The sequence below is a fragment of the Streptomyces asiaticus genome (assembly GCF_018138715.1).
GTDB classification, from domain to species: Bacteria; Actinomycetota; Actinomycetes; order Streptomycetales; family Streptomycetaceae; genus Streptomyces; species Streptomyces asiaticus.
Window position 1 is genome coordinate 1885459 of record NZ_JAGSHX010000006.1, and the last position, 57671, is coordinate 1943129.

General features: G+C 72.9%; 27 protein-coding genes and 2 pseudogenes (1 of these 29 running past the window's edge). 13 read left to right on the forward strand and 16 right to left on the reverse strand.

Going from position 1 to position 57671, the window contains the following annotated elements; all coding sequences use genetic code 11:
• Nucleotides 1-188: 188 nt before the first annotated feature.
• Both KHP12_RS15695 and KHP12_RS15700 read left to right on the forward strand, forming a co-directional pair.
• Nucleotides 189-890: a hypothetical protein gene (locus KHP12_RS15695; RefSeq protein WP_086882391.1), complete on the forward strand. Its 702-nt coding sequence runs from the start codon at nucleotides 189-191 to the stop codon at nucleotides 888-890.
• Nucleotides 891-991: 101 nt separating this feature from the next.
• Nucleotides 992-1741: a neutral zinc metallopeptidase gene (locus KHP12_RS15700; RefSeq protein WP_211833072.1), complete on the forward strand. Its 750-nt coding sequence runs from the start codon at nucleotides 992-994 to the stop codon at nucleotides 1739-1741.
• Nucleotides 1742-1811: 70 nt separating this feature from the next.
• Here the strand turns inward: KHP12_RS15700 and KHP12_RS15705 are convergent, their stop codons facing one another.
• Nucleotides 1812-3539, reverse strand: coding sequence for an AMP-binding protein (locus tag KHP12_RS15705; protein WP_086882393.1), 1728 nt, complete (start codon nucleotides 3537-3539; stop codon nucleotides 1812-1814).
• Between the two features lie 73 nt (nucleotides 3540-3612).
• The gene (locus KHP12_RS15710) at nucleotides 3613-5310 is read right to left on the reverse strand and encodes an AMP-binding protein (protein ID WP_086882394.1); all 1698 of its coding nucleotides are present in this window, start codon (nucleotides 5308-5310) and stop codon (nucleotides 3613-3615) included.
• 152 nt (nucleotides 5311-5462) lie between these two features.
• On the opposite strand from KHP12_RS15710, the pseudogene KHP12_RS15715 reads away from it, so the two are divergent.
• The 3 genes and pseudogenes from KHP12_RS15715 to KHP12_RS15725 all read left to right on the forward strand — a co-directional run.
• Nucleotides 5463-6652, forward strand: a pseudogene (locus KHP12_RS15715) (RNA-guided endonuclease InsQ/TnpB family protein); the annotation flags it as partial.
• A 284-nt stretch (nucleotides 6653-6936) separates the two neighbouring features.
• Complete coding sequence (locus tag KHP12_RS15720; RefSeq protein WP_086882395.1) at nucleotides 6937-8118, forward strand: magnesium and cobalt transport protein CorA; 1182 nt, start codon at nucleotides 6937-6939, stop codon at nucleotides 8116-8118.
• A gap of 162 nt (nucleotides 8119-8280) precedes the next feature.
• Nucleotides 8281-9171, forward strand: a complete 891-nt coding sequence (locus KHP12_RS15725; protein ID WP_211833073.1) for a phosphatidylinositol-specific phospholipase C — start codon at nucleotides 8281-8283, stop codon at nucleotides 9169-9171.
• 10 nt (nucleotides 9172-9181) lie between these two features.
• Here KHP12_RS15725 and KHP12_RS52895 read toward each other — a convergent pair whose 3' ends face one another.
• The 5 genes from KHP12_RS52895 to KHP12_RS15750 all read right to left on the reverse strand — a co-directional run bounded on the left by KHP12_RS52895 (nucleotide 9182) and on the right by KHP12_RS15750 (nucleotide 16165).
• Nucleotides 9182-10930, reverse strand: coding sequence for a glycoside hydrolase family 6 protein (locus KHP12_RS52895; RefSeq protein WP_211833074.1), 1749 nt, complete (start codon nucleotides 10928-10930; stop codon nucleotides 9182-9184).
• Nucleotides 10931-11128: 198 nt separating this feature from the next.
• Nucleotides 11129-12280 carry an XdhC family protein gene (locus KHP12_RS15735; RefSeq protein WP_211833075.1) on the reverse strand — a complete coding sequence of 384 codons (1152 nt, stop codon included), beginning with the start codon at nucleotides 12278-12280 and terminating at the stop codon, nucleotides 11129-11131.
• A gap of 77 nt (nucleotides 12281-12357) precedes the next feature.
• Complete coding sequence (gene pucD, locus KHP12_RS15740; protein WP_211833076.1) at nucleotides 12358-14754, reverse strand: xanthine dehydrogenase subunit D; 2397 nt, start codon at nucleotides 14752-14754, stop codon at nucleotides 12358-12360.
• Between the two features lie 2 nt (nucleotides 14755-14756).
• Nucleotides 14757-15284 carry a (2Fe-2S)-binding protein gene (locus KHP12_RS15745; protein ID WP_210610065.1) on the reverse strand — a complete coding sequence of 176 codons (528 nt, stop codon included), beginning with the start codon at nucleotides 15282-15284 and terminating at the stop codon, nucleotides 14757-14759.
• On the reverse strand, nucleotides 15275-16165 hold the full coding sequence (locus tag KHP12_RS15750) for an FAD binding domain-containing protein (RefSeq protein WP_182471541.1): 891 nt from the start codon (nucleotides 16163-16165) through the stop codon (nucleotides 15275-15277). The genes KHP12_RS15745 and KHP12_RS15750 overlap by 10 nt, the downstream gene beginning before the upstream one ends.
• Before the next feature lie 269 nt (nucleotides 16166-16434).
• Here KHP12_RS15750 and KHP12_RS15755 point away from each other — a divergent pair, with 269 nt between their 5' ends.
• Together KHP12_RS15755 and KHP12_RS15760 are read left to right on the forward strand one after the other, a co-directional pair.
• Entirely contained in the window at nucleotides 16435-18327 is a 1893-nt protein-coding gene (locus tag KHP12_RS15755; protein ID WP_211834856.1) for a PucR family transcriptional regulator ligand-binding domain-containing protein, read from the forward strand.
• 181 nt (nucleotides 18328-18508) lie between these two features.
• A complete protein-coding gene (locus KHP12_RS15760; RefSeq protein ID WP_244203498.1) occupies nucleotides 18509-19390 on the forward strand; it encodes a hypothetical protein in 882 nt (293 codons plus the stop codon).
• A 559-nt stretch (nucleotides 19391-19949) separates the two neighbouring features.
• Here the strand turns inward: KHP12_RS15760 and KHP12_RS15765 are convergent.
• The gene (locus KHP12_RS15765; RefSeq protein ID WP_086886386.1) at nucleotides 19950-20639 is read right to left on the reverse strand and encodes a GntR family transcriptional regulator; all 690 of its coding nucleotides are present in this window, start codon (nucleotides 20637-20639) and stop codon (nucleotides 19950-19952) included.
• 346 nt (nucleotides 20640-20985) lie between these two features.
• On the opposite strand from KHP12_RS15765, the gene KHP12_RS15770 reads away from it, so the two are divergent.
• Nucleotides 20986-22146 (forward strand): DUF2637 domain-containing protein, encoded by a 1161-nt coding sequence (locus tag KHP12_RS15770; protein ID WP_037949346.1) that lies wholly within the window; start codon nucleotides 20986-20988, stop codon nucleotides 22144-22146.
• A 216-nt stretch (nucleotides 22147-22362) separates the two neighbouring features.
• Here the strand turns inward: KHP12_RS15770 and KHP12_RS15775 are convergent, their stop codons facing one another.
• A complete protein-coding gene (locus tag KHP12_RS15775; protein WP_078559084.1) occupies nucleotides 22363-22779 on the reverse strand; it encodes an ATP-binding protein in 417 nt (138 codons plus the stop codon).
• A gap of 253 nt (nucleotides 22780-23032) precedes the next feature.
• On the opposite strand from KHP12_RS15775, the gene KHP12_RS15780 reads away from it, so the two are divergent.
• Nucleotides 23033-26230, forward strand: a complete 3198-nt coding sequence (locus KHP12_RS15780) for an alpha-mannosidase (RefSeq protein WP_210610062.1) — start codon at nucleotides 23033-23035, stop codon at nucleotides 26228-26230.
• A 21-nt stretch (nucleotides 26231-26251) separates the two neighbouring features.
• Here KHP12_RS15780 and KHP12_RS15785 read toward each other — a convergent pair whose 3' ends face one another.
• The 3 genes and pseudogenes from KHP12_RS15785 to KHP12_RS15795 all read right to left on the reverse strand — a co-directional run bounded on the left by KHP12_RS15785 (nucleotide 26252) and on the right by KHP12_RS15795 (nucleotide 28450).
• On the reverse strand, nucleotides 26252-27136 hold the full coding sequence (locus KHP12_RS15785; RefSeq protein ID WP_211833077.1) for a glycosyltransferase family 2 protein: 885 nt from the start codon (nucleotides 27134-27136) through the stop codon (nucleotides 26252-26254).
• Between the two features lie 80 nt (nucleotides 27137-27216).
• Nucleotides 27217-27582 (reverse strand): annotated as a pseudogene (locus tag KHP12_RS15790) (thiamine pyrophosphate-dependent enzyme); the annotation flags it as partial.
• Between the two features lie 397 nt (nucleotides 27583-27979).
• Nucleotides 27980-28450 (reverse strand): glycine-rich domain-containing protein, encoded by a 471-nt coding sequence (locus tag KHP12_RS15795; RefSeq protein ID WP_086885068.1) that lies wholly within the window; start codon nucleotides 28448-28450, stop codon nucleotides 27980-27982.
• 565 nt (nucleotides 28451-29015) lie between these two features.
• Here KHP12_RS15795 and KHP12_RS51075 point away from each other — a divergent pair.
• Nucleotides 29016-29372 carry a hypothetical protein gene (locus KHP12_RS51075; protein ID WP_246643122.1) on the forward strand — a complete coding sequence of 119 codons (357 nt, stop codon included), beginning with the start codon at nucleotides 29016-29018 and terminating at the stop codon, nucleotides 29370-29372.
• Nucleotides 29373-29455: 83 nt separating this feature from the next.
• Here KHP12_RS51075 and KHP12_RS15805 read toward each other — a convergent pair whose 3' ends face one another.
• The 3 genes from KHP12_RS15805 to KHP12_RS15815 form a co-directional block, all read right to left on the reverse strand.
• Nucleotides 29456-31198 carry a pyruvate dehydrogenase gene (locus tag KHP12_RS15805; protein ID WP_086885071.1) on the reverse strand — a complete coding sequence of 581 codons (1743 nt, stop codon included), beginning with the start codon at nucleotides 31196-31198 and terminating at the stop codon, nucleotides 29456-29458.
• 109 nt (nucleotides 31199-31307) lie between these two features.
• Nucleotides 31308-32363 carry a protein phosphatase 2C domain-containing protein gene (locus KHP12_RS52900; RefSeq protein WP_308016793.1) on the reverse strand — a complete coding sequence of 352 codons (1056 nt, stop codon included), beginning with the start codon at nucleotides 32361-32363 and terminating at the stop codon, nucleotides 31308-31310.
• A gap of 1126 nt (nucleotides 32364-33489) precedes the next feature.
• On the reverse strand, nucleotides 33490-34941 hold the full coding sequence (locus KHP12_RS15815) for a dihydrolipoyl dehydrogenase family protein (protein WP_211833079.1): 1452 nt from the start codon (nucleotides 34939-34941) through the stop codon (nucleotides 33490-33492).
• A 183-nt stretch (nucleotides 34942-35124) separates the two neighbouring features.
• Between KHP12_RS15815 and KHP12_RS15820 the strand changes: the two genes are divergently transcribed.
• The gene (locus tag KHP12_RS15820) at nucleotides 35125-35523 is read left to right on the forward strand and encodes a PPOX class F420-dependent oxidoreductase (RefSeq protein ID WP_210610060.1); all 399 of its coding nucleotides are present in this window, start codon (nucleotides 35125-35127) and stop codon (nucleotides 35521-35523) included.
• A 130-nt stretch (nucleotides 35524-35653) separates the two neighbouring features.
• Here KHP12_RS15820 and rsgA read toward each other — a convergent pair whose 3' ends face one another.
• The gene (gene rsgA, locus KHP12_RS15825) at nucleotides 35654-36763 is read right to left on the reverse strand and encodes a ribosome small subunit-dependent GTPase A (RefSeq protein WP_211833080.1); all 1110 of its coding nucleotides are present in this window, start codon (nucleotides 36761-36763) and stop codon (nucleotides 35654-35656) included.
• Nucleotides 36764-37174: 411 nt separating this feature from the next.
• Between rsgA and KHP12_RS15830 the strand changes: the two genes are divergently transcribed.
• Together KHP12_RS15830 and KHP12_RS51090 are read left to right on the forward strand one after the other, a co-directional pair.
• Nucleotides 37175-48199: a type I polyketide synthase gene (locus tag KHP12_RS15830; RefSeq protein WP_211833081.1), complete on the forward strand. Its 11025-nt coding sequence runs from the start codon at nucleotides 37175-37177 to the stop codon at nucleotides 48197-48199.
• Between the two features lie 111 nt (nucleotides 48200-48310).
• Nucleotides 48311-57671 carry the 5' portion of an SDR family NAD(P)-dependent oxidoreductase gene (locus KHP12_RS51090; RefSeq protein ID WP_372455302.1) on the forward strand. It continues 1991 nt past the right edge of the window, so the window shows 9361 of its 11352 coding nt (coding positions 1-9361); its start codon is at nucleotides 48311-48313; its stop codon lies beyond the right edge, outside the window.

Here is a 57671-nt window from a genome sequence, read left to right on the forward strand (position 1 = left end):
CTACTGCGTCCCGCCCAGGGTCTGTCGTCAAAGGGGGCGCCCGGCCGCGAGCGGGGGGCACCTCCCGACAGGCCCTAACACGGCGCCCCCGCTACGGGGGACAGAACGCCCAAGTCCCTCCCCGCGGCGGCCCGCTTCGGGGAGCATGGACCGATACCGCATCCGCCTTACGCCCACGGAGCGCCCCGATGACAGACAACGTGCCGGTGCGTTGTCCCGCGTGCCGTCGCGAGCAGTCGTTCACGCCGCCCGCCTTCCCCTGCGTGTGCGGCGCCCCGGTCACCCTCCCCGTCCTCCGCGACGGCAGCCCGGAGGAGCTCTCCCACCGCACCTGGGAGAACCTCTGGGTGGCGGTGAACTGCCCGTCCTGCGGCCGCCAGGTCCACTGGCCGCAGCCGGAGCTCGGCTGCGACTGCGGCGCGGTGGTCCGCGTCCCCATCGCCGCCGCACCCCCGTCCGGACCGGGCGCCTCGGCCGGGCCCGGCGGTCCGGCGGTGCGGCGCCCGGCCTTCCGGCCGGTCACGATCCGTACCGCGCGGGACGCGGTCACCGCCGCCGCGCAGTATCTGAAGTGGCTCGGCTTCCACAGCCTGCGGCCCTCGGAGGACCGGGCCGTCTCCGGGGTGGACCTCTACGGGACGGGCGTGGTCGCCCAGGTCGATCCGACCACCCGCCCCACCGGGCTGCGGGACATCGAGTGCCTGTGGCTGAACGGGCTCCACAAGTCGGCGACGAGCGTCTTCTTCTCGCTCGCGGGCTATGCGCGGGAGGCGCGGGCGCGCGCCGACGCGCTGCATCTGCCGCTGTTCATCATGGACCTCACCGGCACCCCGCAGCCCGTCAACGACCCGGCGGACGTGCTGATCCGGATGGGCCCGCCGGACGGCTGACCCGGTCGGCCCTTGTGCTCATGACCGGGGAACGCTTCCTTTGAGGGACCGCCCTCCACCGTTCATCCGTCCCATCCGCTCGACCGGCCGGAGGCCGAACGATGGCTGTTCCGTGGTACCCGAGGTCATGGGCCGCTCTCGCCGCCGCCCTGACCCTCCTCCTGGTGACCGGATGCGGGGGCGACGATGTGCCCCCGCCCGCGGTGGAGAGCTCCTCGCCCGCGCCCGGGCCGCTCTCCGGCACGCCCGCACCGGCGACCGGCAGCGCGGGCCCCGACGGTGGAGGGAGCGTAGAGGAGGACATCCAGGCGGCGGTCTCCGTCACCAACGCCTACTGGCAGACCCACTGGTCCCAGCTGTTCACCGGCGGCTACGGCCCGCCCCGGGTCGCGGGGGCCTACGACGGCGACACCCCCGGCACACCGGTGTGCGGCGGCGCGCCCCTCCCGGACGACAACGCCGTGTACTGCCCGGACGGCGACTACATAGCGTGGGACATGGATCTGATGCGCTGGGGCCATGCGCGGGGCGACGCCTGGGTCTATCTGGTGATCGCCCATGAGTGGGGCCACGCGGTCCAGAACCGGCTGGACGCGGGGCTGGTCGATCTGGCCCGTGAGCTCCAGGCCGACTGCCTGGCCGGGGCGGTCCTCTTCGGCGCCGCGCAGGACGGGACGCTCACCTTCGAGGACGGCGACACCGAGGAGCTGGCGGACGCCCTGACCGCGCTCGCCGACCGGACCCCGTGGACCGATGTCTCCGACCACGGCGACGCGTCCCAGCGGGTCTCCTACTTCAGCCGCGGCGCGCGATCCGGGGTGAAGGTCTGTCTGCCGAACGGCGTTCAGTGACGGGGACCGGCGAGAGGGCCGGGGCGCGGGGGTGTGGGCCCCTGCTGTGACTTCAGGGGCCCGCAGCTCATCAGCTGGGCGCGGCCTGGGGCTCGGCCCGCTCGGCAAGCGTTTCTTCCGATCTGGCCGGATCGGACTCGGTCCGGGTCTCGGGCAGCAGCTCCCGGGCGGCCGCCTCACGCAGCTCGACCTTGCGGACCTTGCCGCTGACCGTCATCGGGAAGGCGTCCATGAGCCGCAGATAGCGGGGGACCTTGTAGTGGGCGAGGCGGCCCCGGCAGAAGCGGGCGAGCTCGTCGCGGGTGAGGGTCCTGGCGCCCTCGCGCAGGATGACGCAGGCCAGGATCTCCTCCCCGTACTTCTCGTCCGGTACGCCGACGACCTGCACATCCGCGACCTTGGGGTGGGTGTGCAGAAACTCCTCGATCTCCCGCGGATAGACGTTCTCCCCACCGCGGACGATCATGTCCTTGATCCGGCCCACGATCTGGACGTAGCCCTCGCCGTCCATCACCGCGAGGTCGCCGGTGTGCATCCAGCGGGCCGAGTCGATCGCCTCGGCGGTCCGCTCGGGCTCCTGCCAGTAGCCGAGCATCACCGAGTAGCCGCGGGTGCACAGCTCGCCGCGGGTGCCGTGGGGCACGGTCGCCCCGGTCGCCGGGTCGACGATCTTGACCTCGACGTGCGGCAGCACCCGGCCGACCGTCGAGGTACGGCGGATGAGGTCGTCATCGGGCCGGGTCTGGGTGGAGACCGGTGAGGTCTCGGTCATGCCGTAGCAGATGGAGACCTCCTGCATGTGCATCTCGTCGACCACCCGCCGCATCACCTCCACCGGGCAGGGCGATCCGGCCATGATCCCGGTGCGCAGCGAGCTGAGGTCGAAGGTGGCGAAGTCCGGCAGGGCCAGCTCGGCGATGAACATGGTGGGCACGCCGTACAGCGCGGTGCAGCGCTCCCGTTCGACGGCGGAGAGGGTGGCGACGGCGTCGAAGGTGGGGGCGGGGATGACCACGCAGGCGCCGTGGGTGGTGGCCGCGAGGTTGCCCATCACCATGCCGAAGCAGTGGTAGAAGGGCACCGGCACACAGATCCGGTCCTGGGCGGTGTAGCGGACCGTCTCCCCCACGAAGAAGCCGTTGTTGAGGATGCTGTGGTGGGAGAGGGTGGCGCCCTTGGGGAAGCCGGTGGTGCCGGAGGTGTACTGGATGTTGACCGCGTCGTCGCAGCCGATCCGGGCCTCGCGCTCGGCCAGCCGCCCGGGGGCGACATCTGCTCCCGCGCGCACCAGCATGTCCCAGGTCCGGTCGCCGATGTAGATGACATCGCGCAGCGCGGAGCAGGCCGAGCGCACCTGCTCGACCATCCGGCGGTAGTCGCTGGTCTTGTGCTCGGTGGAGGCGACCAGGACCGAGATGCCCGCCTGCTGGAGCACATACCGCAGCTCGTGTACGCGGTACGCGGGGTTGATATTGACCATGATGGCGCCGATGCGGGCGGTCGCGTACTGCAACAGCACCCATTCGGGGCAGTTGACGGCCCAGATGCCGACCCGGTCGCCCTTGGCGACCCCCTTGGCCATCAGCCCGAGCGCGACCTCCTCCACCGACCGGCCGAACTCGGCGTAGGTCCAGCGGCGGCCGGAGGGGATGTCGACGAGCGCGTCGCGCTCGCCGTACAGCTCGACGGCGCGGGCCAGATTGGCGCCGATGGTGTCGCCGAGCAGCGGGAGGTCACCGACTCCACTGGCGTAGGAGAGCCCGGCTGGGCTTGGTGGGTCGGACGTCAGGTCGGTCATGGCAGCTCCTTGGTGTCACGGTCACGGACGCCTTCACGTTCGTGAGGGTGGGTCATCATATGAGCGTCAGTCATCAGATTTCCTCATGAAACTCGATACCGCCGCCCTGTGCCGTGCGTTCACGCAGCTCGATCCGGCGAATCTTCCCGGAAACCGTCTTGGGGAGGTCGGCGAACTCCAATCGGCGGATCCGCTTGTACGGCGCGAGCACCGCCCGCGAGTGCGCGAACAGCGCCTTTGCCGTGTCCGGGCCGGGCTCCCAGCCCTCCGCGAGGACGATGTACGCCTTCGGCACGGCGAGCCGCACCGGGTCGGGGGCCGGGACGACGGCGGCCTCGGCGACCGCCTCGTGCTCCAGCAGCGCGCTCTCCAGCTCGAACGGGGAGATCTTGTAGTCGGAGGCCTTGAAGACGTCGTCGGCACGGCCGATGTAGGTGATGTAGCCGTCGGCGTCGCGCGAACCGATGTCCCCGGTGCGGTAGTAGCCGCCCGCGGTGGCCTCGGCGGTGCGCTCCTCGTCACCCTCGTAGCCGGTCATCAGGCCGACCGGGCGGCCCTCCGGGCCGGTGAGGTCGAGGCAGATCTCGCCCTCCTCACCGGGCCGGCCGGTGACCGGATCGAGCAGGACGACCCGGAAGCCGGGGGTCGGCCGTCCCATGGAACCCGGCTTGAGCGGCTGCCCGGGAGTGTTGGCCACCTGGACGGCCGTCTCGGTCTGGCCGAAGCCGTCCCGGATGGTCACCCCCCAGGCGCGCCGCACATGCTCGATGACCTCGGGGTTCAGCGGCTCGCCCGCGGCGACGGCCTCCCGGGGCGGGGTGCGCAGCTGGGTGAGATCGGCCTGGATGAGCATCCGCCAGACGGTGGGCGGGGCGCAGAAGGTGGTGATCCCGCAGCGGTCCATCTCGGCCATCAGCCGGGTGGCGTCGAACCGGGTGTAGTTGTGGACGAAGACCGTGGCCTCGGCGTTCCAGGGGGCGAAGAGATTGGACCAGGCGTGCTTGGCCCATCCGGGGGAGGAGATGTTGAGGTGGACATCGCCCGGTTCGACCCCGATCCAGTACATCGTCGACAGATGTCCGATGGGGTACGAGATGTGGGTGTGCTCGACCAGCTTGGGGCGGGCGGTGGTGCCGGAGGTGAAGTACAGCATCAGGGGGTCGGTGGCGAGGGTCGGCCCGTCGGGGGTGAACGGCTCGTCACCCCCGGTGCCGTCGGCCGTGATGGCGGCGGTCCCGGCGTCCTCGTAGGCGAGCCAGCCCTCGGCGGCGCCGCCGACCGCGATCCGGGTGTAGTCCCCGGCCACGTCCGCGAACTTGCCGGTGTCCCCGGTCCGCACGATCACATGCCGCGCCCGGCCGCGCTCGACGCGGTCGGCGAGGTCGAGCGGCCCGAGCAGCGGGGTGGCGGGGATGACCACGGCGCGCAGCTTCATCGCGGCCAGCGCGGTCTCCCACAGCTCGACCTGGTTGCCGAGCATGACCACGATGCGGTCACCGGCCCGCACGCCCCGCTCGCGCAGCCAGTTCGCGGCCCGGTCGGAGCGGCGGCGCAGCTCCTCGAAGGTCAGCCGGACCTCGCCGCCGTCCTCCTCGACGATGTGCAGGGCGGTACGGTCGCCGCTGCGCCCGGCGATCCCGTCGAACCAGTCCAGGGCCCAGTTGAACCGCTCCGGGCGGGGCCAGCGGAAACCCTCGTACGCCGCCGCGTAGTCCTCCCGGTGACCGAGCAGGAAGTCCCGTGCCGCGCGGAAGTCGTGGGCCGGATTCATCAGGTTCCTCCGTGGTCGCTCCGCCGTTCACGGCGGAGAGGAAATGGGCTCTTGCGGAGCAGGGTGAGGAGCGGGGTTTCGCCGCCGTGGCGGAACCCCGTGCCCTGACCCGCGGATGTGGCCTTCACTCGCAGGCCCGCTAGCTTGTGAGCATGGCCACGGCATGTGTGAAGCGGGCGTATCGGTACCGCTTCTATCCGACGGATGCGCAGGCAGCGGAGCTGTCGCGCACGTTCGGGTGTGTCCGGAAGGTCTACAACCTGGCGCTCGCGGCCCGGACCGAGGCGTGGGCCCGGCAGGAGCGCGTCAACTACAACGCCACTTCGGCGATGCTGACGGCGTGGAAGAAGACCGAGGAACTGGCCTATCTCAACGAGGTCTCCTCGGTCCGGCTCCAGCAGACCCTGAGGCACCTCCAGACGGCGTTCACCCACTTCTTCGCCAAGCGGGCCAAGTACCCGCGCTTCAAGTCGCTGAAGAAGTCCCGGATGTCCGCTGAGTACACCACCAGCGGCTTCCGCTTCCGTGACGGGAAGCTGACACTGGCGAAGATGGCGGAACCACTGGACATCGTGTGGTCCCGCCCCCTGCCTCAGGGAGTGGAGCCGTCCACGGTGACCGTGTCCCAGGACGCGGCGGGCCGCTGGTTCGTCTCGATGCTGTGCGAGGACCCCGGCGTCCGGCACCTGGCCGCCACGAGTGCGGCGGTCGGTATCGACGTCGGCCTGGACCACTTGCTGACCCTCTCCACCGGGGAGAAGATCGCCAATCCCCGGCACGAGCGCCGTGACCGTGCACGGCTCGCCCTGGCCCAGCGGCGCCTCGCGAAGAAGGCCAAGGGGTCCGCGAACCGGGCGAAGGCCCGGCGCGAGGTCGCCAGGATCCACGCCCGGATCACCGACCGCCGGCGTGACGTGCTGCACAAGCTGACCACTCGTCTCGTGCGTGAGAACCAAACGCTCGTGATCGAGGACCTGACCGTGCGGAACATGGTCAAGAACCGGAGCCTGGCCCGCGCCATCAGCGATGCGGCATGGTCGGACTTCCGGAGCATGCTGGAGTACAAAGCCGCCTGGTACGGGCGGGAAGTGATCGCGGTCGACCGCTTCTTCCCCTCCTCCAGACTGTGCTCCGCCTGCGGCGCCCTCGCCGGGACGATGCCGCTGCACGTCCGCACCTGGACGTGCGGCTGCGGCGCCACCCACGACCGTGACGTGAACGCCGCGAAGAACCTTCTGGCTGCCGGACGGGCAGTGTCGGCCTGTGGAGCCGGTGTAAGACCTCAACGGAGAACTCCGGGCGGGCAGTCGGCGACGAAGCAGGAAATCCACGGGGCGACCCGTGGAACCTCCCGCCTTTAGGCGGGAGAGCGTCAATGCTGTCACTTGTCCTCAGTGCAGGGCAGGGGGTGGGCGCCAGTAGCGGCTTCCGCGACCCGGGAGGCGAAGGCCCCTCGGGACTGCGGGCCGGTGGGCCCCAGTGCGGCCTCTCTGGGTACCCCTTCCGAAAAACGCTTGGCCTGAAGCAACTATCCCGTCAAGCAGTCCACCCAGAGCGCACCACGGTCATATGGGGCGATATCCTGCACTGAGGTCAGTGCTCGCGACAGGAAGGTGAGGATCCTCTATGTCCGAGCGCCGCCGCACCCCGCGTCCCACGAAGCGCCACCCCTGGCGGCGCCCCGCCGGGGCGGGCCGGGCCGACGCCACACCCCGCCCCGCCCCGGGCCCGCCGCGCGGCGAGCCGCCGGCCGCGGCGGCCGACGGGGCCCCGCCCGAGGTCGACGAGCGCAGTGTGGTGGACGCCGCCGTGTACCGGGACGGCCGCCGGGTCGGCACCCCCGGCTCCCTCGCCGCCACCTACCGGCGGCTGCGCGAGGAGACGGGCGCCATGGCGTGGATCGGGTTGTTCCGGCCGAGCGAGGGAGAGCTGCTCTCGCTCGCCGAGGAGTTCGATCTGCACAAGCTGGCCATCGAGGACGCGATGGAGGCCCATCAGCGCCCCAAGCTGGAGCGCTACGGCGAGACGCTCTTCGTGGTGCTGCGCGCCGCCCGCTATCTCGACGCGCCCGAGGAGGTGGACTTCGGCGAGCTGCATGTCTTCGTGGGCCCCGACTTCGTCATCACCGTCCGGCACGGCGCGGCGCCGGACCTGTCGGCGGTGCGCGCCCGGATGGAGTCCACCCCCGAGCTGCTGGCGCTGGGCCCCGAGGCCGTGCTGTACGCGATCCTCGACGCGGTCGTGGACGGCTACGCACCCGTCGTGGCGGGGGTGCAGAACGACATCGACGAGATCGAGACCGAGGTCTTCCGCGGCGACCCCGAGGTCTCGCGGCGCATCTATGAGCTCTCCCGCGAGATGGTGGAGTTCCAGCGCGCCACCCGCCCCCTGGTCGGGATGTTGCACGGGCTGATGGCGGGCTTCGACAAGTACGGCACCGACGAGGAGCTCCAGCGCTATCTGCGGGACGTCGCCGACCACGTCACCCACACCAGCGAGCGCGTGGACGGCTTCCGCTCCGCCCTCACCGACATCCTCGCGGTCAACGCCACGCTGGTGACCCAGCAGCAGAACGCCGAGATGCGGGCGCTGGCCGAGGCGGGCTTCGAGCAGAACGAGGAGGTCAAGAAGATCTCCGCCTGGGCGGCCATCCTGTTCGCCCCCACGCTGGTCGGCACCATCTACGGGATGAACTTCACCCACATGCCCGAGCTGCACTGGGTGCTGGGGTACCCCTTCGCGATCCTGCTGATGGCGGTGGTCTGCGTCAGCCTGTACCTCATCTTCAAGCGCCGCGACTGGCTCTGACGGCGTCGCACCTCTCCGGGTCACACATCTCCGGCTGGACCGGCGGTTCTAGGGAATCCCCCGACGAACCGCTGATTCAGCCGTTTTCCGTAGCCCGTCCATGCCGTTTGTGCTTCGATGCCGTGCGACACGGCACGGCGGGCGAGCAACGGGAGTGGGCGTATGGACCGGCGAGGGTTCCTCAGGGGCGCGGCCGCACTGTCCACCGTGGGGCTGGTCACCGCCGGCGGCGGTACCGCGACGGCCACCGCGGCGCCGCCCCGGCTGACCGCCGCCCAGGACTGGCTGTCGGCCATCGCCGACGCCACTCCGGTCCAGCGGCTGACCCTGCCCGGAACCCATGACTCCGGCGCCCGCTTCGGCGGTCCGTGGACGGAGTGTCAGAACACCACCATCGCCGACCAGCTGGCCAGCGGCATCCGCTTCCTGGACATCCGCTGCCGCGCCTTCGAGAACGCCTTCCCGATCCACCACGGCGCCTTCTACCAGAACCTCAACTTCGACGATGTGCTCGGCGCCTGCCGCTCCTTCCTCTCCACGCATCCGTCGGAGACGGTGCTGATGCGGGTCAAGCAGGAGTACTCGGAGGAGAGCGCCGCGGAGTTCCGCCGGATCTTCGACATCTATCTGGACGACAAGGGCTGGCGCTCGCTGTTCCGCCTGGACAGCACCCTCCCCGCCCTGGGCCAGGCCCGGGGCAGGGTGGTGCTGCTCGCCGACTCGGACAACATGCCGGGGGTGCGGTACGGCGACGGCGCGCTCTTCGACATCCAGGACGACTACATGGCGGAGCCGATCGGCAAGTACCCGAAGATCGAGGCGCAGTTCCGCAAGGCGGCGGCCCAGCCCGGCAAGCTCTTCATGAACTACGTCTCCACCGCCGCCCTGCTGCCGCCCCGCTCCAACGCGGACCGGCTGAACCCGCGGGTGAAGTCGTTCCTGGAGGGCGCCGAGGCACAGGGCTTGACCGGGCTCGGGATCGTTCCGATGGACTTCCCGAACACCACGTCCGGCCTGGTCGACGCCCTGGTCCGGCACAATCCGGCGGGCTGACCGCGCGGCGTCAGCGGCCGCGGGGCCGGCGGAAGAGGTGGACCGCCGGGTCCGCGTAGCGCACCAGCTCCAGCGCCTGCTCCGGGAACCACTCCCCCGCCTCGGGGTTGATGGTCCCGCGCACCGGGTCCAGGGGCCCGTCGGTGCCGCGCAGACAGCGCCCGTCCGACTGGCCCGGCGTCTTCACCCACAGCGCGGCGTCCAGCAGCGACTCGCCGGTACGGGTGGTGGGGCGCCGCCCCAGGCCCCGGCCCGGCGGATTGCACCATGACTGGACGTCGTTGTGCTGGTACGAGGCGGCCCTCGGGGCCCAGGGGCCCTGGCCGTTGCGGCTGGTGTCGGTGACGTAGTGCTTCATCCGGGCCGGGTCGTCCGGTACGTGGTGGCGCAGCCAGCGGCGGACATGCCGCCGCGACCAGCTCTGCTCGGCGCAGTCCTCGGGGTCCCCGCCCTCGTCGGCGTAGGCGAGGCAGGAGGAGACCAGCCGGCCGTACCAGGCGCTGTCCTGGTCGGTCTGGTAGTGGGAGACATTGAGGGCGAAGCCGGTGGCGCGGTCGATCCCGGCCTTGATCAGCCGGGGCACGATGGTGCTGACGGAGTGCCAGCCGGAGTGGCCCGCGTCCAGGTACACCGACGCGTTGCCGAGCGTGCTGAGGACGTCGACCGCGTAGTTGATCTCGGAGTAGCGGGCGGCGGTCTCCGGGTCCTCGACCACCGGGGTGTCCGGGTCGCCCGATTCGCCCGCCTCCTCGGAGTCGGGGGTCACGGGGTCGGGCGTGGGCAGCGGGGACAGCTCGGGCAGGGTACTGGGCTGCTCGGCGGAGGGCTCGAGGTCGGGGCTCCGGGACGCGGAGGGCTCGGGGTCGGCGGCCTCCTGGGCCCCCGGGAACATGGGCATCAGGAGCCCGGAGGCGTCGGGGCCCGAGTCGGTGGACTGCGGATCGGTGGACTGCGGGTTGGTGGACTCCGGGTCGGCGGACTGCGGATCCGTGGACTGCGCGGCCTCCTGGCCGGTGCCGGAGGCGGCCGATGCGGCGGGCGGTGCCGTGGAGGCGTCGGGGTCGGGCAGCGGCGGCAGCTCGGTGGGCGATGCCTCGACGGCGGGCCGCTCCTCTACGGCGGGCCGCTCCTCTACGGCGGTCTGGTCAGGCTGCTGCTCCTCGACGGCGGTCTGCTCGGGCTGCTGCGACTCGACGGCGGTCTCCTCGGGCTGCTGCGACTCGACGGCGGTCTCCTCGGCGTTCGAGGCGTCCGCGCAGTCGGAGGGCAGCAGCGCCAGCGAATCGGGTTCGAGGATGATCAGCACCTTGCGGTCGCCGATGGCCTCGGCGACGGCGTCGATCCACGCCTGGTACGCGGCGAGGCCGTCCGCTCCCCCGCTCGAGTAGCTGCCGCAGTCACGGCCCGGGATGTTGTACAGGGCGATGACCGGCAGCCTCCCCTGCCGGTCCGCGCTCCGCGTCGTGCGGCGGACCAGCCGCGCGACCTGCTCCGGGGGCTCGTCCCCGTACCAGACCGCGTGCGGCGTCCGCACCATGGCGAGGAGCCCGGCGGAGTCGCGGAAGTCGCCCCGCCAGGCCAGCCGGGCCACCTGGCGGTAGGAGTCCCGGTCGGGGGGCGGGGCGTAGAGGCGGGTCACGCGCGAGGACTCGTCGTCCTCCGGCACGGCCGCGCTCACCACGGGACTGATCAACAGGGGCAGGGTGGCCGCGGCCACGACGGCCGTCGACACGGTGAGGATCTTGCGTCTCTTACGCACGTGCGCACTCCAGGGGGGGCGGCAGGACCAAGGTCGGTTTCTGACTCTCACTCAGAAACCGGCACCCGGCAAATGAATCCTCCGCCAGATGGCGGAGGATTTTTCCCGCTCAGGAGTGGCCTTATGTCAGACGATCCTTCTGTGAGCTGATCCGATTTCAAGTGCGCCGAGTGTCGGGCGACGGCGTTCGACGGAGTTTCAGGCGACCGAGCCGATCCGGTCCGAGGGCGCCCGGGTGTCGTGGTGGATCGGGTTCCGGGCGCCCGTCAGCGGCGTACCGCTGCCGCCCCGCCGGTTCGCGACGATCTCGCCCGCGATGGACAGCGCGGTCTCCTCGGGCGTACGGGCGCCGAGGTCCAGCCCGATCGGGGAGCGCAGCCGGGCCAGCTCCGGCTCGCCCACACCTGCCTCGCGCAGCCGCCGCAGCCGGTCCCGATGGGTGCGGGCGGAGCCCATCGCGCCGACGTACGCCACGGGCAGCAGCAGCGCCCGCTCCAGCAGCGGGACGTCGAACTTCGCGTCGTGGGTGAGCACGCACAGCACCGTGCGGCCGTCCACCTCGGTCCGGTCGAGATAGCGGTGCGGCCAGTCGACGACCACCTCGTCGGCGTCCGGGAAGCGGAGCTCGGTCGCGAAGACCGGCCGGGCGTCGCAGACCGTGACGTGGTAGTTCAGGAACTTCCCGATCCGCACCAGCGCGCTCGCGAAGTCCACAGCGCCGAAGACGATCATGCGCGGCGGCGGCACGCTGGACTCCGCGAGCAGCGTGACGGGCCGCCCGCAGCGGCTTCCCTCGGCGCCGATCTCCACGGTCGCGGTGCGCCCGGCGTCCAGCAGGGCACGGGCCTCCGCGGCGGCCGTACGGTCCAGCTCGGGGTGGCCGCCCAGGGTGCCGTCCCAGCCGCCGTCCGGGCCGACGAGCAGGGCGCGGCCCAGCAGCTCGGGCGGGCCGTCCACGATCCGGGCCAGCGCGGTCGTCCGGCCCCCGGCGGCGGCGGACGCGGCGGCGGCGAACACCGGGCGCAGCTCACGGTCGGCCGCGCGCACCGGGCTGACCAGGACATCGATGACCCCGCCGCAGGTCAGACCGACCGCGAAGGCGTCCTCGTCGGAGTAGCCGAAGGTCTCCCGCACGCTCTCGCCGGTGCGCAGCGCCTCCTGGCACAGCTCGTACACCGCGCCCTCGACACAGCCGCCGGACACGCTGCCGACCGCCGTGCCCTCCGCGTCCACGGCGAGCGCGGCGCCGGGCAGGCGGGGTGCGCTGCCGCCCACGGAGACCACGGTGGCGACGGCGAAATCCCGGCCCTCCGCGCACCAGCGGTGCAGCTCGGCGGCGATGTCCAGCATGGTGATCAGCTCCTCGGACGGCCATGTGCAGGCCGCCTATATTCGCCTCAACGCGCCGGGCCCGCGAAATCTGCCCCTCAGGTGCCGGTCAGATGCTCCGGGCGGACGGGCACGCGCCTCAGCGGGAGTCCGGTGGCGGCGCGGATGGCGGCGACGACGGCCGGGGTGGAGGAGAGCGTGGGCGCCTCGCCGACGCCGCGCAGCCCGTACGGGGCGTGGTCGTCGGCCAGCTCCAGCACCTCCACCGGCATGGCCGGGGTGTCCAGGATGGTGGGGATCAGATAGTCCGTGAACGACGGGTTGCGGACCCGCGCCCCGTCCCGCGAGACGACGATCTCCTCCATCACGGCCAGCCCAAGACCCTGCGTCGAACCGCCGTGGATCTGCCCGACCACCGACAGCGGATTGATCGCCTTGCCCACGTCCTGCGCGGCCGCCAGCTCGACCACCTTGACCAGGCCCAGCTCGGTGTCCACCTCGACGACCGCGCGGTGGGCGCAGAAGGAGTACTGCACATGGCCGAAGCCCTGTCCGGTGCGCAGATCGAACGGCTCGGTCGGCCGGTGCCGGAACTCCCGCTCCAGGTCGATCGCCTCGTCGCCGAGGACCCCGGCGAGGTCGCCGATCACCTCGCCGCCGTCGGTGACCACCTTGCCGTCCGCCAGCCGCAGCCGTCCGGGCTCCGCCCACGCGGGGTGGTCGGCGCCGAACCGCTCGCGGCCGCGCCGCAGCACCTCCGCCCGGACCGCCTCGCAGGCGTGCTTGACGGCACCGCCCGTCATATACGTCTGGCGGGACGCGGAGGTGGAGCCCGCCGAGCCGACCCGGGTGTCGGCCGGGTGGAGGGTGACCCGGTCGACGCCCAGCTCGGTGCGGGCGATCTGGGCGTGCACGGTGACCCCGCCCTGGCCGACCTCGGCCATCGCGGTGTGCACCAGGGCGACCGGCTCGCCGCCGATCACTTCCAGCCGGATCCGGGCGGTGGAGTAGTCGTCGAAGCCCTCGGAGAACCCGACGTTCTTGATGCCGACCGCATAGCCCACCCCGCGCACCACGGCCTCGCCGTGAGTGGTGTTGGACAGCCCGCCCGGCAGGGCCCGTACGTCCACCGGGCCGCCCGCCGCCTCCCAGGCGCGCTCGGGCGGCATCGGCAGCGCCTTGACGCGGCGCAGCAGCTCGGCGACCGGGGCCGGGGAGTCGACCACCTGTCCGGTGGGCATGGTGGCACCCTGCGCCATGGCGTTGCGCTGCCGGAACTCCACCGGGTCCAGGCCGAGTTCGGCCGCCACCGCGTCCATCTGCGCCTCGTAGGCGAAGCACGCCTGGACGGCGCCGAAGCCGCGCATCGCACCGCAGGGCGGGTTGTTGGAGTAGAGGGCGATGGCCTCGACGTCCACGTTCTCGACGACGTAGGGGCCGATGGACAGGGAGGCGGCGTTCCCGACCACCGCCGGGGAGGAGGAGGCGTACGCGCCGCCGTCCAGGACGATCCGGCACTGGACGTAGAGCAGCGTGCCGTCGCGGGTCGCGCCGTGTTCGTAGCTGAGCTTGGCGGGGTGGCGGTGGACATGGCCGAAGAAGGACTCGTACCGGTTGTAGACGATCTTCACGGGCTGTCCGGTGCGCAACGCCAGCAGACAGGCGTGGGCCTGCATGGACAGGTCCTCGCGCGCGCCGAACGCCCCGCCTACACCGGACAGCGTCAGCCGCACCTTGTCGGCGGGCAGCCCGAGCACCGGGGCGAGCTGGTCGCGGTCGACGTGCAGCCACTGGGTGGCGATGTAGAGGTCCACCCCGCCGTCCTCGGCGGGCACCGCGAGCCCCGACTCCGGGCCGAGGAACGCCTGGTCCTGCATGCCCACCTCGTAAGTACGGCGGACCACCACATCGGCGCGGGCCCGGGCGGCGGCCACATCGCCGCGCCGGATGGGCTGGCGGTGCACGATGTTCGGATGCGGGACGTGGGAGGCGTGGTGGTCCCGGCGGCCGGGGTGGAGCAGCGGGGCGTCCGGCGCGGTCGCGGTGGCCTCGTCCACGACCAGCGGCAGCTCCTCGTACTCCACCGCGATCCGGGCGGCGGCGCGGCGGGCGGTCTCGGGGTGGTCGGCGGCGACGATCGCGACGGGCTCGCCGTGGAAGCGGACCCGGTCCTTGGCGAGCACGGGCTGGTCGTGGATCTCCAGGCCGTAGTGGGTCCCGGCGGGCAGGTCGTCATGTGTCATGACGGCGTACACCCCGGGCAGGGCGAGCGCCCCGGCGGTGTCGATGGACCGGATCGCCGCGTGGGCGTAGGGGCTGCGGAGGGTGAAGCCCCACAGCATGTCCTCGTGCCACAGGTCCGAGGAGTACGCGAACTCGCCGGTCACCTTGAGGGTGCCGTCCGGGCGCAGGGTGGACTCGCCGACGGTCCCCCGGGTGGCGCCGGTGGCCTGGGTGAGCGTGGTGGGGGCGCTGGCGGTGCGGTCTGCTGCCATGGTCAGACCGCCTCCCCGGTGCGGGCGGCCGCGAGCCGGACCGCGTCCAGGATCTTCTCGTAGCCGGTGCAGCGGCAGAGGTTGCCGGAGAGTGCCTCGCGGATGTCGGCGTCGGAGGGGTCCGGATTGCGCTCGAGCAGCTCATCGGCGGCCACGAGCAGTCCGGGGGTGCAGAAGCCGCACTGGACGGCGCCCGCGTCGATGAACGCCTGCTGGACCGGTGCCAGCGGGGCGACCTGCCCGGGGCGGGATGGTTCGGGGCGGGATGGCTCGGACCGCTGCCGGGCGTGGTCCGCGAGCCCCTCGACGGTGACCACCTCGCACCCCTCGGCCTGCCCCGCCGCCACCAGACAGGCGCATACCGGCACCCCGTCGAGGCGGACCGTGCAGGAGCCGCATTCGCCCTGCTCACAGGCGTTCTTCGAACCGGGAAGCCCCAGCCGCTCGCGCAGCACGTACAGCAGGGACTCGCCCTCCCAGACGTCATCGGCCTCGTACGGCCGCCCGTTGACCCTCATGTTCACGCGCACGATGCGGTCCTTCCCTCTCCCTCGCGATACGCCTCCCAGGTCCAGCCGAGCGTGCGGCGCGCCATGACCCCGACCGCGCGGCGGCGGTAGGCGGCGGTGCCGCGTACGTCGTCGATCGGGCGGCAGGCCCCGGCGCACAGCTCGGCGAAGCGCCGGACGGCCGACGGGTCGAGGGGCGCGCCGCTGTCCCAGAAGCCGCCCTCCTCCAGCGCCGCGCCCAGGAACTCCTCGGCCTCGTGGGCCCGTACGGGCGTGGGCGCGGCCGATCCGATGCCGGTGCGCACGGTGCGGGTGCGCGGATGGAGCGCGACGGCGAAGGCGCAGACCGCGATCACCATGGCGTTCCGCGTTCCGACCTTGGAGAACTGCTGCGGACCGTCCGCTCGTCGGATGTGCACCGCCCGGATCAGCTCATCGGGCTCCAGGGCGTGGCGCTTGACCCCGGTGAAGAACTCCTCGACCGGGATCCGCCGGGTGCCGCGCACCGACGCCACCTCCACCTCGGCCCCGGCCGCCAGCAGCGCGGGATGGGCGTCCCCGGCGGGCGAGGCGGCGCCGAGGTTGCCGCCGACGGTGCCGCGATTGCGGATCTGCGGTGAGCCGACGGTGTGCGCGGCGAGCGCGAGGCCCGGCAGCTCGGTCCGGAGCTCCTCGATGATCCGGGTGTACGGGACGCCCGCGCCCAGCCGGACCGTACGGTCGGTGGTCTCCCACTCGGCCAGTTCGGCGACGCGGGTCAGATCGAGCAGATACTCGGGCCGCCGGTGGTCGAAGTTGATCTCGACCATCACATCGGTGCCGCCCGCGATGGGCACGGCGGTGGGGTGCTCGGCCTTCGCGGCGAGCGCCTCCTCCCAGCCGGCGGGGCGCAGGAAGTCCATGGGTCTCTCTTCTCGGATCGTCGGCGTCGTGGGGAGGGGCTTCGCACGTGGCCGTCGATACACGGCTCCCCACGCGCGGGGTGTCCTCCAAGAACTCTGCACACGGCTCAACGCCAGTAGACCGAGGTGGGGGCCACATGGTGCAGTCACCAAAGACATGAAGCAATTGGCTGGCCAGGGGGCGGGTCTTGTAGATTCGAACGAACGGCGGGGACCGGAAACCTCGCGGTATTCGACCGGTGACACAGAACAAGATCGGCTGGCATCACATGCGGCTGCGCGCACTGCTGGAGAACGACACCCTGGGGCTGCGGCTGCTCGGCGGCGAGGACGAGCTGGAGCGCACCGTGCGCGGCGTGATGACCACCGATCTGCGCGACCCCAGCCGCTATCTCTCCGGCGGCGAGCTGGTGCTGACCGGGCTCGCCTGGCGGCGTGAGCCGGAGGACTCCGAGCGGTTCGTCCGTATCCTCGCGGCGGCCGGGGTGGCGGGTCTCGCGGCGGGCGAGGCGGAGCTGGGCGCCGTGCCCGAGGATCTGGTGCTGGCCTGTGGCCGCCATCGGCTGCCGCTGTTCTCCGTGGTCGAGGACGTCGCGTTCGCCACGATCACCGAGCATGTGGTGCGCCAGGTCTCCGGTGAGCGGGCCGGGGATCTGGCGGCGGTCGTGGACCGGCACCGCAGGCTGATGACGTCCGGGCCCGCCGGCGGCGGCCCCGAGGTGGTCCTGGACCTGCTCCGCTCGGACCTGGACCTGACCGCGTGGGTGCTCTCCCCCACCGGCCGCCGGATCGCGGGCCCGACCGCCGCCGGGTCGGCCGCCGAGCCGCCCGCGGCGGTCCGCGCCCAGCTGGCGGGCGAGCAGCTGGCCGCCCGGCGCGACGGGCGGCGCGGCCCGCACCGGCTGACCGCCGCCGACGGCATGACGTACTCCCTCTTCACCGTCCGCAGCGGTGACCCCGGCGACGATGTGCGCGAGACCGTGCTGTCCGACTGGGTGCTGGCGGTCGGCGCCGACGCCGACGAATGGCCGGAGGAGCGGCTGGATCTGCTCTATGGGGTCACCCAGCTGATCGCGGTCGAGCGCGACCGGCGGAACGCCTCCCGCACGGTGCGGCGCAGGCTCGCCCAGGAGGTACTGGAGCTGGTCCAGTCGGGCGCGCCGCCCGCCGAGATCGCGGCCCGGCTGCGAGTGGCCGCCCCGGTGCTGCTGCCGGGGCTCGGCACGGCGCCGCACTGGCAGGTGGTGGTGGCCCGGGTGGAGTGGGGCGTCACGGCGGAGCGGGAGCGCGGTGGGGACGGCGGGGCGCGGGGCGGCGGGGACGGCGGAACGCTGCTGGGCAGCGGGCGGAAGGGCGCGGACGGCGGGGCGCGGGAGGGCGCCGCGCGCAACGGCGCCACAGGCGCCACCTGGGACGGGAGCGCGCGGGACCGGGGCGCGCGGGAGGGCTCCTCGCCGGACGGCAGGGGCGTCCCCGGCGGCGTCCCCGGCGGCCCGGTCGCCCAGTCGCTGCTGGAGGAGATCCTGGTCGACCCGTACGCGACCGGACCTGAGCCCTCGGACCGGATCGCCGTGGCGCACACCGGCGACGAGGCGGTGGCGCTCGTACCGCTCCCGGCGCTCGGCGACGGCCCGTCGGACGGCGCCACGGACCACCCGGACACGGAGGGGGTGCAGGCCGACACGCTGCTCGCCGCCGTCCGGGAGCCGCTGGCCCGGGGCCTGGCCGGCGACGGCCGGCTGACCCTCGGCGTCAGCGCCGCCGTGCACTCGGCCGACGGGCTGCGCGGCGCCCTGGAGGAGGCCCGGCACGCCAGGCGCGTGGCCGCCGCGCGCCCCGGGCGGGTGTGCGCGGCCGGCCATCAGGAGCTGGCCTCGCACGTACTGCTGCTCCCGTTCGTCCCGGACGATGTGCGGCGCGCCTTCACCGCCCGGCTGCTGGATCCGCTGCGCGAGTACGACCTGCGCCACCGGGCAGAGCTGATCCCGACGCTGGAGGCGTTCCTGGACTGCGACGGCTCCTGGACGCGCTGCGCCGCCCGGCTCCATCTGCACGTCAACACGTTGCGCTACCGGATCGGCCGGATCGAGCAGCTGACCGGGCGCGAGCTGTCGCGCCTGGAGGACAAGCTGGACTTCTTCCTCGCGCTGCGCATGAGCTGACGCGCCGCGGAAGCGACGGCGGAAGCGCCCGTGGGAACGCCTGCGGAGGTGTCTGCGGAGGCGCCTGCGGCAGCGTCTGCGGGAGCGCCCGGAGCGCGCCTCGGCGCCCCACCGCGACATCACCCTTGCCAGGGGTTTGTGAATTCATTCACACCAACCTCTTGGCCGGGCGCGCGCATTCATGCTGAGATTCGCCCACGGCTTCCGGCTCGATGGCGCGCTTGGGGAGGGCAATGTGGCGGACACCGCCATGTCACCACCTGGATCGTCAGGTTCCCATTCCGAGGTAAGAACGGGGCGCGGGCTCGACCCGCTTGTGGACGACCCACTCGACACGGCGGTATGGCGGCTGCGCTCACGCGGCTGCTGGAAGGACGCCGCCGAGCTGCTCACCCCGCGAGCGGCGGACGACGCCTCGGCCGCGCTCAAGCGCAGCGTCGTCCTGACCGAACGGTGCATGTACACCTCCACCGGCTGGGACGCGGCCGAGGACGCCCTGCGGGCGGCCGAGGCGCTCGCGCTCACCGACACCGAGCGCGGCGCGACCGCGTGCGAGCGGGGCTATCTGGCGTACGCGTCCACGCTGCTCGGGGTGCGGGACCGGGCCGACGAGGCGCGGACCGCGCTCGGCCGCGCCGCCGCGCTGCTCTCGCCGGGCTCCCCGATCCGGCCGCTGCTGGACTTCCGGCGCGGGCTGATCTCCCAGCACCTGGCCCACAATCCGACCGGCGCCCTGGCCGCCTTCCAGCGCGCCCACGCGGGCGCGGCGGCGCACGGCGACACCCTGCTGCGCTCGTTCACCTGGCGCCATCTGGCCGCCATGGCGGAGGCGGACGGCGATCTGCCCGACGCACGGCACGGCTTCGCGGAGTCGCTGCGGATCCGTGAGGAACTGGGCTACCTGGTCGGCATCGCCCCGGCCCTGGCCGCCCTGGCCGACGTGGAACCCGACCCCGACGAGGCCACCCGCCTCCGCACCGAGGCCGGCCGCCTGGTCCGCCTCCTGGGCGGCGTCCCCGTCTGGCTCGCGGAACAACTCTCCACCGAGGAGCCCGCAGACTGACCGGCCACGGCTCGCCCCGGGAGCAGCCCAGCATGCCCCGGGGCGAACCCGGCCGGGAGTGTGGGACGTATCGCTATGCGGCTCCGCCGCGTGGCGGGGGCTCCGCCCCTGGACCCGGGGTCTGGGGCGGAGCCCCGCCTTCCCGCCCCGCCGGGGGCACCTCCCAGCGGTAGCTGGGGGAGCTTGAGGAGCGGGGCCCGGGGCGAAGCCCCGCCTTCCAGCCCCTCCAGGGGGCACCTCCCAGCGGTAGCTGGGGGAGCTTGAGGAGCGGGGCCCGGGGCGAAGCCCCGCCTTCCAGCCCCTCCAGGGGGCACCTCCCAGCGGTAGCTGGGGGAGCTTGAGGAGCGGGGCCCGGGGCGAAGCCCCGCCTTCCAGCCCCTCCGGCGTTTGGCCTTCCAGCCCCTCCGGCGCTTGAGGAGCGGGGTCTGGGGCGGAGCCCCAGTTTCGGGAAGGGGCGGGGAGGGGGAAGCCTCGATATGCGGCTCCGCCGCGTGGCCCGCCGCAGGCGCCAAGACCCGTCGGACGCCCCCTACCAGCCCCGGCCCCCAGCCCTCAACCCTCAGCCCGTAGGAGCGAAGTGGGCCCTGGTGAGGGATTCGACCGTGTCGAGGTCCCGGGCGACCAGGGCGTCGAGGAGGGCCATGTGCTCCTCCGCGTCGGCGACGAGGTCGGCAGTGCGGGTGACACGGCCGCAGGCCATGGGCCACTGCGCGCGGCGATGCAGATCGTCGGCCACGATCACGAGCTGCTGGTTTCCGGCCAAGCCGAGCACGGTCTGGTGGAAGGTGCGGTCCGACTCCAGATACGCGGCCCGGTCGCCCCTCACGGCGGCCGCCGCCGTCGCCTCGGCGAAGGGCCGCAGCCCGGCCCAGCGCTCGGGCGCGATCGCCTCCGCCAGGCTGAGCATCACCGGAACCTCCAGCAGCGCCCGCACCTCCGCGAGCTCGGCCAGCTCGCGCTCGCTGCGGCGGGCGACCCGGAAGCCCCGGTTGGGCACCACCTCGACGGCGCCCTCGCCCGCGAGCTGCTGCATGGCCTCCCGTACGGGGGTGGGAGAGACACCGAAGCGCTCGGCGAGCACCGGCGCGGAGTACACCTCGCCCGGGGTCAGCTCGCCGCCCGCCAGCGCGTCCCGCAGGGCGTCCAGGATCTGGCCGCGCACCGAGTGCCGACGCGGGGACCTGCGTGGTGCGGGCGCGCCGCAGGAGGGCAGCGGCTCGGTCGCCGCCTGTGCTTCGGACTGCTCCACTCCGGTCCTCCTGACATCCCATCGAAACGATATGCGGAGGCCGCCCCCGGGCAAAGCCCGTAAACATCATTTAAGGTCGCAGTAACGTTGCTCCACGTACACGGACCGTAGACGGACCGGCAAGCCGGTCGGTCGGATTACCCGCGATCGGGTTCCGTGAATAGAATCAAGCCGCTTGCACAGCGCGAGTGTTCGGATCGCATCGCACCTATCCGCGTGTCCCCCCGCCTACTTGGCGGCCTCTTGTCCCGAAACCGCTCGAGGCCCGGCAGGATTCCGCCAGGATGTCGCGCGCGGTAGGCCGTTCTGCGGCCAGAACTTCATGAAGCCAATCAAGGGGCACCGGATGAGACTGACCGACATATCGCTGGTTCTGCCAGTCGTCGTGGCGCTCGCCGGCGTCGTGGGGGCGGCGGTTGTCCTCGCGCGCGGCCGACGGAAGAAGGACGAGAGCGTCATCACCGACTCCTGGGAGCGCAGCGAGGAGCGTCGGCGCCGTAAGGAGGCCATCTACGGGATGGCCGCCTACATTCTGCTGTTCTGCTGCGCCGGCGTGGCCGCCGCGCTCTCCTTCCAGGGCCTGGTGGGCTTCGGGCGGGAGAACCTGGCGCTGACCAACGGCTGGGAGTACCTGGTGCCGTTCGGGCTCGACGGCGCGGCGATGTTCTGCTCGGTGCTGGCGGTGCGGGAGGCCAGCCACGGTGACGCCGCGCTCGGCTCGCGCATGCTGGTGTGGCTGTTCGCGGGCGCCGCGGCCTGGTTCAACTGGGTGCACGCACCGCGCGGCATGGGCCACGCGGGCGCCCCGCAGTTCTTCGCGGGCATGTCGCTCTCGGCGGCGGTCCTGTTCGACCGGGCCCTGAAGCAGACCCGCCGGGCCGCGCTGCGCGAGCAGGGCCTGGTGCCGCGGCCGCTGCCGCAGATCCGCGTCGTGCGCTGGCTGCGCGCTCCGCGCGAGACCTTCGCCGCCTGGTCGCTGATGCTGCTCGAGGGTGTGCGGACGCTGGACGAGGCGGTCGAGGAGGTCCGTGAGGACCGGCGCGAGAAGGAGCAGAACCGCGCCCGCCGACGCGACCAGGAGAAGCTGGACCGGGCCCGGATCCGGGCGATCAACCGGCAGCACCGGATGTGGGGCCGCCGCGGCGGCCGTCAGGTGGAGGTCACCGCCGCCACCCCGCCGCCCGCGCAGCTCAGTTCGGAGCCTGCCATAGGCGAGAAGGTGCTGGAGACCGCCGGGGCCCCCGAGCAGGGTCAGCTGGCCGCCGCCTCCGCCCGGCCCGCCCTGCGCTCCGCGGGTGGCGCCGAGTCCGCGACCGGCGACCTGGGCCATGACCGGGACAAGGACCGCGAGCGGGATTTCAGCTTCGGCTTCGGTGAGAAGGACAAGGACGCCGAGGCCGACCGTCCCCACACCATCGACCTCACGGCCGAGGACGACACCCTCACCATCCCGCGGCTGGACTCCCTCGAGGAGAAGCTGGCGCAGATCGAGCGCGCCTTCGGCTGAGCGGGGCTGAGGCGGCGGCCAGGGCGGGGGGTACGGATCCCCCGCCCGCCGCCCGGCGGTTCCGTACCGCGCGAAGCGTACGCGCGCCACACTCCGTACCGCGCGAAGGGTACGCGCCCCACACTCCGTACCGCGCGAAGCGCCAACGCGCCACACTCCGTGACACACGTGCCACGTATCCCGTGACACACGTCCCACGTATCCGCGGAGTGGCGGCTACGGAACGCCCTCGGCTTCGAGTTCGAACCACAGGACCTTGCCCACCCCGTGCGCCCGCACGCCCCAGGCGTCCGCGAGCGTATGCACCAGCAGCAGTCCACGCCCGGATGTGCTGTCCTCGGCGGGCCGGTCGCGCAGCGTCGGGTGCCGGGACACGAAGTCCCGCACCTCCACCCGTAATCGCCCGGTGACGCGCGCGCCCGGCCCGTCCCCCAATGAGGCCGTGACCTGCGCACCGCGGTCGGTGTGCACCAGCGCGTTGGTCACCAGCTCGCTGGTGAGCAGCTCGGCGAGATCGGTCCGGCCGGGCCTTCCCCAGTGCCGCAGCATCTCCCGCAGCTCCGCGCGGACCCGCGCCACCGCCGCGAGATCGTCGTGTGCCAATCGCTTGGTCAGGACCGGGCCACGCTCCACCGGCACACCCTCCGGAATCGCCTCCGCAGCCTTCGGCCGCGCATCCGGCCGACCCTGCCCATGCCCCCGGCCCGGCCGTACAGGCTGACGCTTCATCCTCCCCCGCCCCGGCCACCCCCTGACGGCGGCCAGCGTCGAATGTCGTCGAACACGCTCACGGAAATGCATGCCCGGGTGTTGCCTCCCACACACCGAGGGAAATGCTGGGAGTGATCCGCTGAGTGATCCCCCGAGCTCGAGCCGAGGAGCCGTGATGCACGACGACCGACCACTGGTGGAGGGGCGCCTGGACCGCGCGCTGCGCCAGTTCATCAGGCCCGCCCAGTACACGGCCCGGGTGCCGCTCACCCTCTCCGCGTGGCGCACCCCCGGTGAGCCGGTGCCGGTCGCGGAGGCGCTGGCCGGCACGTACGAGCCGTTCACCACCGGCACGGACTGGGGCAGTCCGTGGTCCACCTGGTGGTTCCGGCTGGAGGGCGCGGTGCCCGAGGGCTGGGCGGGGCGGCGGGTGGAGGCCGTGATCGACCCGGGCTTCACCGACGACGCCCCGGGGTTCCAGGCCGAGGGGCTGGTGTACGACGCGGAGGGGGTGCCGATCAAGGGCATCCACCCGCGCAACCGCCACATCCCCGTAGCCGCCCCCGCCGCCGGTGGCGAGCCCGTACGGCTGCTGCTGGAGGCCGCCGCCAACCCGTCCGTGCTGCGCGACGGCTTCATTCCGACCCGGCTCGGTGATGTGCTGACCGCCGGGGACGAGCCGCTGTACCGTTTCGCCTCGGCCGAGCTGGCCGTCCTCGACGAGACCGTCTGGCATCTGGTCCTGGACATCGAGGTGCTCTCGGAGCTGATGCACGAGCTGCCGGAGGACCGGCCGCGCCGCCATGAGATCCTGCGCGCCCTGGAGAACGCGCTGGACGCGCTCGACCTCCACGACGTCCCCGGCACCGCGGCCGCCGCCCGCGCCGAGCTCACCGACGCGCTCGGCCGTCCCGCGCACTCCAGCGCGCACCGGGTCTCGGCGGCCGGACACGCCCATATCGACTCGGCGTGGCTGTGGCCGCTGCGCGAGACGGTGCGCAAGGCGTCCCGTACCTTCGCCAATGTCACCGCGCTCGCGGGCGAGTACCCGGAGCTGGTCTTCGCCTGCTCACAGGCGCAGCAGTACGCCTGGGTCAAGGAGCACCAGCCGCATATCTGGGAGCGGATCAAGAAGGCGGTGGCGGACGGCAACTGGGCGCCGGTGGGCTCGATGTGGGTCGAGTCGGACGCCAATATGCCCGGTGGTGAGGCGCTGGCCCGGCAGATCGTGCACGGCAAGCGGTTCTTCCTGGAGGAGCTGGGAGTGGACACCGAGGAGATCTGGCTGCCGGACTCCTTCGGCTACACGGCCGCCTTCCCGCAGCTCGCCAAGCTGGCGGGGGTGAGGTGGTTCCTCACCCAGAAGCTGTCGTGGAACCAGGCCAACAAGATGCCGCACCACACCTTCTGGTGGGAGGGCATCGACGGCACCCGGGTCTTCACCCACTTCCCGCCGGTGGACACCTACAACGCCCGGTTCAGCGCCGCCGAACTCGCCCACGCCGAGAAGAACTTCGCCGACAAGGGGCTGGCCACGCGCTCGCTGGTGCCCTTCGGCTACGGCGACGGCGGTGGCGGTCCCACCCGCGAGATGCTGGAGAAGGCGCGGCGGCTCGCCTCCCTGGAGGGCTCGCCGACCGTCGAAATCCAGCCACCTTCGGCGTTCTTCACCGAGGCCGAGCGGGAGTACGGGGCCAAGGCGCCGGTGTGGTCGGGCGAGCTGTATCTGGAGCTGCACCGGGCCACGTACACCACCCAGGCCAAGACCAAGCAGGGCAACCGGCGCGGTGAGCATCTGCTGCGGGAGGCCGAGCTGTGGGCCACGGCCGCGGCGCTGCACGCGCCCGGCTACGCCTATCCGTACGACGAGCTGGACCGGATCTGGAAGACGGTGCTGCTGCACCAGTTCCACGACATCCTGCCCGGCTCGTCCATCGCCTGGGTGCACCGCGAGGCGCGGGACACCTACGAGATGGTGTTCGCCGAGCTGGAGGAGATCATCGCGGGGGCGGTGGCGGCGCTGGGCGGCGGCGCGCCCGCCGTGCTCAACGCCTCGCCGTACGAGCGCGAGGAGATCGTCGTCCTGGACGCGCGGACGGCGGCCGCCCTGCCGTCCGGGGCCCCGGTCCAGCCGCTGGACGAGGGCCGTACGGCGGTCGCGGTGCGGGTCGCCGGGCTGGGCGCGGCGCCCCTGGGGGCCGCCCCGCAGGCGCCAGCGGCCGTCAGCGGCGCACCCCATGGGGCACCGCCGGTGACCGCCCTGAGCGACGGCCAGTCCATCGTCCTGGACAACGACCGGCTGCGGGTGACCATCGACGCCGAGGGGCTGCTCACCTCGGTGCTGGACCTGGACGCGAGCCGTGAGGTGCTGGCCCCCGGCGCCCGCGGCAACCTCCTCCAGCTCCACCCCGACCACCCCAACCACTGGGACGCCTGGGACATCGACCGGCACTACCTCCGCAGCCACACCGATCTGACCGACGCCGAGTCCGTGGAGCTGACCGAGTCCGGTCCGCTGCGCGCCACGGTCCGGGTCATACGGTCCTTCGGCGCCTCCCGCATCACCCAGGAGCTGACGCTGGCCGCGGGCAACCGCCGCCTCGACATCGCCACCGAGGTGGACTGGCAGGAGTCGGAGAAGGTCCTCAAGGCGGCGTTCCCGCTGGACATCCACGCCAAGGTGTCCACCGCGGAGATCCAGTTCGGTCATGTGGACCGCGCCACCCACACCAACACCAGCTGGGACGCGGCCCGGTTCGAGATCTGCGCCCACCGCTGGCTGCGGGTCGCCGAGCCCGGGTACGGGGCGGCGGTGCTCAACGACTCCACGTACGGCCACGATGTGACCCGTACGGCGCACAACGGGGGCGGGGGCACGGACGGGGGCGCGGACGGGGACCCGGGCGAGGGCGAGGTGCTGGGCACCACCGTGCGGCTCACCCTGCTGCGCGCCCCGCACAGCCCCGACCCCGAGACCGACCTGGGCGTCCACCGCTTCCGCTACGCCCTGCTGCCGGGCGCGGGCGTCGCCGAGGCGGTCGCCGAGGGGCTCGCCCTCAACCTGCCGCTGCGCACCCTCCCCGCCGGACCGGCCGAGCGGGCGCCGCTGGTGTCCGTGGACAACCCCGCGATCACGATCGAGTCGGTCAAGCTCGCGGAGGACCGCAGCGGCGATGTGGTGGTGCGGCTGTACGAGTCGCAGGGCGGCCGGGCGGCGGGCACGCTGGTCACCGGCTTCCCGGTGCTCGGCGCGGAGGTGACGGACCTGCTGGAGCGCCCCCTGCACGAGGCGTCCACGGGCCCGGGCGGGCTGACCCTGGCACTGCGTCCGCACCAGATCCTGACGCTGCGGCTGCGGCCGGTGAGCGGCTGACCGGCGCATACGGTCTGACGGCTATACGACGGGCGGTCGTCCGCAGCGAGTCAGCTGGACGACCGTCCGCCAACTCATCGGCGCCCGGGTGCCGTGCCCCCCGCGCAGCCCTTCGCGTAGCCCGCTCAGAGAAGCGCGGAGGGCCGCGCGGTCACGGAACCGCCACAGGGTCAGGGCCAGCCAGGTGGCGAGGTTGAAGGGGATGAGAACCCGGGGGAGGTTGCGCCGGGCGAGCCAGACACGGTTGCGGGCGTTGAGCCGGTAGAAGGTGACGTGGCGGGCCGGGTTGGTCGCCGGGTGGTGGACGGTGACGGCGGGCAGGTACCGGCCGGTGTAGCCGCGGTCCCACAGTCGCCAGGCCAGGTCGATGCCCTCGTGGAAGAGGAAGAAGTGGCCGGGCCATCCCCCGACGGCCTGGAAGGCGGAGCGGCGGATCAGAACGACGCCTTCGGCCATGACGGTCACGGTGCCGGGCCGAGTGGGGTCGGAGGACTTCAGCCGGGGCACCCAGCGGCGCTGGGTGACGCCGCTGTTGGGGTCGGTGATGCGGGGCTGTACATAAGCGAGCCGGGCGTCGTAGTCGAGTTCGGTGGCGAGCCGGGCCAGGGCGTCGGCGGCTGGGAGGACGGCGTCGTTGTCGAAGAAGAACAGGTAGTCGCGGTCGTCGGTGACAGCGGCGGCGCCAACGTTGCGGCCCTCGGGGATTCCGACGTTCTCCGGCAGTTCGATGGTGCGCACCCCCGCGGGGACCTGGGCAGGGCGGCAGCCGTTGCCGACGACCACCACGTCGAGATCGACGCCCTGCTGAGCCAGCAGGGAGGCCATGGCCCGAGGGAACTCCTCGGGCCGGTCGTTCATGGTCAGCACCACCGCGCCGACCTTGGGGCGCGGGGCACCAGCGGTCACAGAAGGGTCCTCACTACGTACAGATCACCTCGTGTTCGCCTGACAGTCACCAGGGCGTCACTGTCAGCTCATGCAGCCTACTGGGCGCCGATCGCCTGCGGCAGCGCGTTGGCCATCGAGCCGTGGGTGAAGGAGCCGATCATCCGGCGGCGGCCGTTGGGGGACAGATAACGCGCGGCCCACACATTGCACATCCCGGTGTCCACGGTGAAGATCGCGTCATCGGCGGCCTCCTCGTCCAGCACCGACGCCACGAACTCCGGGTGGATCGGAATGTGCTTGTCGACCTTGCGGGTGTACGCCTTGACCACGCCCTCCAGGGCGTCGGCGTGCTTCTTCAGCATGCGGTCGAGGAACCGGCGGTCGGTCTTCGGGTGCACCTTCGGCGCCAGACAGCCCAGCGTCTCCCGGACGTCGCCCCAGACGGCGAGGCCCAGCTTGGAGCGGGTTGTCGTACTGGACGAAGGTGCGTATCTCGATGCCGTGAGGAAGCCCCGCCCGGCGCCACATGGAAGCGGACGGACGGGGCCGTTGACGGGTGCTGGCTGACCTACGAGACGACGCCCGTTCCACTGCACCTGCTACACGGGATGGCATACATCGCGCCGTCATCACCAACAAGCACAGTCGCCGAGAATCGGCGCCGAGATCGATGAGGCGGTCCCCGCCGGCGTCTGCGTCCGGCCCAGCAGCCACAGGCATCGTCCGGGAGTGCTGACGGCGCCTGGAACCGACTCGCGAACCGGACTACGTCGACCGCACGAGGATTCACCCATTGCGACACAACGACCACCTCCTGTAGCCGAGAGTACGTGCCGCGCGTCGGGCTGTCAGCGCGTCAGCTCAGTTCGGGCCCGTGTTGCTACAGTCGCCGGTGCATGTGCCCTCGCCCCCGGGCTCACTGTGCTCACATCCGGCCGCGACCAGGATGCTCCGGTCGGTCGGCGCCAGCCACAGCGCGTCATCCACGGTGAACCCCGCCTGGGCGACCATCTCCTGGGTGCGCGTCAGCTCGCCCGCGTCGTGGCGGTACGGGTTCGGCGGCTCCGGCATGTGATGCACGAAATGGCCCAACCCCTCGCACAGCTCGCTGTAGACGCGGGTGTGAAGGATGAGGGCGTGCCAACCCTCGTCGACCACCCGGGACGGGCGAAGCCGGGCGTCCGGGAAGGCGGCGCAGGTCGCGGTGAACTTGACGGCCTCGTCGACGATCCGCTCGGCCATACCCGGCTCCATGCCGGGGTTGTTGTCCAAGACAGTCCGGATCACTCCGGCCCGCTTGGGTCGTTCCAGTAACGCAGTAACGTTGCTCATACGCGTGCCTCTTCTCTGTGAGTGGTGCGCTGCCCTCGCCCCGGTCACTGGCCACCAACCATCCGACCGGGGCGAGGTCGTGTGCGACCGCCGCCCCTCATCCCGTCGCACGTCACCGGGACTCGGAGCAGGGACCACGATCCGAAAGGAGCCGACCAGGGCACTTCCGGACCGCTTCCTACCTGCCAGGCGTTCCAGCACCCACCAGGCAGGGGCTCTATGCGGGAGCCTCCGAGATGTACTCCGATGATTTCGAAGGCCCTCACCGCTCCTCGTCCCCTCTGCCGCTAGGTCAGGGGAAGACGAGGAAGTCATCAGGCGGGATGCGAAGGCGGCTGCTCTTCGCTGTCGGATGGCCGGCTGTACCGTCGCAGCAGACGCTGCCGAGCCTCCATGGTCGCGACGCGCCTGACCACTTCTCGTCGGGACAGGCAGTCGACGCCCCGGCCAGGGAACCAGCTCATGCCGTCGCCCCGTCATGCCGGACCAGCGTCGTACCCGGGCCGATCTGCTTCCCGCTAGCGCGAAGCCGACGCATAGCCACATCTCGCGAATTCCCGGGAGCTTGCTCATCACTGACGGCTACGCACACGCCTCCAACGTCGCTGACCGTCTGCCGCAGTGTGTTACGCGCTGCCTCGTCGAACGCGATCCGGTGCCAGTCGGCGACGAGACAGATGATTCGCCGCTGTCGAAGCTGAAGCGCATTGACGGCGTCGACGCCCGGTTCAGTGATGATCACATCGCCTTGTCGGTGTTCAGCTTCGATTCCGAAATGCTGGTGACTCCGCACCTGTCGAGTCTGCTCGGCCATGAGTCACCGATGTTCCACCTGCATCGGATGGGCGACGATGGGCTGTACGACCGGTTCGCCGGCCACGTGTCCACACTCTGGGAGAGCGGACGGCCCGTCTGGGAGTAGCCACCCGGAACGCAAACAGCCCCCGCCGGATGATCCCGACGGGATGCTGTGTTACTGGTCATTTCATCTGGCGAGCGGTCCGCTCAGGGGCGCGGTACGTTCCGGAGGTTCGAGCGGGCCATCTGGACCATTTTGCCGACGCCCCCGTCCAGCACCATCTTGCTGGCCGAGAGCGCGAAGCCGGTCACCATCTCCGCCTTGATCTTGGGCGGGATGGACAGCGCGTTGGGGTCCGTGACGATGTCCAGGAGCGCGGGCCCCTTGTGGTGCAGTGCGGCGCGCAGCGCGGACCGCAATCGCTTGGGCTTCTCCACCCGCTCGCCGTACACCCCGGCGGCGCGGGCGATCTGCGCGAAGTCCGGGTTGTGGTAGCCCGTGCCGTGCGCGGGCAGGCCCGAGACCAGCATCTCCAGCTCGACCATGCTCAGCGCGGAGTTGTTGAAGAGGATCACCTTCACCGGCAGGTCGTACTGGACAAGGGTGAGGAAGTCGCCCATCAGCATGGTGAACCCGCCGTCGCCGGACATCGAGATCACCTGGCGGCGGCGGTCCATGAACTGGGCGCCGATCGCCTGCGGCAGCGCGTTGGCCATCGAGCCGTGGGTGAAGGAGCCGATCATCCGGCGGCGGCCGTTGGGGGACAGATAACGCGCGGCCCACACATTGCACATCCCGGTGTCCACGGTGAAGATCGCGTCATCGGCGGCCTCCTCGTCCAGCACCGACGCCACGAACTCCGGGTGGATCGGAATGTGCTTGTCGACCTTGCGGGTGTACGCCTTGACCACGCCCTCCAGGGCGTCGGCGTGCTTCTTCAGCATGCGGTCGAGGAACCGGCGGTCGGTCTTCGGGTGCACCTTCGGCGTCAGACAGCCCAGCGTCTCCCGGACGTCGCCCCAGACGGCCAGGTCCAGCTTGGAGCGGCGGCCCAGGTGTTCGGCGCGGACGTCCACCTGCACGGTCCGCACATCGGAGGGCAGGAAGGCGCCGTACGGGAAGTCGGTGCCCAGCAGGATCAGCAGATCGCATTCGTGGGTGGCCTCGTACGCCGCGCCGTAGCCGAGCAGACCGCTCATGCCGACGTCGTACGGGTTGTCGTACTGGATCCACTCCTTGCCGCGCAGGGCATGCCCCACCGGCGCCTTCAGCAGCTCGGCGAAGGCCATCACCTCCTCGTGCGCCCCGGCACAGCCCCGGCCGCAGAAGAGCGTCACCCGTTCCGCCTCGTTGACCATGCGGGCGAACCGGTCGATCTCCGCGTCGCCCGGGCGCACGGTGGGCCGGGACGTCACCAGGGCGTGCTCCTCGGCACGCTCGGGCGCCGGGCGGGCGGCGATGTCGCCGGGGAGTGCCACCACGCTGACCCCACTGCGGCCGATCGCGTGCTGGACGGCGGTTTGCAGAACGCGGGGCATCTGCTGGGGGTGGGAGATCAGCTCGCAGTAGTGGCTGCACTCCTGGAACAGCCGCTCGGGGTGGGTCTCCTGGAAGTAGCTGGTGCCGATCTCGCTGCTGGGGATGTGCGAGGCGAGCGCGATGACCGGGGCCATGGAGCGGTGGGCGTCGTAGAGCCCGTTGACCAGATGGACGTGCCCGGGGCCGCAGGAGCCCGCGCAGGCGGCGAGGGACCCGGTGAGCTGCGCCTCGGCACCGGCGGCGAAGGCGGCGGTCTCCTCGTGCCGCACCTGGATCCAGTCGATCGCGGCATTGCGGCGGACCGCGTCCACCACGGGGTTGAGGCTGTCGCCGACCACGCCGTACAGCCGCCGCACACCGGCGCGCACCAGGATGTCCACATATTGCTCAGCCACGGTCTGCTTGGCCATCGCGCGCCCTCATCCCTTTCGTCCAGGGTCGATGGGGTGGGTGGCGGTTGTCCGCCACCTTGCACCTTTCGTCCATCGACTTTCGTCCATCAACCCATGGACGGCGCGCTTACGCCTCCCAGACGGCGGCCGCCGTACGGTCGTCGGCGTAACCCTTCACCCCGGTCTGGGCATCGGCGAGGAACGCGGCCAGACCCGGCGCCTCCGCGGTGTCCCAGCGTTCGGCCAGGCGATCGGCGAGGGCGGCCTCGCCGCGCAGGGGATCGGCGAGGCCCGCGCTGCACAGCAGAAGGGTGTCGCCCGGCCGGGCGACGGAGGCGCGGAACCGGAAGGGCCCGTGGACCGGCTCGGACTCGGGCCCGGGCCCGGGCCCGGACTCTGGCTCGGGCTCTGGCTCTGGCTCGGGGGGCTGCTGAGGGTGCTGGGGCTCTTGTGTCGATTGGCGGACGGGCGGGCGGCCGCTCCCATAGCCGATGACGGGTCCGCCGATGGTGTCCCGCTCGCCCCCGTCGGGTTCCAGGTCCTGCCAGACGCCGTCCCGCAGCCGGAAGAGCCCGCCGTCGCCGACGCCGAAGAACACCCGGGTACGGCAGGCCGGATGCGCCGGGAGCAGCAGGCAGCGCACCGAGGCGGTGTGGTCGGCGGGGGCGAGGCCGCGTACGGTCGCACCGGCGCGCAGCCGCCCGTAGGCACGGTCGGTGAGCCGGTGCAGCCCGGAGCTGAGGGCGCCGCGGTTGGCGGTGTGGATGTCCTCCGTCAGCCGGGCCTGATTGCTGCCGACCGCCCCGGCGATCCACTCGCACAGCTCACGCGCCACCCGATGCGCCCCCGGGGCCGCCCGCTGCCCGCTCGCCACGGCCACGAGGAGAAGGGCGCTGTCCCCGGTCCCGAACCGCACCGCGAGCAGCGCGTCGCGCCGCGGCTCGCCCCGATAGCGGGCCGCATCCCCGCGCAGGGAGGCGGCCCGCAGCGTCAGCGTGCCGTACCGGGCACCCTCCAGCACGGTGTCGGGCACCACGTCCCGGAGATCCTCCGGATCGGTGACGGGAAGCGTGGTCGGCTCGGCCTCGTACGTGGGCGGCTCGCTCCCGACGTACGAGGCGGCCGCGGCCCGCCAGGGCCGCGCCGGATCGGCCCGCAACACGGCCTCCGGCGGAGCCGGCACCCCGGCCCCCCGCGGCCCCGACGACGGCGAGGGCGGCCCGGACACGGTGGCCCGCCTGGGTGGGCCGGTGGAGCTGGCGGGCCCGGGCCCGGGGGCGCTTCCCGAGTCGGTACGTCCGGGTGCGCCCGCCGGGCCGGTGCGCCGGGGCTCGCTTCCCGGGCTGGTGGGGCCGGGTGCGCCCGCCGGGTTTGTGAGGCCGGGCGTGCCCGCCGGGTTTGTGGGGCCGGGCGTGCCCGCCGGGTTTGTGGGGCCGGGCGGGGTCGGCGGGTTTGTGAGGCCGGGCGTGCCCGCCGGGTTCGTGGGGCTGGGCGCGCCCGACCGGCTCGCGGGCCCGGGTGAGCTCCCCCGGCTGGTGGGTCCGGACGCGCCCGACCGGCTCGCGGGACCAGGCGGACTCCCCGGCCTCGCGGGTCCCGGCGCGCTCCCCCGGCTGGTGGGTCCCGGCGCGCTTCCCGAGTCGGTACGTCCGGGTGCGCCCGCCGGGCCGGTGCGTTCCGGGGTGTGGCCTGGATCCGGGCGACCGGGTGCGTCCCGGGGATCCGCGCCATCCGGCCCCGTGCGTCCCGGCTGGGCACCGGGCCCCGCACCGCCCTGGGAAGGCTGGCCCGCACCGGGCTCCGCGTTGTCACCCTGCTCGGCGCCCGATCCCGCGTTGCCGCCCGCCGAGGGCGACGCGGCACCGGACCCCGCGCGGTGCTGAGTGGGCAGTGTGGCACCGGGCTCCTCGTCGGCGGGAGATCGCCACCCCTGCGGGCCACCTCCGGCGTCGGCGTCGGAGCCCGGGGCGGCACCGCCCGGCTCCCCCGTCCGCGGGCCCCAGGGGGCGCCCGCGGCCGGTCTCTGGTTACCGGCGTCCTCGTCACCGGCGAGCGTGCGGGAGGCCGAATCGAACCGCTCGTCCACGGAGTCGGAGGCCGCCGCGGGCCCCGCGTCGGCACGACGCGGGTCGTACAACTCGCCCCACCAGTCGTCCTCATGACGGCATCGGTCGCCCTGCTGGCTCATCCCCACATTGTCCACAGGGAGGCTCTACGGGAACACCACGCGATGACCGGCCCGAGGCCCGCCCAAGATCCGCTCAAGCGCCGCGGGGCACACCCCGCGGCGTCCCATCAACCCCGCGCCCTCAGCCCCTGTACGCCTCCAGCAGCCGCAGCCAGATCTCGCTGATCGTGGGGAACGACGGCACCGCGTGCCACAGGCGGTCGATGGGGACCTCGCCCGCTACCGCCACCGTCGCCGAGTGGAGCAGTTCGCTGACCCCGGGGCCCACGAAGGTGACGCCGATCAGGTGGCCCCGGTCCAGGTCGACGACCATGCGGGCGCGGCCGCGGTAGCCGTCCGCGTAGAGGACCGCGCCCTCGACCTGGCCCATGTCGTAGTCGACGACGCGGATGCTGCGGCCCTCGGACTCGGCCTGCGCCGCGGTCAGCCCGACCGCGGCGACCTCCGGGTCGGTGAAGACGACCTGCGGTACGGCCGCCTCGTCCGCGGTCGTCGCGTACTCGCCCCAGCGGCCCGTGTCCAGCCGCTCGACGCCCCGCGCGCGTGCCCCGATCGCCGCGCCCGCGATGCGCGCCTGGTATTTGCCCTGGTGGGTGAGGAGCGCTCGGTGGTTGACGTCGCCCGCCGCGTACAGCCAGCCGTCGGGGACGTCCGTCACGCGGCAGGTCTCGTCGACCGTCAGCCAGCTGCCCGGTTCGAGCCCGACCGTCTCCAGGCCCACGTCCTCGGTGTGCGGGGCGCGCCCGGTGGCGAAGAGCACCTCGTCCGCCTCGAGCTGTTCCCCGCTCTCCAGGGTCACCGTGACCGGTCCCTCCACCCCGCCCGGCCGGGCCAGCCCCTTCACCGACGTACCGGTGCGGATCTCGGCCCCGGACTCCCGCAGCGTCTCGGCGACCAGCTCGCCCGCGAACGGCTCGATCCGGTTCAGCAGCCCGGAGCCGCGTACCAGCACCGTGACGCGTGAGCCGAGGCCGCACCAGGCCGTGGCCATCTCGGCGGCCACCACCCCACCGCCCACGATGATCAGCCGGTCCGGCACCGTGCCGGCGCTGGTGGCCTCCCGACTGGTCCAGGGCCGGGCCTCGGCGATCCCGGGCATGTCGGGCAGCGCGGCCCGGGTGCCGGTGCAGACGGCCACGGCGTGGCGGGCGGTGAGGGTCCGCTCCCCGCCGTCCGATCCGTCCGACGGCGTCACCGCGATCCGCCGCGGCCCGACCAGCCGCCCATGGCCGCGCACCAGGTCGATCCCGGCCGAGTCCAGCCAGGTGAGCGCGCCGTCGTCCTTCCAGTTGCCGACCTGCTTGTCGCGGTGGGCGAAGACATCGGCCGCCGCCAGCGAGCCCCCGACCGCCTCCCGCAGCCCCGGCACCTGGCGTGCCTCGGCCCGCGCGAGCACCGGGCGCAGCAGCGACTTACTGGGGACGCAGGCCCAGTACGAACACTCACCACCGACCAGCTCACGCTCCACGATCGCCGTGGAGAGCCCGGCGGCGCGGGTCCGGTCGGCCAGATTCTCACCGACCGGGCCCGCGCCCAGCACGATGACGTCGTACTCGTCCGTGGCCTGATTCATCGCAACCCGCTCTCTCGCTCGTATCACCGTCGCAGAGCCTCCCGGGCCCTCGCAGGGCCATCGTGGCGTCGAGTTACCGCGCGCAGCCACCCCAATCGGCGTTTCGGCCGAGCACGACCGGCGGCGGGCGGCCCCGCTCCCGCGTCCGCTGCGTATGGGGCGCGGCCGCGCGACAGTGATCACATGACTGTTTTCACCGAACCCGAGGTCGGCTACCTCAGATCGCAGCGGCTCGGCCGGCTGGCCACCGTGGACGCGCAGGGCCAGCCGCAGGCGAACCCGGTGGCGTTCTTCCTCAACGAGGACGGCACGGTCGACATCGGCGGCTACGCCATGGGCAGGACGAGGAAGTGGCGCAACACCGGGACGAATCCGAGGGTGGCGCTGGTCGTCGACAGCCTGGTGAGCGAGCAGCCGTGGATGGTGTGCGGGGTGGAGATCCGCGGCGAGGCGGAGCGGCGCACGGGGCCACATGACCTCGGCGCCCAGCTGAGCGACGAGGTCATCCGGATCCATCCGCGCTGGGTGTACAGCTGGGGCCTGGAGGACGTGCCCGGGGCCAAGACCCGGACCGTGGACTGACCGGGGCCGATCCCGGTCGGCACCGGGGCCGATCCCGGTCAGCACCAGGGGGATCCCGGTCAGCACCGGGGCCGGGACCGGACAGGCTCGGCCCGCCCCACCCCGCCCCGCCCCGGTCCCGGGCGCACCGCTACCGCTGCCGCTTCGGCCCCCGCTTGCGCTCCATCATGTGACGGCCGAGCGCCTGCCGCTGCTTCCAGTCCCGCCGCAGCTCGGCACGTAGCCGCGCGTCCGTACGGGCGGCGAGTCGCTCGTTCTCGCGGAGCAACTTGCGGTAGCTCTCCAGCCGCCGCTCCGGCAGCGCGCCGTCGTCGATCGCGGCGAGCACCGCGCACCCCGGCTCGACCTGGTGGGCGCAGTCGGGGAAGCGGCACCGCTCGGCGAGCTCCTCGATCTCGGCGAACGCCTGCGCGACACCGCCCTCGGCGTCCCACAGCCCCACCCCGCGCAGCCCCGGGGTGTCGATCAGCGCCCCGCCCGAGGGCAGGGGCAGCAGATCGCGGGTGGTCGTGGTGTGCCGCCCCTTGCCGTCGCTGTCGCGGATCGCCCGTACGTCCTGGACGGCCTCGCCCACCAGCGCGTTCGCCAGCGTGGACTTGCCCGCGCCGGACTGGCCGAGCAGCACGGCCGTGCCGGGGGCGAGCAGGGCGCCGAGCTCGTCCACCCCCTCCCCCGTCGCGGAGCTGACCGGCAGCACCCGCACACCGGGCGCCGCCGTCTCGGTGTCGGACACCAGATGGGCGAGGGTGTCCGGGTCGGGCACCAGATCGGCCTTGGTGAGGACGAGCAGCGGCTGGGCGCCGCTCTCCCAGGCCAGCGCGGTGAACCGCTCCACCCGCCCCAGGTCCAGCTCGGCGGCGAGGGAGACGGCGATGACGGCGTGATCGGCGTTGGCGGCGAGAACCTGGCCGTCCGAGCGCTTGGAGGAGGTGGACCGTACGAAGGCGGTACGGCGCGGCAGCAGCGTGCGGACGTAGCGCGGATCGCCCTCGGCGTCCACGGCGGTCCAGTCGCCGGTGCACACGATCCGCATCGGATCGCGCGGCGTCACCAGCTCGGTGTCGGCCCTCGCCAGGCCGCTCGGCGTGACCAGATCGCACTGGCCGCGGTCCACCCGGATCACCCGGCCGGGCACCAGGCCCTGCGCGGCGTACGGGGCGAACGTCTCCGCCCAGCCGTCGTCCCAGCCATAGGCGGCGAGGGAGTACGGAGAGGTGGCGTCAGAAGAAGTGTTGAACACGGAGGAAACCCTTCGAGGGGCGGCCTCCGATGAGGTGTCAGCCGGAGACCGCGGGAGTGGAAATGAGGAACTCCTGAACGCGAGCGGCGCTCGCCACCGAGACCGTCATCAATGTTCTCACCTCCTGCTTTCCTCAACGCGCGGCAACGCGGACCAACACGGCCCGCCCGGAACGGAGAAACCGTAGCCCATCCCCGCACGGGGGCGCCATCCATTTTTCTCTCGTTGAAAACGAGAGGGCCGCAATCAACCACCCTGTGACCAGGGGAACATGACCCCGAGCAGCGGCTCCCGAACATGCTTGCGCACCCGCCGGACGCTGAGGTACCTTCGCGGCAGTTGATCTTTGTTTTCACGCGCGATAAATGGGTCAGATCACCAGGTCACCAGGTCACGGGGGAGTGTACCTAGTTGTCCACAGTCGCCGATTCGCCATGGCATCACGATGTCCATGATTCGGTAGCGGTCATCGGTTTCTCTTGTCGTTTACCGGGGGCCCGGACGCCCGAGGAATTCTGGCGTCTGCTCAGCGAGGGCGCGAACGCGGTCACTCCCGTACCGGAAGATCGATGGGCTCCGCGTCAATCCGACGGCGGGTCCGGGGCCCGAGCCGAAGCGGAAGCCGAAGCGGGCACTGAATTCGGCGCGTTCCTCGACGAGGTCGACCACTTCGACGCCGACTTCTTCGGCATATCGCCGCGCGAGGCCGCCGCCATGGACCCCCAACAGCGGCTGATGCTCGAACTGGGCTGGGAAACCCTGGAGGACGCGGGCCTCACACCGGCCCGGCTCGCCCAAGGGCGGACGGGGGTGTTCGTCGGCGCCATCAACGACGACTACGCCACGCTGCTGCGGCGGCACGGCGGCGACTCCGCGGTCACCCATCACACCCTGACCGGCCTCCAGCGCGGCATGATCGCCAACCGGCTCTCCTATCTGCTGGGCACCCGGGGCCCCAGCATGGTGGTGGACTCGGGCCAGTCGTCCTCGCTGGTCGCGGTGCACACGGCCTGCCAGAGCCTGCGCGACGGCGAATGCGACACCGCGCTCGCGGGCGGGGTCCACCTCAATCTCGCGTACGACGGCGCGCTGAGCGCCGCACGCTTCGGCGGGCTCTCCCCCGACGGCACCTGCTACACCTTCGACGCCCGGGCCAATGGCTTCGTCCGCGGCGAGGGCGGCGGTCTTGTACTGCTCAAACCCCTCGCCCGCGCGCTCGCCGACGGCGACCGGATCCATGGGGTGCTGCGCGGCGGCGCGGTCAACAACGACGGCGGCGGGGACAGCCTCACCACCCCCAGCCGGACCGCCCAGGCGGAGGTGGTGCGCCGGGCGTACGCCGCGGCCGGGGTCGGCCCCGACGAGGTGCAGTACGTCGAACTGCACGGCACCGGCACACCCGTCGGCGACCCCGTCGAGGCGGCGGCGCTGGCCGAGGCGATCGGCGCCGCGCGGACGAAGGACCGGCCGCTGCTGGTGGGGTCCGCCAAGACGAACGTGGGCCATCTGGAAGGGGCCGCGGGGATCACCGGCCTGATCAAGGTCCTGCTCTCCCTGAAGGCGGCACATCTCCCGCCCAGCCTCAACTTCCGCTCCCCCAATCTCGCGATTCCGCTGGAGGAGTGGAATCTGCGGGTGCAGACCGAGCTGTCGGCGTGGCCGCACCCGGATGCGCCGCTGATCGCCGGGGTGTCGTCCTTCGGCGTCGGCGGGACCAACGCCCATGTCGTCGTGGAGCAGGCCCCGGTGGTCTCACTCGCCGAGGGCGCGGAAGCAAGCGTTGCGGGGGCGTGGGGTGGTGAGGTGCTGCCATGGGTCATCTCGGGCCGGACTCCGGCCGGGGTGCGGGCGCAGGCGGCACGGTTGCGGTCGTTCGCGGCGAGCGGTTCGGCGGGCGGCTGGGCGAACGACTCGGCGGGCGGTTCGGCGGGCGGCTCGGCGAACGACTCGGCGCGCGGCGATGTCTCCCCCGCCGACATCGGCTGGTCGCTCGCCGAGCACCGGACGGCCCTGGAGCACCGTGCCGTGGTGGTGGCCGGGGACCGCGATGCGTTCCTGGCCGGGCTGGACGCGCTGGCCTCCGGTGAGCCCTCCGCCCATGTGGTCAACGGGGTGGCCGGCGAGTCGGCGGCCGCCGGTCCGGTGTTCGTCTTCCCGGGGCAGGGCTCGCAGTGGGTGGGCATGGCCGCCGAACTGCTCGACGGCTCGCCCGTGTTCGCCGAATCCATCGGCCGCTGTGCCCGGGCCCTGGCCCCGCACACCGACTGGGACCTTCTCGACGTACTGCGGGACACCGAGGACGGCACCGCGCTGGAGCGCGCGGAGGTGCTGCAACCCGCGCTCTGGGCCGTGATGGTCTCGCTGGCCCAAGTGTGGCGTTCGCTCGGCGTCGTCCCGTCGGCCGTGGTGGGCCACTCGCAGGGTGAGATCGCGGCCGCGTGCGTGGCCGGAGCGCTGTCGCTGGAGGACGGTGCCCGGCTGATCGCCGTACGCAGCCGGATCGCGGCGGCCCTGATCGGCCGGGGCGGTCTCGCGTCCATCGGCGCGTCGGAGGAGCGGGCGGCCGAGCTGCTCGCGGACCGGGACGACGTATGGATCGCCGCGGTCAACGGCCCCGGTGCGACGGTGGTCGGGGGCAGCCCGGAGGGGCTGGCCGAGGTCACGGCCAGGGCGGAGGCCGCCGGGCTGCGCCATCGCCGGGTGGCCACGGCCTATGCCTCGCACACCCCGCATGTCGAGGCGATCCGCGAGGAGTTCCTGCGGCGCGCGGCACCGGTCGCGCCGCGCGCCGGGGACGTACCGATGTACTCGACCGTCACCACCGCCCCCATCGCGGGCGAGGCGCTGGACGCCGAGTACTGGTACCGCAACCTTCGCGAACAGGTCCGCTTCCACGACACCGTGCAGAACGTGATCGCCGACGGCAACTCCCTCTTCCTGGAGAGCAGTTCGCACCCCGTGCTCACCACCGCCGTCCAGGACACCGGCGGCCTCGCCGTCGGCACCCTGCGCCGGGGCGAGGGCGGCACGCGGCGGCTGCTGCTCTCGCTGGCCGAGCTGTGGGTGCGTGGAGCCGCCCCGGACTGGGCGCGGGTGTTCGCCGGGACCGGCGCCCGCCGGGCCGAGCTGCCCGGCCGTGCCTTCCAGCGGCGGCGCCACTGGTTCGGCACCGTGGCCTCTCCGGCGGCCACCGCGGGTGCCGCGAGCCTGGATGTGGTTCATCAGGTGCGGGCCCAGGCCGCCGCCGTCCTCGGACATACGACGGTGGCCGAACTCGACACCGGACGCACCTTCAAGGACCTCGGGTTCGACTCCATCTCGCTCAGCGATCTGTGCAACCGCGTCAACGCCGCGCTGGGCACCCGTCTGTCCCCCGCCGCGCTCTTCAGCCACCCGACCCCGGCCAGGCTCGCGGAACACCTCGCCGCCGCCCCCTCCTCGGCACCCACCCCGCAGGTCGCCACCGCCGCCGACGAGCCGATCGCCATCGTCGCGATGAGCTGCCGCCTCCCCGGTGGGGTGCGCTCCCCGGAGGACCTGTGGCGGCTGGTGGCGGACGGACGGGACGCCATCTCGCCGTTCCCGGACGACCGCGACTGGGATCTGGAACGGCTGCACGGCACCGAGGGCGCCGGCAGCAGCTTCGCCCGGAGCGGTGGATTCATCGACGGTGCCACGGACTTCGACGCCCGCTTCTTCGGCATCTCGCCGCGCGAGGCCCTGGCGATGGACCCCCAGCAGCGGCTGCTGCTGGAGACCTCCTGGGAGCTGCTGGAGCGCGCGGGCATCGCGCCCGACGCGCTGCGCGCCACCCGTACCGGTGTGTTCGTCGGCACCATGGACCAGGAGTACGGGCCACGGCTGCACGAGGCGCCGGAGGCGGTGGACGGCTATCTCCTCACCGGCAAGACCGCCAGTGTCGCCTCCGGCCGTATCGCCTATCTGCTCGGGCTCACCGGGCCCGCCATCACCCTGGACACCGCCTGCTCGTCATCGCTGGTGGCCCTGCATCTGGCGGTGCAATCACTGCGCCGAGGGGAGTCCTCGCTGGCCCTGGCCGGTGGGGTGACCGTCCTCAACACCCCGGGAATCTTCACCGAGTTCAGCCGCCAGGGCGGGCTGGCCCGCGACGGCCGCTGCAAGGCGTTCGCGGCCGGGGCCGATGGCACCGGAATGGCGGAGGGCGTCGGCATCCTGCTGGTGGAGCGGCTGTCCGACGCCCGCCGCAACGGCCATCGGGTGCTCGGCGTGATCCGTGGCACGGCGGTCAACCAGGACGGTGCCTCCAACGGCCTCACCGCGCCCAACGGCCGCTCCCAGGAGCAGGTGGTCCGGCAGGCGCTGGCGGACGCGGGGCTGTCGGCGTCCGACGTGGATGTGATCGAGGCGCACGGCACGGGCACGGCGCTCGGCGACCCGATCGAGGCACAGGCGCTGCTCGCCACGTACGGCCGGGACCGGCCCGCCGGCCGGCCCGCCCTGCTGGGGTCGGTGAAGTCCAACATCGGCCACACCCAGGCGGCGGCCGGAGTCGCGGGCGTCATCAAGGCGATCATGGCGATGCGCCACGGTGTCGTCCCCGCCACGCTGCATGTGGACGAGCCGACCCCGCATGTGGACTGGGCGTCCGGTGGTGTGGAGTTGGTGACGGAGGCCATGGGCTGGCCCGAGGCCGAACGGGCGCGACGGGCCGGAGTCTCGTCGTTCGGCATCAGCGGGACCAACGCCCATGTGGTCCTGGAGCAGGCCCCACCGGCCACCGCCCCCGCTCCCGCTCCCGTCGCTCATCCCGCCCATTCGCTCGTCGAGGCGGAGGGTGTGCTGCCGTGGGTGGTGTCGGGACGGTCGCCCGCCGCGCTGCGGGCGCAGGCGGCCCGGCTGGGTGCGTTCGCCGCCGCCTCCGACGCCACGCCGTCGGACATCGGGTGGGCGCTGGCGACGCAGCGGGCCGCCATGGAACACCGTGCGGTGGTGGTGGCCGGGGACCGGGACGGCTTCCTGGCCGGGCTGGACGCGATCGCCGCCGGGGAGCCCTCCGCCCATGTCGTGGCCGGGGTGTCCGGCGGGTCGACCGCCGGTCCGGTGTTCGTCTTTCCGGGGCAGGGGTCGCAGTGGGTGGGCATGGCAGCCGAACTGCTCTCCACTTCCTCGGCGTTCGCCGAGTCCATCGACCGCTGCGCCCAGGCGCTGGCCCCGCATATCGACTGGGAGCTGCTCGATGTGCTGCGGGCGACCGGGGATGACGCGGTGCTGGAGCGGGTGGATGTGGTCCAGCCCGCCCTCTGGGCCGTCATGGTGTCCCTCGCCCAGGTGTGGCGTTCGCTCGGCATCGAGCCCTCCGCCGTCATCGGCCACTCCCAGGGCGAGATCGCGGCCGCGTGTGTGGCCGGTGTGCTGACTCTGGAGGACGGCGCACGGCTCGTGGCGCTGCGCAGCCGCCTCATCGCGCGGGAACTGGCCGGACACGGCGGCATGGTCTCCCTCGCCACCTCCGCCGAGCAGGCACACGACCTGCTGACCGGCCGCGACGACGTCTGGATCGCGGCCGTCAACGGGCCCACCTCCACGGTCATCGCCGGGAGCCCCGCCGGACTCGCCGAGGCCACGGCAAAGGCCGAGGCCAGCGGGATCCGGACCCGTGCGATCGCCGTCGACTACGCGTCCCACACCCCGCACGTCGAACGCATCCGGGAGCAACTCCTCCAGCTCGCCGCGCCCATCACCCCCCGCACCGGCTACATCCCCCTGTACTCCACCGTCACCGCCACCCCCATCGACGGCCGCACCCTCGACGCCGAGTACTGGTACCGCAACCTTCACGAACCCGTCCGCTTCCACGACACACTGCGGACTCTGCTGGCCGACGGCCACACCCTCTACCTCGAAACCAGCCCCCACCCCGTCCTCACCACCGCCGTCGAGGAGACCGGCCACGCCGCCGACCAGCACCTCCTCGCCACCGGCACCCTGCGCCGTGACCAGGGTGGCGTCCGGCAGCTCCTCAGCGCCCTCGCCACCCTGTGGGCCCATGGCGTGACCCCCGACTGGGCGGCGGTGTTCGCACCCGGCGGCGCCACAGCCGTCGATCTGCCCACCTACGCCTTCCAGCGCGAGCGCTACTGGCTCGCGCCCGTCGGCCCCGCCTCCGCCGTACGGGTCGATCTGCCGTCCGCCACCGTGGCGGCCGAAGGGCCCGAGGCGCTCGACGGCTTCGCACGCCGGGTGGCCGACGCCGCCGAGGGCGCGCCACGGCTACGGGTGGTGCTGGACGAGGTGTGCCGCCACACGGCCGCCGTGCTGGGGCTGTCGTCGGTGGACGAGGTGGAGACGCGGAAGGTCTTCCGGGACCTCGGCTTCGACTCGCTGACCGCCGTGGAGTTGCGGAACCGGCTGGCCGTGGCCACGGGCGCGGCGCTCGCGCCGTCCGTCGTCTTCGACCATCCGACACCCCTGACGCTGGCCCGGCATCTGCTGGACCGGATCACGGGCGGGGACGCCGCCGAAGCGGGCTCGTACGCGCCGGGCGCCGTTGAGCCGGGCGCCGTTGAGCCGGTTGGGCCGGGGGCGGCCGCTCTGGACGAGCCCATCGCGATCGTGGCCACGAGCTGCCGTTTCCCCACGGGCGTACGGTCGCCCGAGGACCTGTGGCGGCTGCTGCTGTCCGACCAGGACACGCTCTCCGCGTTCCCGGCGGACCGTGGCTGGGATCTCGACACGCTGCGCCACCCCGACCCAGAACGCCCCGGCAGCAGCTATGTCCACCAGGGCGGATTCCTCCCGGACGCCGCCGACTTCGATGCCGACTTCTTCGGCATCTCGCCGCGCGAGGCGATCGCGATGGACCCCCAGCAGCGGCTGCTGCTCGAGACCTCCTGGGAGGCCCTGGAACACGCGGGCATCGACCCGCTGTCGCTGCGCGGCAGCCGCACCGGGGTGTTCATCGGCCTCGTACCGCACGGCTACGGCGGTGAGGGCGCCGACACCGAGGAGTCCGAGGGCTACCTCTTCACCGGAGCGGCGGGAAGCGTGGCATCGGGCCGGATCGCCTACAGCTTCGGGCTGACCGGACCGGCCGTCACGGTGGACACGGCGTGTTCGTCCTCGCTGGTGGCGCTGCATCTCGCCGTACAGGCGCTGCGCAACGGCGACTGCGGGATGGCGCTCGTGGGCGGCGTGTCGGTGATCTCCACACCGGGAGTGTTCACCGAGTTCAGCCATCAGCGCGGGCTCGCCCCCGACGGCCGCTGCAAGCCCTTCGCGGCGGCGGCGGACGGCACCGCGTGGGCGGAGGGCGTGGGCGTGCTGCTGGTCGAACGGCTGTCGGAGGCGCGCCGCAACGGCCACCAGGTGATGGCCGTCATCCGTGGCTCGGCGGTCAACCAGGACGGCGCCTCCAACGGCCTCACCGCGCCCAACGGCCCGTCCCAACAGGCGGTCATCCGGCAGGCGTTGGCGAACGCACGTCTCGCGCCGTCCGATGTCGATGTGATCGAGGCACACGGGACGGGTACGGCGCTGGGGGACCCCATCGAGGCACAGGCGCTGCTCGCCACGTACGGCCAGGGCCGATCCGCCGAACACCCGGCGCTGCTGGGCTCGATGAAGGCCCATGTCGGCCACACCGGCGCGGCGGCCGGGGTCGCGGGCATCATCAAGATGGTGCTGGCCATGCGCCACGGTGTCGTTCCCCGCACCCTGCATGTGGACGAGCCGACGCCGCATGTGGACTGGGGCTCCGGTGCGGTGCGGCTGGTGACGGAGACCACGGGCTGGCCCGAGGCCGAACGGGCGCGCCGCGCGGCGGTGTCGTCGTTCGGCGTCAGCGGCACCAACGCGCATGTGATCCTGGAAGCGGCCCCGACGGCGGACGCCACGTCTCCGTCCACGCCCACGGAGGGTGTGCTGCCGTGGGTGATCTCGGCGCGTTCGGAGGCCGCGCTACGGGCACAGGCAGCGCGGTTGCGCGCGTTCGCGGCCACGAGCGATCGGCATCTGGCCGATATCGGCTCGACGCTGGCACGGCATCGGGCCGCGCTGGAGCACCGCGCGGTGGTCGTGGCCGCCGACCGGGAGATCTTCCTGGCCGGGCTGGACGCCATCGCCACCGGCGAGCCCGCCGCCCATGTGGTCAGCGGCGTGGTTTCGGGCGAGCCGCCGTCCGGTGCGGTCTTCGTCTTTCCGGGTCAGGGGTCGCAGTGGGTGGGCATGGCAGCCGAACTGCTCTTCACTTCCTCGGCGTTCGCCGAGTCCATCGACCAATGCGCCCACGCTCTCGCTCCGCATATCGACTGGGATCTGCTCGCTGTACTGCGGGCGACCGGGGAGGAGGCGGCGCTGGAGCGGGTGGAGGTGGTCCAGCCCGCTCTCTGGGCCGTCATGGTGTCCCTCGCCCAGGTGTGGCGTTCGCTCGGTATCGAGCCCTCCGCCGTCATCGGCCACTCCCAGGGCGAGATCGCAGCCGCATGCGTCGCCGGTGCGCTGACACTCGAAGACGGCGCGCGGCTCGTGGCACTGCGCAGCCGCCTCATCGCCCAAGAACTCGCCGGCCACGGCGGCATGGTCTCCCTCACCGCCCCCGCCGACCAGGCACGCGAGCTGCTGACCGGCCACGACGACGTCTGGATCGCCACTGTCAACGGCCCGACCAGCACCGTCATCGCCGGGAGTCCCGCCGCGCTCACCGATGTCATGGCCCAAGCGGAGGCCACCGGCATCCGCGCCCGCGCGATCGCCGTCGACTACGCCTCCCACACGCCACACGTCGAACGCATCCGGGAACAGCTCCTCCAGCTCGCCGCGCCCATCACCCCCCGCCCCGGCGACATCCCCCTGTACTCCACCGTCACCGCCACCCCCATCGACGGCCGCACCCTCGACGCCGAGTACTGGTACCGCAACCTCCGCGAACCCGTCCGCTTCCACGACACACTGCGGAATCTCCTGGCCGACGGCCACACCCTCTACCTCGAAACCAGCCCCCACCCCGTCCTCACCACCGCCATCCAGGAAACCCACCCCAACGCCCACGCCACCGGCACCCTCCGCCGCGACCACGGCAACACCCAACAACTCCTCACCACCCTCGCCACCCTCTGGACCCACGGCCTCACCCCCAACTGGCCCACCCTCCTCACCCCCGACAACCCCACCCCCACCAACCTCCCCACCTACCCCTTCCAACGCCACCACTACTGGCTGGACACCGCTGCCCCGGCCCGGCGCCGCGCCAGCGCGACGACGGGCCCGGATCCGCACACCGGATTCTGGGAGGCCGTGGAGCGCGAGGATCTGGAAGGGCTGGCGCGGACTCTGCGACTGGAGGAATCGCGGGCGGAGTTGACGACCCTGCTGCCCGCGCTGTCGGCGTGGCATCGACGGCAGAGCGCGGCGTCCACGATGGACGCGTGGCGGTATCGCGAGGGCTGGAAGCCGTTGCCCGACACCACCGCGCCCGCGCTCTCCGGCGCCTGGCTGGTCGTCCTGGCACCCGACCAGAAGGGCGATGCGCTGTACGAGGCGATCACCACAGCCCTCAGCCGACACGGGGCCACGGTGGAAACGGTGGTCGTGGCGCCCGACGATCCGCGCCGCTGGGCCGACCCCCTCGCCGCCCTCACCGCACACACCACCACGCCCGTCGTCGGCGTGCTGTCGCTGCTCGCCCGTGACGAGGCCGCCGGATTGCACCGCACCCTGCGGCTGATCCAGGGCCTGGAGGCGGCGGGGCTGTTCGCACCGCTGTGGTGTGTCACCCAGGGCGCGGTGTCCGTCGGCGACCACGATCCGCTGACCGGCCCGGCGCAGGCGCTGGTGTGGGGTCTGGGCCGGGTGGCGGCGCAGGAACTCGCCACCCGCTGGGGCGGGTTGGTGGATCTGCCGCGGGAGCCGGACGAACGGACGACGGCCCGGCTGTGTGCCGTACTGGCCGCCGGTGGCCACGAGGACCAGGTCGCGGTCCGCGCCACCGGGATCCTCGGACGTCGTGTCGTCAGGGCGCCACGCCTCGGCGATGTGCTCGGCGACGGCTGGTGCCCCGGCCCGGGCACGGTCCTGATCACCGGTGGCACCGGCGCCCTCGGCAGCCAGGTGGCCCGTCGACTCGCGGCCCGTGGCGCCGAACACCTGCTGCTCGTCAGCCGCCGTGGGGACACCGCGCCGGGAGCGGCCGAGCTGGTGGCCGAGCTGACCGCCTCGGGAGCCGAGGCGACCGTGGCGGCCTGTGATGTCGGGGACGCCGGCGCGCTCCGCGCGCTTCTGGCGTCGATTCCGGCCGCGTACCCGCTGACCTCGGTGTTCCACACGGCGGCCGTCCTGGACGACGCCGCTATCACCGCCCTCACCTCCGAGCAGGTGGACCGCGTGCTGCGCGTCAAGGCCGATGCGGCGTGGCGGCTGCACGAGCTGACCCGGGACCTGGAGCTCTCCGCGTTCGTGCTGTTCTCCTCCCTGGCGGGCACCGTGGGCATGGTGGGTCAGGGCAACTACGCGCCCGCCAACGCCTACATGGACGCCCTGGCTCGCCACCGCCGCGCACAGGGGCTGGTGGCCACCTCCGTGGCATGGGGTTCCTGGGCACAGGGCGGTATGGCCGAACGGGACGCGGTGACCGAGCTGCGGCTGCGCCACGGCGTACCGCTGCTGCCGCCGGAGTCGGCGCTCCTCGCGCTGGAGGCGGCACTGGCGGACGACGAAACGGCCCTGGTGATCGCCGATATCGACTGGGACCGCTTCGCCCACGCCTACACCGCCGCCCGCCCCAGCCACCTCCTCGATGAGATCCCCGAGGCCCGGCGGGCGCTCGGCGCGGTCGCGGGTGCGGAGCCCGGGGCGCCGAGTGGCGGCGTCGGTACAAGCGGTACGGGCGGTACGGTGGCGGCTCTGCGCGACCGGCTCGCCGACGCCAATCCCGAGGAGCGCGAACGGCGACTCCTCGAGGCCGTGCGCGGCCAGGTGGCCGCCGTCCTCGGCCATGACTCGGCCGAGGCCGTGGGCACCAGGCGGCCGTTCCTGGAGCTCGGCCTGGACTCGGTGACGGCGGTGGAGCTGCGCAACCGGCTCGGGAGCGTCACGGGGCTCCGGCTGCCCGCCACCGTGATCTTCGACTTCCCGACCGTGACCGAGCTCGTCGACTATCTGTACGCACAGCTCTTCAGCGGCATCGACGACGCCCCGGACCCCGCCGGTCAAGCGGCCGCGGGTGACGGCACCGCCGAACTCGACGGTCTGGAACGACTGTTGGTGTCACTGCCGAGCGACGCCCCCGCCCGCTCCGAGATCGCCGATCGGCTGCGCCGGCTGCTCCGGTCCGCCGTGGACGCCATGGACTCCGTAGCCACCGTGGACACCGCCGAGGAGCCGGTGACGTCCGACGATCTCGAAGCGGCCACCAACGACGAGCTCTTCGACTACATCGAGAAGGAGTTCGGGATCTCCTGATCCCGTTCCCGCCCACCCCGCTGACCAGCCGGCCCTTCCGCCATACCCATACCCATACCCGTACCCACCTCTCACCGCCGACTCTTCGCATGGAGCCCCGACATGGACGATGTGCACAAGCTCCGCCACTATCTGACCCGGGTCACCGCGGAGCTCAAGGAGACGCGGGCGCAACTGCGGGTGGCGGAATCGGCAGCCGCCGAGCCCGTGGCGATCGTGGGGATGAGCTGCCGCTACCCCGGCGGAGTGGCCTCACCCGAGGCGCTGTGGGAGCTCGTCGAAGGCGGCGGGGACGCCATTTCCGGGTTCCCGGTCGACCGGGGCTGGGATCTGGCGGGGCTGGTGGACCCGGACGGCGAACGGCCGGGGACCTCGTACACCGCCGAGGGTGGATTCCTGCACACCGCGGGCGAGTTCGACGCCTCCTTCTTCGGCATCTCACCGCGCGAGGCCCTGGCGATGGATCCCCAGCAGCGGCTGCTGCTGGAGACCTCCTGGGAGCTGTTCGAGCGGGCGGGCATCGATCCGGAGTCACTGCGCTCCAGCCGGACCGGGGTGTTCATCGGCGCCAGCTTCCATGACTACGGCAGCAGGCTGCCCGCGATCCCGGAGGAGGTCGAGGGCCATGCCATGACCGGTGTCGCGGGCAGTGTCGTCTCCGGGCGTATCGCCTACACCTTCGGGCTGACCGGCCCGGCCCTCACCGTGGACACCGCGTGTTCGTCCTCGCTGGTGGCCATGCATCTGGGGGTGCGGGCGCTGCGCAACGGCGAGTGCGGGATGGCGGTCGTCGGCGGTGTCGCCGTGATGTCCACGCCGGATCTGTTCACCGAGTTCAGCAGGCAGCAGGGACTGGCCCGGGACGGCCGGTGCAAGGCGTTCTCCGCCGCCGCGGACGGCATGGGTGCGGCGGAGGGCGTGGGGCTGCTGCTGGTGGAACGGCTGTCCGACGCCCGCCGCAACGGCCACCAGGTGCTCGCCGTGATCCGGGGCACCGCGGTCAACCAGGACGGCGCCTCCAACGGCCTCACCGCGCCCAACGGCCCCGCCCAGCGGCGGGTGATCCAGGACGCGCTGGCCGACGCGGGCGTGGCCTCGTCCGAGGTGGATGTGATCGAGGCGCACGGGACCGGTACGGCGCTGGGCGACCCGATCGAGGCACAGGCGCTGCTCGCCACGTACGGCCAGGACCGGCCCGCCGAGCGCCCCGCGCTGCTGGGCTCGGTGAAATCCAACCTCGGCCACACCCAGGCCGCGGCGGGCGTGGCCGGCGTGATCAAGATGGTCATGTCGATGCGCCATGACGTGGTGCCGCGCACCCTGCATGTGGACGAGCCGACGCCGCATGTGGACTGGGACTCCGGTGCGGTGGAGCTGGTCACGGAGAACGCGCCGTGGCCCGAGGCCGAACGGGCACGCCGCGCGGCGGTGTCGTCGTTCGGCGTCAGCGGCACCAACGCCCATGTGATCCTCGAAGCGGCCCCGACGGCGGACGCCACGTCCCCGTCCACGCCCACGGAAGGTCTGCTGCCGTGGGTGATCTCGGCACGCTCCGAGACGGCGCTACGGGCGCAGGCAGCGCAATTGCTGACGTTCGCGGCCACGAGTGACCGGCACCTCGCCGACATCGGCTGGACGCTCGCACGGCACCGGGCCGCGCTCGAACACCGCGCGGTGGTCGTCGCCGCCGACCGGGACACCTTCCTGGCCGGGCTGGACGCCATCGCCACCGGCGAGCCCGCCGCCCACGTGGTCAGCGGCGTGGCCCCGGAAGAGCCACCGTCCGGTGCCGTCTTCGTCTTTCCGGGGCAGGGGTCGCAGTGGGTCGGCATGGCCGCAGAAATGCTCGACTCATCAGCGGTGTTCGCCGAGTCCATCGACCGGTGCGCCCAGGCCCTCGCCCCGCACATCGAGTGGAGTCTCCTCGACGTTCTGCGCGAGACCTCGGACGACAGCGTGCTGGAGCGGGTGGATGTGGTCCAGCCCGCCCTCTGGGCCGTCATGGTGTCCCTGGCCCAGGTGTGGCGTTCGCTCGGCATCGAGCCCTCCGCCGTCATCGGCCACTCACAAGGCGAGATCGCGGCCGCGTGTGTGGCCGGTGCGCTCTCGTTGGAGGATGGCGCACGGCTCGTGGCACTCCGCAGCCGCCTCATCGCCCAAGAGCTGGCAGGACACGGCGGAATGGTCTCCCTCGCCACGTCCACCGAGCAGGCGCGCGAGCTGCTGACCGGCCGCGATGACGTCTGGATCGCGGCCGTCAACGGGCCCACCTCCACCGTCATCGCCGGAACCCCGGGAGGGCTCGCCGAGGTGGCCGCCGCAGCCGAGAGCGCCGGGCTGCGCACCCGCACCATCCCGGTCGACTACGCGTCCCACACTCCGCACGTCGACCGCATCCGGGAGCAACTCCTCCAGCTCGCCGCGCCCATCACCCCCCGCACCGGCGACATCCCGCTGTACTCCACCGTCACCGCCACCCCCATCGACGGCGACACCCTCGACGCCGAGTACTGGTACCGCAACCTCCACGAACCCGTCCGCTTCCACGACACACTCCACACCCTCCACGCCGACGGCCACACCCTCTACCTCGAAACCAGCCCCCACCCCGTCCTCACCACCGCCATCCAGGAAACCAACGCGCACGCCATCCCCACCCTCCGCCGCGACCACGGTGGCGTCCAGCAACTCCTCACCACCCTCGCCACCCTCTGGACCCACGGCCTCACCCCCAACTGGCCCACCCTCCTCACCCCCAACACCACCACCCCCACCAACCTCCCCACCTACCCCTTCCAACGCCACCACTACTGGATTTCGGCGGCCGAGCGAGTCGGGGATCTCGCGGGCGCGGGGCTGTCCGTGGTGGGGCATCCGCTGGTGGCGGCCGGGGTGAGCATGGCCGAGGGCGGCGGGTTCGTGTTCACGGGCCGGATCTCCACCCGTACCCATCCATGGCTGGCCGACCACATGGTGCTGGACCGGGTCCTGGTGCCGGGCGCGGCCCTGCTGGAGCTCGTGCTGGGAGCCGGGCAGCACATGGGCGCCGATCGGCTGGACGAGCTGGTCCTGCACACCCCGCTGACCCTGCCGTCCGACGACGACACCGCCCTCGACATCCAGGTGGGCATCGACGCGGCGGACGAGCGGGGCGCGTACGCCGTACGGCTGCACTCCCGGCCGCACCGCCCGGACCGGGACGACGATCCGGCGGACTGGGTGTGTCATGCCACGGGGACGCTGACGGCGTCCGCGTCGGCGCCCGGCGACGAGCACATGGACACGGACGCGGAGCCGGAGGCCGACGCCCAGTGGCCGCCCACCGGCGCGGAGCCGGTGGACATCGACGCGTTCTACGAGCGGCTGGCGGACCATGGCTACGGCTACGGCCCGGTGTTCCAGGGCGTGCGTGCCGTATGGCGCCGGGGCGAGGAGCTGTTCGCCGAGGTGCGGCTGCCGGAGTCGGCCGCCGGTGACGCGGACCGGTTCGGTGTGCATCCGGCGCTGGTGGACGCGGCGTTGCAGACGCGGCTTGTGGGGCTCCTGGAGGGCGAGACGGAGCGGATGATGCCGCTGTCGTTCTCCGGGGCGCGGCTGCATGCCACGGGCGCGACCGTCGCCCGGGTGCGGACGGCGCCCACGGGGCCGGGCGGGATCTCGGTGCGGATGACGGACCTCGCCGGTCTGCCGATCCTCACCGTCGACGAGGTGGTCTCACGGCCACTGTCGGCCGACGCGCTGACGATGGCCACCGGGACGGCTCCGGACGCGCTCTTCGAGGTCACGTGGACGCCGCTGCCTCTCCGGCCGGTCGAGGCCACGGAGCCCATGGCGGTGCTCGGCACTGCCCTGCCCGACGCCCCCGACGACTCCGATGCCCCCGACGCACCCGTCCATACGGATGTGGCCGCGCTTCTCGCCGCCGTACGCACCGGTGTACCCCTGCCCCCGCTGGTGGTGTTCCCCGCCCTCCCGGCGCAAGCCCCGGACGGGGTGCCCGCCGCCGGCCGGGACCGGTTGGCGGCCGTGCTGGCGACGGTACGGGAGTGGCTGAGCCATCCCGAACTCGACGGCACCCGGCTCGCGTTGGTGACCCGGGGCGCGGTGGCCGCTTTCCCGGGTGAGCGGGCCGAGCTGACGCTGGCCGGGGTGCGGGGGCTGTGGCGTTCGGTGTGCTCGGAGCACCCGGGCCGGTTCGCACAGGTGGATCTGGACGGTGCACCCGAGTCCATGGCCGCGCTGACCGCCGCCCTCGCCACCGGTGAGCCCGAACTCGTGGTGCGCGCCGGAGCGGTGTCCGTACCCCGGCTGGGCCGGGTCTCACCGGCGGACGCCGGACTGCCGGCGGCCCCCGAAGGGGCCTGGAGCCTGGACCTGGACACCGGCGGCACCCTGGAGGGGCTGCGGCTCATGCCCGCTCCGGGTGTCGAGGGGCCCCTGGCCCCGGGCCAGGTGCGGATCGCGGTACGCGCCACGGGCGTCAACTTCCGTGATGTCCTCGCCGCGTTGGGCGTCGTCCCCAGCGGTGGGCCCAGCGGCGAGCCCGGCGTCGGACCCGGCGTTGGCCCCGGCGGCGAGGGGCTCTTCGCGGCCGAGGGCGCCGGTGTGGTGCTGGAGGTCGGCCCCGGTGTCGACGGCCTCGCGGTGGGCGACCGGGTGATGGGGCTGGTGTCGGGCGCGTACGCGGGCCCCGTGGCGGTGGCCGACGCCCGGATGGTCGTGCGGATACCCCACGGCTGGACGTTCCCGCAGGCGGCTTCGGTGCCCGCGGTGTTCCTGACCGCGTACTACGCCCTGGTCGAGCTGGCCCGGGTGCGCGCGGGCGAGTCGGTTCTGGTGCACGCCGCCGCGGGTGGCGTGGGGATGGCGGCGGTACGGCTGGCGCGCCATCTCGGGGTCGAGGTGTACACCACCGCGAGCGAGCCGAAGTGGCCCGTGGTGCACGGCATGGGCGTTCCGGCCGAGCGGGTGGCGTCCTCGCGCACCCTGGAGTTCGCCGACCGCTTCCTGACCGCGACCGATGGCCGGGGCGTCGATGTCGTACTGAACTGTCTGGCCGGGGAGTTCATCGACGCCTCGCTGACACTGCTGCCGCGCGGCGGCCGGTTCATCGAGATGGGCAAGACGGACGTCCGGGACGCCGATGAGGTGGCCGCGCGATGGCCGGGCGTCGGCTATCGGGCGTTCGACCTCGCCGAGGCCGGGGCGGAGCGGCTGGGCGCGATGCTGGCCCATCTCGCCGAGCTGTTCGAGGCGGGTGTGCTGGCACCGCTGCCGGTGACGGCGTGGGACACCCGCCGGGCGCGCGAGGCGTTCCGCCACGTCAGCCAGGCGCGCCACACCGGGAAGGTGGTGCTCACCCCGCCCCGGGACGCGATCGACGGCACCGTGCTGATCACCGGTGGCACGGGGGTCATCGGCTCGGCGGTGGCCCGGCATCTGGTCACCCGCCATGGCGTCACCGACCTCGTCCTCGTCGGCCGCCGGGGCCCGGAGGCCCCTGGCGCCCGCGAACTCATCGCGGAGCTGTCAGAGTCGGGTGCCACAGCCCGGGTGGTGGTGTGTGATGTGTCCGACCGCACCGCGCTGGGCACGCTGCTGGACGGCCTGCCGGAGCTGCGCGGTGTGGTGCACGCGGCCGGGGTGCTGGACGACGGTGTGGTCTCCGCGCTGACCCCCGAGCGGCTGGACACCGTGCTGCGCCCCAAGGCGGACGCGGCCTGGTATCTGCACGAGCTGACCCGGGACCGGGACCTGGCGCTGTTCGCGCTCTTCTCCTCCGCCGCCGGGGTACTGGGCTCGGCGGGCCAGGGCAACTACGCGGCCGCCAACGCGTTTCTGGACGCCCTCGCCCGGCACCGCCGCGACCAGGGCCTGCCCGCACACGCCCTCGCCTGGGGCCTGTGGGACGAACGCGGCGCGATGACCGGTGGCCTGGGCGCCACCGACCTGGACCGGATGCGCCGTCAGGGCGTACGGCCGCTCACCACCGACCAGGGGCTGGCGCTCTTCGACGCGGCCATACGGGCGCCCCGCGCGCTCAGCGTTCCGGTGCGGCTGGACGTGGCCGCCCTGCGCCGCCACGGCGAGCCCGCGCCGCTGCTGCGCGGGCTGGTCCGTACGACGACGGTCCGGCGCGGCGCCGCCAACACGGCCACCGGCGGCGGGCTGCGGGACCGCCTGGCCGCGCTGCCCCCGGCGGACCGCGCGCGCACGCTGAGCGACCTCGTACGGGCCCAGTCCGCCGTGGTGCTCGGGCATACGGACGGTGACGCGATGGCCGAGGACCGCTCCTTCAGGGACCTGGGCTTCGACTCGCTGACCGCCGTGGAGCTGCGCAACCGGCTCGGTACGGCCACCGGGCTACGGCTTCCCGTGACCACCGTCTTCGACCATCCGACCCCGGCCGCGCTGGTGGCCGAGCTGCTGCGACTGCTGGTGCCGGAGAGCGAAGCCACCGTCACCCCCACCCTTGCGGCGGTGGCCGCCGATGACGACGACCCGATCGCGATCGTCGGGATGAGCTGCCGCTTCCCCGGCGGGGTGCGCTCGCCCGAGGAGCTGTGGCGCCTGCTCGCCGAAGGCCGGGACGCCATCGGCCCCTTCCCCGACGACCGCGGCTGGCACGCCGAGCTGGGTCGCCCCGGCACGCCCGGGACCCATGCGCCGGCCGGTGGCTTCCTGTACGACGCGGCCGACTTCGACGCCGAGTTCTTCGGCATCTCGCCCCGGGAGGCGCTGGCCACGGACCCCCAGCAGCGGCTGCTGCTGGAGACCACATGGGAGGCGTTCGAACACGCGGGCATCGACCCCACCGCGCTGCGCGCCACCCCGACCGGGATCTTCGCGGGGCTGATCTACCACGACTACGCCACGCGCTTCCCCGAGCAGTTGGCCGACGGCTTCGAGGGCTATCTCGGCAACGGCAGCGCGGGCAGCGTGGCCACCGGCCGGGTGGCCTACACCCTCGGGCTCGAAGGCCCGGCCATCACCGTGGACACCGCGTGCTCCTCGTCCCTGGTGGCGCTGCACCTGGCCGCGCAGGCGGTACGGCGGGGCGAATGCGGCCTCGCGGTGGCCGGTGGGGTGACGGTCATGTCGACCCCGCGGCCGATCGTGGAGTTCAGCCGGGTCGGCGGGCTCGCTCCCGACGGGCGCTCCAAGGCGTTCGCCGCCGAGGCCGACGGGATGGGCTTCGCCGAGGGCGTCGGCATGCTGGTGGTCGAGCGGCTGTCCGACGCCCGCCGCCACGGCCACCGGGTGCTGGCGCTGCTCCGGGGCTCCGCGCTCAACCAGGACGGCGCGTCCAACGGCCTCACCGCGCCCAGCGGCCCGGCCCAACAGCGCGTCATTCGGCAGGCGTTGGCGAACGCGAGGCTCACGGCGGCCGATGTGGACGTGGTCGAGGCGCATGGCACGGGGACGTCGCTGGGCGACCCGATCGAGGCGCGGGCGCTGCTCGCCACGTACGGCCGGGCCCGGCCCGCCGACCGGCCGGTGGTGCTGGGCTCGGTGAAGTCCAACCTCGGCCACACCCAGGCGGCGGCCGGGGTCGCGGGCGTCATCAAGATGGTGCTGGCCCTGCGCCACGGCGTCGTACCCCGCACCCTGCACGCCGAACGCCCCACCGAGCGGGTGGACTGGACGGCCGGTGCGCTGCGGCTGGCCGCGGAGAACGAGGAGTGGCCCTCGGCCGGTGCGCCGCGGCGCGGCGCGGTGTCGTCGTTCGGGATCAGTGGCACCAACGCCCATGTGATCCTGGAGGAGGCGCCGGAGGCCGCCATCGCCGCTGAGCCGACGCCGGTCGCGGTGCCGTGGGTGCTCTCGGCGAAGAGCGCCGACAGCCTGCGCGACCAGGCCCGCAGGCTGCGGGAGCGGCTGGCCGCCGAACCGGAGCTGGCGCCCGTCGACGTGGCCCGCTCGCTGCTGTCCCGGGCCGTCTTCGGCCGGCGCGCCGTGGTGATCGGCCGCACCCGGGAGGACTTCCTGGACCGACTGGCGGCGCTCGGCCGCGGCGAACCGGCCACCGGTGTGGTGCGGAGTGTGTCCATGGACCGGTCCGTGGACGCCGACCGGTCGGGGCCGGTGTTCGTCTTCCCCGGGCAGGGCTCGCAGTGGGCCGGGATGGCGGCCGGACTCCTCGACGCCTCGACGGAGTTCGCCGCGGCGTTCGACGAGTGCGCCCGGGCGCTGGCCCCGTATGTGGAGTGGTCGCCGCTCGATGTGGTGCGCGGACGCCCGGGCGTGCCGTCGCCGGACCGGGTCGATGTGGTGCAGCCGGTGCTGTGGGCGGTCATGGTGTCCCTGGCGCGGGTGTGGCGGTCCCATGGGGTCGAGCCCGCCGCGGTGGTGGGGCATTCGCAGGGCGAGCTGGCGGCGGCGTGTGTCGCGGGGGTGCTCTCGCTGGAGGACGCCGCCCGCGTCGTCGCGCTGCGCAGCCGGCTGATCGGGAGCGAACTGGCGGGCCGGGGCGGCATGGTCTCGCTGCCCGTGCCGGTGGACGAGGCCGGGAGGCTGGTGGCGCCCTGGGCCGAGCGGCTCTGCGTGGCCACCGTGAACGGGCCCGGTTCGACCGTGGTCGCCGGGGACGCGGCGGCGCTGGACGAGTTGATGGCGGCGTGTGAACGGGACGGGGTGCGGGCGCGCCGCATCCCGGTGGACTACGCCTCGCACACCCCGCAGGTCGAACGGATCCGTGAGCGGCTGCTGGAGCTGGCCGCGCCCATCACACCCCGCCCCGGCGAGGTGCCGATGTACTCGACGGTGACCGGCGCCCTCCTCGACGGCGCGAGTGCCGACGCGGAGTACTGGTACCGGAACCTCCGCGAGACCGTGCGGTTCGAGCAGGCGACCCGCGCCCTGGCCGACGCCGGACACACGGTGTTCATCGAGGTGAGCCCGCATCCGGTGCTGGTCCCCGGGATCGAGCAGACGGTCGAGGAGCGGATCGAGCGGACGCCGCGGGGTGCTCCGGCAGACCGCGCGGCCGTGGTGGTGGGCACGCTGCGGCGGGACGAGGGCGGCCGGGAGCGGCTGCTCACGGCGCTCGCGGAGCTGTTCGTGGCCGGCGGCGAGGTGGCGTGGGCGAACGCGTTCGAAGGCGGGCGGCCCGTCGATCTGCCGACGTACGCGTTCCGCGCGCGGCGGTACTGGCTGGACGCGCCCGAGCGCACCGGGGACGTGGGCGGCGCCGGGCTCACGGCGGTGAACCATCCGCTGCTGGCGGGGGCGGTGGCCCCGGCCGAGAGCGACACGGTGCTGTTCACCGCGCGGCTGTCGCAGACCACTCACCGCTGGCTCGCCGACCACGCGGTGCTGGGCGGAGTGGTGCTGCCGGGCAGTGTGTTCCTCGACTGGGCGCTGTACGCGGGGCGTACGGTCGGCTGCCCGCACCTGCCCGAACTCACCCTCCAGGAGCCGCTGTTCCTCCCCGCCACCGAGGCGGTGCACCTCCAGATACAGGTGGGCGAGC

Bases quoted from the DNA above. Each gene is read 5' to 3' on its own strand.
- KHP12_RS15770 (WP_037949346.1), top strand. From the start codon at position 20,986: ATGAGACTGACCGACATATCGCTGGTTCTGCCAGTCGTCGTGGCGCTC.
- KHP12_RS15700 (WP_211833072.1), top strand. From the start codon at position 992: ATGGCTGTTCCGTGGTACCCGAGGTCATGGGCCGCTCTCGCCGCCGCC.
- KHP12_RS15750 (WP_182471541.1), bottom strand. From the start codon at position 16,165: ATGGACTTCCTGCGCCCCGCCGGCTGGGAGGAGGCGCTCGCCGCGAAG.
- KHP12_RS15735 (WP_211833075.1), bottom strand. From the start codon at position 12,280: ATGCTGGACATCGCCGCCGAGCTGCACCGCTGGTGCGCGGAGGGCCGG.
- KHP12_RS15725 (WP_211833073.1), top strand. From the start codon at position 8,281: ATGGACCGGCGAGGGTTCCTCAGGGGCGCGGCCGCACTGTCCACCGTG.
- KHP12_RS15815 (WP_211833079.1), bottom strand. From the start codon at position 34,941: ATGAATCAGGCCACGGACGAGTACGACGTCATCGTGCTGGGCGCGGGC.
- KHP12_RS15720 (WP_086882395.1), top strand. From the start codon at position 6,937: ATGTCCGAGCGCCGCCGCACCCCGCGTCCCACGAAGCGCCACCCCTGG.
- KHP12_RS15795 (WP_086885068.1), bottom strand. From the start codon at position 28,450: ATGAGCAACGTTACTGCGTTACTGGAACGACCCAAGCGGGCCGGAGTG.
- KHP12_RS15760 (WP_244203498.1), top strand. From the start codon at position 18,509: ATGCTGAGATTCGCCCACGGCTTCCGGCTCGATGGCGCGCTTGGGGAG.
- KHP12_RS15780 (WP_210610062.1), top strand. From the start codon at position 23,033: ATGCACGACGACCGACCACTGGTGGAGGGGCGCCTGGACCGCGCGCTG.
- KHP12_RS15695 (WP_086882391.1), top strand. From the start codon at position 189: ATGACAGACAACGTGCCGGTGCGTTGTCCCGCGTGCCGTCGCGAGCAG.
- KHP12_RS15805 (WP_086885071.1), bottom strand. From the start codon at position 31,198: ATGGCCAAGCAGACCGTGGCTGAGCAATATGTGGACATCCTGGTGCGC.
- pucD (WP_211833076.1), bottom strand. From the start codon at position 14,754: ATGGCAGCAGACCGCACCGCCAGCGCCCCCACCACGCTCACCCAGGCC.
- KHP12_RS15710 (WP_086882394.1), bottom strand. From the start codon at position 5,310: ATGAATCCGGCCCACGACTTCCGCGCGGCACGGGACTTCCTGCTCGGT.
- KHP12_RS15705 (WP_086882393.1), bottom strand. From the start codon at position 3,539: ATGACCGACCTGACGTCCGACCCACCAAGCCCAGCCGGGCTCTCCTAC.
- KHP12_RS15755 (WP_211834856.1), top strand. From the start codon at position 16,435: ATGCGGCTGCGCGCACTGCTGGAGAACGACACCCTGGGGCTGCGGCTG.
- KHP12_RS15820 (WP_210610060.1), top strand. From the start codon at position 35,125: ATGACTGTTTTCACCGAACCCGAGGTCGGCTACCTCAGATCGCAGCGG.